General features: G+C 61.6%; 49 protein-coding genes and 1 tRNA gene (2 of these 50 running past the window's edge). 24 read left to right on the top strand and 26 right to left on the bottom strand.

All coding sequences use genetic code 11. The features are described 5' to 3' along the window. The 5 genes from M0H32_RS00500 to M0H32_RS00480 form a co-directional block, all read right to left on the bottom strand. On the bottom strand, window positions 1-1,311 hold the 5' portion of the coding sequence (locus tag M0H32_RS00500) for a TRAP transporter large permease (RefSeq protein WP_248149385.1). Its footprint begins 60 nt before the window's first position; only the first 1,311 of its 1,371 coding nucleotides appear in the window; its start codon is at window positions 1,309-1,311; the stop codon falls past the left edge of the window. Continuing rightward, window positions 1,308-1,952: a TRAP transporter small permease subunit gene (locus M0H32_RS00495; protein WP_248149384.1), complete on the bottom strand. Its 645-nt coding sequence runs from the start codon at window positions 1,950-1,952 to the stop codon at window positions 1,308-1,310. The genes M0H32_RS00500 and M0H32_RS00495 overlap by 4 nt, the downstream gene beginning before the upstream one ends. A gap of 81 nt (window positions 1,953-2,033) precedes the next feature. Next, the gene (locus M0H32_RS00490; RefSeq protein WP_248149380.1) at window positions 2,034-3,050 is read right to left on the bottom strand and encodes a C4-dicarboxylate TRAP transporter substrate-binding protein; all 1,017 of its coding nucleotides are present in this window, start codon (window positions 3,048-3,050) and stop codon (window positions 2,034-2,036) included. A gap of 242 nt (window positions 3,051-3,292) precedes the next feature. Further along, window positions 3,293-4,690, bottom strand: a complete 1,398-nt coding sequence (locus M0H32_RS00485; RefSeq protein WP_248149378.1) for a sigma-54-dependent transcriptional regulator — start codon at window positions 4,688-4,690, stop codon at window positions 3,293-3,295. Next, window positions 4,687-6,474, bottom strand: a complete 1,788-nt coding sequence (locus M0H32_RS00480) for a sensor histidine kinase (RefSeq protein WP_248149375.1) — start codon at window positions 6,472-6,474, stop codon at window positions 4,687-4,689. Before M0H32_RS00480 ends, M0H32_RS00485 begins: the two co-directional genes overlap by 4 nt. Window positions 6,475-6,650: 176 nt before the next feature. Here M0H32_RS00480 and M0H32_RS00475 point away from each other — a divergent pair, with 176 nt between their 5' ends. Further along, window positions 6,651-7,484 (top strand): universal stress protein, encoded by an 834-nt coding sequence (locus M0H32_RS00475; RefSeq protein WP_248149372.1) that lies wholly within the window; start codon window positions 6,651-6,653, stop codon window positions 7,482-7,484. Window positions 7,485-7,601: 117 nt separating this feature from the next. Beyond that, window positions 7,602-10,331, top strand: a complete 2,730-nt coding sequence (locus M0H32_RS00470) for a bifunctional acetate--CoA ligase family protein/GNAT family N-acetyltransferase (protein WP_248149369.1) — start codon at window positions 7,602-7,604, stop codon at window positions 10,329-10,331. Window positions 10,332-10,559: 228 nt separating this feature from the next. On the opposite strand, the gene M0H32_RS00465 is transcribed toward M0H32_RS00470, so the two are convergent. After that, complete coding sequence (locus tag M0H32_RS00465) at window positions 10,560-12,224, bottom strand: thiamine pyrophosphate-binding protein (RefSeq protein ID WP_248149366.1); 1,665 nt, start codon at window positions 12,222-12,224, stop codon at window positions 10,560-10,562. 375 nt (window positions 12,225-12,599) lie between these two features. Further along, entirely contained in the window at window positions 12,600-12,980 is a 381-nt protein-coding gene (locus M0H32_RS00460) for a hypothetical protein (protein WP_248149363.1), read from the bottom strand. A gap of 126 nt (window positions 12,981-13,106) precedes the next feature. On the opposite strand from M0H32_RS00460, the gene M0H32_RS00455 reads away from it, so the two are divergent. After that, window positions 13,107-14,654 (top strand): bifunctional aminoglycoside phosphotransferase/ATP-binding protein, encoded by a 1,548-nt coding sequence (locus M0H32_RS00455; protein ID WP_248149361.1) that lies wholly within the window; start codon window positions 13,107-13,109, stop codon window positions 14,652-14,654. Here the strand turns inward: M0H32_RS00455 and M0H32_RS00450 are convergent. The 3 genes from M0H32_RS00450 to M0H32_RS00440 all read right to left on the bottom strand — a co-directional run bounded on the left by M0H32_RS00450 (window position 14,649) and on the right by M0H32_RS00440 (window position 16,622). After that, on the bottom strand, window positions 14,649-14,969 hold the full coding sequence (locus M0H32_RS00450) for an AzlD family protein (protein ID WP_248149359.1): 321 nt from the start codon (window positions 14,967-14,969) through the stop codon (window positions 14,649-14,651). The genes M0H32_RS00455 and M0H32_RS00450 overlap by 6 nt on opposite strands. Next, window positions 14,962-15,663, bottom strand: coding sequence for an AzlC family ABC transporter permease (locus M0H32_RS00445; protein WP_248149357.1), 702 nt, complete (start codon window positions 15,661-15,663; stop codon window positions 14,962-14,964). The genes M0H32_RS00450 and M0H32_RS00445 overlap by 8 nt, the downstream gene beginning before the upstream one ends. A gap of 131 nt (window positions 15,664-15,794) precedes the next feature. Continuing rightward, window positions 15,795-16,622, bottom strand: a complete 828-nt coding sequence (locus M0H32_RS00440) for a sulfite exporter TauE/SafE family protein (protein WP_248149355.1) — start codon at window positions 16,620-16,622, stop codon at window positions 15,795-15,797. 175 nt (window positions 16,623-16,797) lie between these two features. On the opposite strand from M0H32_RS00440, the gene M0H32_RS00435 reads away from it, so the two are divergent. The 3 genes from M0H32_RS00435 (at window position 16,798) to M0H32_RS00425 (ending at window position 18,705) form a co-directional block, all read left to right on the top strand. Further along, window positions 16,798-17,364: a DUF3291 domain-containing protein gene (locus M0H32_RS00435; protein ID WP_248149352.1), complete on the top strand. Its 567-nt coding sequence runs from the start codon at window positions 16,798-16,800 to the stop codon at window positions 17,362-17,364. A gap of 129 nt (window positions 17,365-17,493) precedes the next feature. Further along, window positions 17,494-18,198, top strand: coding sequence for a pirin family protein (locus M0H32_RS00430; RefSeq protein ID WP_248149348.1), 705 nt, complete (start codon window positions 17,494-17,496; stop codon window positions 18,196-18,198). Window positions 18,199-18,399: 201 nt separating this feature from the next. After that, entirely contained in the window at window positions 18,400-18,705 is a 306-nt protein-coding gene (locus M0H32_RS00425; protein ID WP_248149345.1) for a GNAT family N-acetyltransferase, read from the top strand. 26 nt (window positions 18,706-18,731) lie between these two features. On the opposite strand, the gene M0H32_RS00420 is transcribed toward M0H32_RS00425, so the two are convergent. The 4 genes from M0H32_RS00420 to M0H32_RS00405 all read right to left on the bottom strand — a co-directional run bounded on the left by M0H32_RS00420 (window position 18,732) and on the right by M0H32_RS00405 (window position 20,853). After that, window positions 18,732-19,220 carry a hypothetical protein gene (locus tag M0H32_RS00420; RefSeq protein WP_248149342.1) on the bottom strand — a complete coding sequence of 163 codons (489 nt, stop codon included), beginning with the start codon at window positions 19,218-19,220 and terminating at the stop codon, window positions 18,732-18,734. Window positions 19,221-19,325: 105 nt separating this feature from the next. Then, a tRNA-His gene (locus tag M0H32_RS00415) sits at window positions 19,326-19,402 on the bottom strand. A gap of 192 nt (window positions 19,403-19,594) precedes the next feature. Then, window positions 19,595-20,110, bottom strand: coding sequence for a phasin (locus M0H32_RS00410; RefSeq protein ID WP_248149339.1), 516 nt, complete (start codon window positions 20,108-20,110; stop codon window positions 19,595-19,597). A gap of 356 nt (window positions 20,111-20,466) precedes the next feature. Then, window positions 20,467-20,853, bottom strand: a complete 387-nt coding sequence (locus M0H32_RS00405) for a phasin (RefSeq protein WP_248149336.1) — start codon at window positions 20,851-20,853, stop codon at window positions 20,467-20,469. Window positions 20,854-21,112: 259 nt separating this feature from the next. Here M0H32_RS00405 and M0H32_RS00400 point away from each other — a divergent pair, with 259 nt between their 5' ends. The 5 genes from M0H32_RS00400 (at window position 21,113) to ftsH (ending at window position 31,835) form a co-directional block, all read left to right on the top strand. Next, window positions 21,113-25,786, top strand: a complete 4,674-nt coding sequence (locus M0H32_RS00400; protein WP_248149334.1) for an ATP-binding protein — start codon at window positions 21,113-21,115, stop codon at window positions 25,784-25,786. After that, window positions 25,786-26,490, top strand: a complete 705-nt coding sequence (locus tag M0H32_RS00395) for a DUF4336 domain-containing protein (protein WP_248149331.1) — start codon at window positions 25,786-25,788, stop codon at window positions 26,488-26,490. The genes M0H32_RS00400 and M0H32_RS00395 overlap by 1 nt, the downstream gene beginning before the upstream one ends. 270 nt (window positions 26,491-26,760) lie before the next feature. Then, complete coding sequence (locus M0H32_RS00390; RefSeq protein ID WP_248149329.1) at window positions 26,761-27,801, top strand: Fe(3+) ABC transporter substrate-binding protein; 1,041 nt, start codon at window positions 26,761-26,763, stop codon at window positions 27,799-27,801. 423 nt (window positions 27,802-28,224) lie between these two features. Continuing rightward, entirely contained in the window at window positions 28,225-29,910 is a 1,686-nt protein-coding gene (locus M0H32_RS00385; RefSeq protein ID WP_248149326.1) for an ABC transporter permease, read from the top strand. A gap of 98 nt (window positions 29,911-30,008) precedes the next feature. Then, a complete protein-coding gene (gene ftsH / locus M0H32_RS00380) occupies window positions 30,009-31,835 on the top strand; it encodes an ATP-dependent zinc metalloprotease FtsH (protein ID WP_248149324.1) in 1,827 nt (608 codons plus the stop codon). A gap of 2 nt (window positions 31,836-31,837) precedes the next feature. Here the strand turns inward: ftsH and M0H32_RS00375 are convergent, their stop codons facing one another. The 4 genes from M0H32_RS00375 to M0H32_RS00360 all read right to left on the bottom strand — a co-directional run bounded on the left by M0H32_RS00375 (window position 31,838) and on the right by M0H32_RS00360 (window position 35,701). Continuing rightward, the gene (locus M0H32_RS00375) at window positions 31,838-33,502 is read right to left on the bottom strand and encodes a putative bifunctional diguanylate cyclase/phosphodiesterase (protein ID WP_248150513.1); all 1,665 of its coding nucleotides are present in this window, start codon (window positions 33,500-33,502) and stop codon (window positions 31,838-31,840) included. 20 nt (window positions 33,503-33,522) lie between these two features. Further along, window positions 33,523-34,029 carry a hypothetical protein gene (locus tag M0H32_RS00370; protein WP_248149321.1) on the bottom strand — a complete coding sequence of 169 codons (507 nt, stop codon included), beginning with the start codon at window positions 34,027-34,029 and terminating at the stop codon, window positions 33,523-33,525. A 333-nt stretch (window positions 34,030-34,362) separates the two neighbouring features. Beyond that, a complete protein-coding gene (locus tag M0H32_RS00365) occupies window positions 34,363-34,992 on the bottom strand; it encodes a CoA transferase subunit B (protein ID WP_248149317.1) in 630 nt (209 codons plus the stop codon). 13 nt (window positions 34,993-35,005) lie between these two features. Further along, window positions 35,006-35,701 (bottom strand): CoA transferase subunit A, encoded by a 696-nt coding sequence (locus tag M0H32_RS00360; RefSeq protein WP_248149314.1) that lies wholly within the window; start codon window positions 35,699-35,701, stop codon window positions 35,006-35,008. A 299-nt stretch (window positions 35,702-36,000) separates the two neighbouring features. On the opposite strand from M0H32_RS00360, the gene M0H32_RS00355 reads away from it, so the two are divergent. Beyond that, window positions 36,001-36,246 (top strand): DUF6460 domain-containing protein, encoded by a 246-nt coding sequence (locus M0H32_RS00355; RefSeq protein WP_248149312.1) that lies wholly within the window; start codon window positions 36,001-36,003, stop codon window positions 36,244-36,246. A 23-nt stretch (window positions 36,247-36,269) separates the two neighbouring features. On the opposite strand, the gene M0H32_RS00350 is transcribed toward M0H32_RS00355, so the two are convergent. The 7 genes from M0H32_RS00350 to M0H32_RS00320 form a co-directional block, all read right to left on the bottom strand. Beyond that, the gene (locus M0H32_RS00350; protein ID WP_248149309.1) at window positions 36,270-37,439 is read right to left on the bottom strand and encodes a GNAT family N-acetyltransferase; all 1,170 of its coding nucleotides are present in this window, start codon (window positions 37,437-37,439) and stop codon (window positions 36,270-36,272) included. Beyond that, window positions 37,432-38,322, bottom strand: coding sequence for a GNAT family N-acetyltransferase (locus tag M0H32_RS00345; RefSeq protein ID WP_248149307.1), 891 nt, complete (start codon window positions 38,320-38,322; stop codon window positions 37,432-37,434). Before M0H32_RS00345 ends, M0H32_RS00350 begins: the two co-directional genes overlap by 8 nt. A 426-nt stretch (window positions 38,323-38,748) precedes the next feature. Beyond that, window positions 38,749-39,573 carry an ABC transporter permease gene (locus M0H32_RS00340; protein WP_248149305.1) on the bottom strand — a complete coding sequence of 275 codons (825 nt, stop codon included), beginning with the start codon at window positions 39,571-39,573 and terminating at the stop codon, window positions 38,749-38,751. Beyond that, window positions 39,573-40,499, bottom strand: a complete 927-nt coding sequence (locus M0H32_RS00335) for an ABC transporter permease subunit (protein WP_248149303.1) — start codon at window positions 40,497-40,499, stop codon at window positions 39,573-39,575. Before M0H32_RS00335 ends, M0H32_RS00340 begins: the two co-directional genes overlap by 1 nt. Before the next feature lie 10 nt (window positions 40,500-40,509). Next, complete coding sequence (locus tag M0H32_RS00330; RefSeq protein ID WP_248150510.1) at window positions 40,510-41,622, bottom strand: ABC transporter ATP-binding protein; 1,113 nt, start codon at window positions 41,620-41,622, stop codon at window positions 40,510-40,512. A 116-nt stretch (window positions 41,623-41,738) separates the two neighbouring features. Continuing rightward, complete coding sequence (locus M0H32_RS00325; protein ID WP_248149301.1) at window positions 41,739-42,833, bottom strand: polyamine ABC transporter substrate-binding protein; 1,095 nt, start codon at window positions 42,831-42,833, stop codon at window positions 41,739-41,741. A 151-nt stretch (window positions 42,834-42,984) separates the two neighbouring features. Further along, window positions 42,985-44,373 (bottom strand): glutamine synthetase family protein, encoded by a 1,389-nt coding sequence (locus tag M0H32_RS00320; protein WP_248149299.1) that lies wholly within the window; start codon window positions 44,371-44,373, stop codon window positions 42,985-42,987. Window positions 44,374-44,537: 164 nt separating this feature from the next. On the opposite strand from M0H32_RS00320, the gene M0H32_RS00315 reads away from it, so the two are divergent. The 8 genes from M0H32_RS00315 (at window position 44,538) to M0H32_RS00280 (ending at window position 52,075) form a co-directional block, all read left to right on the top strand. Beyond that, the gene (locus M0H32_RS00315) at window positions 44,538-45,239 is read left to right on the top strand and encodes a GntR family transcriptional regulator (RefSeq protein WP_248149296.1); all 702 of its coding nucleotides are present in this window, start codon (window positions 44,538-44,540) and stop codon (window positions 45,237-45,239) included. A gap of 119 nt (window positions 45,240-45,358) precedes the next feature. Continuing rightward, complete coding sequence (locus tag M0H32_RS00310) at window positions 45,359-46,765, top strand: glutamine synthetase family protein (RefSeq protein ID WP_248149293.1); 1,407 nt, start codon at window positions 45,359-45,361, stop codon at window positions 46,763-46,765. Window positions 46,766-46,798: 33 nt separating this feature from the next. Next, entirely contained in the window at window positions 46,799-48,193 is a 1,395-nt protein-coding gene (locus M0H32_RS00305; RefSeq protein ID WP_248149290.1) for an aspartate aminotransferase family protein, read from the top strand. Between the two features lie 185 nt (window positions 48,194-48,378). Next, entirely contained in the window at window positions 48,379-49,365 is a 987-nt protein-coding gene (gene mbfA / locus M0H32_RS00300) for an iron exporter MbfA (protein WP_248149286.1), read from the top strand. A gap of 121 nt (window positions 49,366-49,486) precedes the next feature. Continuing rightward, window positions 49,487-49,879 carry a YciI family protein gene (locus M0H32_RS00295; RefSeq protein ID WP_248149283.1) on the top strand — a complete coding sequence of 131 codons (393 nt, stop codon included), beginning with the start codon at window positions 49,487-49,489 and terminating at the stop codon, window positions 49,877-49,879. Continuing rightward, on the top strand, window positions 49,848-51,104 hold the full coding sequence (locus tag M0H32_RS00290) for an RNA polymerase sigma factor (protein ID WP_248149280.1): 1,257 nt from the start codon (window positions 49,848-49,850) through the stop codon (window positions 51,102-51,104). The genes M0H32_RS00295 and M0H32_RS00290 overlap by 32 nt, the downstream gene beginning before the upstream one ends. 132 nt (window positions 51,105-51,236) lie before the next feature. Beyond that, entirely contained in the window at window positions 51,237-51,617 is a 381-nt protein-coding gene (locus M0H32_RS00285; protein ID WP_248149277.1) for a VOC family protein, read from the top strand. A gap of 59 nt (window positions 51,618-51,676) precedes the next feature. Further along, the gene (locus M0H32_RS00280; RefSeq protein WP_248149275.1) at window positions 51,677-52,075 is read left to right on the top strand and encodes an MAPEG family protein; all 399 of its coding nucleotides are present in this window, start codon (window positions 51,677-51,679) and stop codon (window positions 52,073-52,075) included. A gap of 68 nt (window positions 52,076-52,143) precedes the next feature. Here M0H32_RS00280 and M0H32_RS00275 read toward each other — a convergent pair whose 3' ends face one another. Further along, a complete protein-coding gene (locus M0H32_RS00275) occupies window positions 52,144-52,938 on the bottom strand; it encodes a MipA/OmpV family protein (protein ID WP_248149272.1) in 795 nt (264 codons plus the stop codon). Between the two features lie 16 nt (window positions 52,939-52,954). On the opposite strand from M0H32_RS00275, the gene M0H32_RS00270 reads away from it, so the two are divergent. The 4 genes from M0H32_RS00270 to M0H32_RS00255 all read left to right on the top strand — a co-directional run. Then, window positions 52,955-53,671 (top strand): TetR/AcrR family transcriptional regulator, encoded by a 717-nt coding sequence (locus M0H32_RS00270; protein ID WP_248149269.1) that lies wholly within the window; start codon window positions 52,955-52,957, stop codon window positions 53,669-53,671. A gap of 204 nt (window positions 53,672-53,875) precedes the next feature. Then, window positions 53,876-54,358, top strand: coding sequence for a hypothetical protein (locus tag M0H32_RS00265; RefSeq protein ID WP_248149266.1), 483 nt, complete (start codon window positions 53,876-53,878; stop codon window positions 54,356-54,358). A gap of 3 nt (window positions 54,359-54,361) precedes the next feature. Then, window positions 54,362-56,596 (top strand): ATP-binding protein, encoded by a 2,235-nt coding sequence (locus M0H32_RS00260; protein WP_248149264.1) that lies wholly within the window; start codon window positions 54,362-54,364, stop codon window positions 56,594-56,596. Then, window positions 56,593-57,671, top strand: the 5' portion of a protein-coding gene (locus M0H32_RS00255) for a DUF3369 domain-containing protein (protein WP_248149260.1). 463 nt of this gene lie beyond the right edge of the window; 1,079 of the gene's 1,542 nt are visible here — the first part of the coding sequence; the start codon lies at window positions 56,593-56,595; the stop codon falls past the right edge of the window. The genes M0H32_RS00260 and M0H32_RS00255 overlap by 4 nt, the downstream gene beginning before the upstream one ends.

The raw sequence follows: 57,671 nt of genomic DNA, 5'->3' as shown, positions 1-57,671 counted from the left end.
GGTCAGCACGTCCGCAACAAAGAACGGAACGCAGCCGCGGAAGACTTCCTGCACCGGGATGTCCGGGCGAACGCCCGAGACGACGAAGCAGTTCAATCCTATCGGTGGCGTGATCAGACAGAGCTCCGCCATCTTCACAACCAGAATGCCGAACCATATGGCGCAGGCCTCGCCCGACATGCCGAAGGCGCTGTCGGCCGCCGAAACGCCCTCGCCGCCATTCAGTGCCATCACCGCCGGATAGACCACCGGCAGGGTCAGGATCAGCATGCCGATCGCGTCCATGAACATGCCGAGCACCGCATAGCCAAGGAGAATGCAGATCATCACCACCCAGGGCGAGAATTCCAGCGCGACGATGAAGTCCCTGAAGGCCTCGGGCAGACCGGCAAAGCCCAGAAAGCGCACATAGACCAGCACCCCCCAGATCAGCGTGAAGATCATTACGGTGAGTTTGGCAGTCTCATGCAGCGCCTGGCCGAGCTGCTTCGGTTTCATGCCCTTGACGAAAGCCACCACCAGAACGACAAACGCCCCGAGGGATCCCGCTTCTGTCGGCGTTGCCAGGCCGAAGAAGAACGAACAGAAGATGATACCCACCACGGCAATGATCGGCAGTGTTCCGGGCACGCTTTCAAAACGCTCCGCCCAGGTAAAACCCTTGATCGCCGGTGCGTCGCCTCGCCAGGAGGCAACCGCAACGATGATGCCGACATAGATCAGCGCCGAGAAAACGCCCGGCAGGAAACCGGCGATCAACAGCTTGCCAACCGACTGCTCCACCAGGATGGCATAGATCACCAGGATCGCCGAGGGCGGGATCAGTGAAGCCAACGTCCCGCCGGCAGCCACGACCGCGGCGGACAGACGCTTGGAATAGCCGGCATTCAGCATCTCCGGAATGGCGACGCGGGCGAACACCGCTGCCGTGGCAACCGACGCGCCCGAAACAGCGGCGAAGCCGGCGGTCGAAAACACCGTGCCGACGGCCATGCCGCCCGGCAGCCATCCGAGCCATCGCTTGGCAGCCTCGAAGAGCTGCTTGGTGAAACCGGCGTAGAATGCCAGGAAGCCAATCAGGATGAAGGTCGGCAGCACCGACAGTGCATAGGTGACCGACTTTGAATGCGGGATGGTACCGGCCATTTTCAGGGCGACAAAAAAGCCGCGTTCGAAACCCATCTTCATCGAGAACAGCACGATCAGGCCGACAAGTCCGGTAAAGGCAGCGGCAAAGGCCACCCGGACACCCAGCACGACGAGGACCAGCAGCACGCCGGTCATGATGAGGCCAACTTCAAACGGCGTCATTTGGCCTCTCCTTCGTCCAGATCGTCGCCAAAGGCTTCTTCGATTTCGTGTTTGGCATGTTCCTCGACATCCTCGATCACCGGCACGGCAACCGGTTCACGCGCCGGGTCAGCGACCAGACGGGCATACCCGTAAACCTGCATGAGTAGACGCAGGAACAGCAGACTGAGGGCCACCGGGATCATCAACTTGGAGGGCCAGGTCGGCAGACGGATATCCATGGTGCTGTCGCCGATCGTCCAGGACCTGTCGAAATGGAACCAGGACCCCCAGATCAGCAGCGCGACGGTGAAGGCGATCAGGATGACGCCGATCATTTCGCAGATGTAGAGCGTGCGGCCACTCAGCTTGCCAAGCACGATTTCCATGCGGATATGGCCGCCAACGCGCTGACAATAAGCCACTCCGGCGAAGGCGAAAATCGCCATCGCCTGTTCCGTGATGTCGATGAAACCGGGGATCGGCGTATTGAAAACCAACCGCCCGACCACTTGCACGACAGCCAGCAGCATCAAGGCAAGAATGGAGAAGGCAGCGAAGAGATTGAAGGCGTTTTCGACATGGCCGAGAATGCCGTCGAAGCGGATATAGGTAACCGGTCGTTCCTGAGCGGAACGTCCACCGGGATCAGTCGTCATCATGAGTAAAAGCCCCGAGCAGGGCTTTCCGGCGCGGTCAAGATCGTGCGCCGGAAAGCAAAAGGGTCAGGTCAGATCAGCCGATTATTCGGCGATGGTCTTCTTGACCAGGTCGAGCAGTTCCTGGGCCGGCAGGCCGTTCGCAGACTGCTCTTCAACCCATGCGGCCTGGATCGGACCGGCCTTTTCTGCAAACGCGGCAAGTTCCTCGTCGGAGAATTCGACCTGCGTGATGCCACGCTCTTCCAGTTCCGGCCACCATTTCTCGTAGACCTTGTCATAGGTCTCCAGGTAGTGCGCGAGCGCCGGATCGACAGACTCGTCGAGCGCCGTCTTGAACTCGTCCGGCAGGGCATTGTAGGCGTCGACATTGACGACAACCGGGCAATGCACGGTGCCGGGGTTGAGGTTCTTGGTCCACCAGTCGGCGACTTCCACCACCTTGAAGGACAGATGCGCATGCGGTGCAAAACCGGCCGCGCGGACGGTGCCGCTGTCGATGGCCTGGTAAGTTTCGGACGCCGTTACGGACGTCGGAACGGCGCCGACAGCTTCCATCAGCGTGCCGAGACCGCCCAGCGCGCGCACCCGCATGCCGTCGAAATCTGCGATGGACTGGGGGACATCGCCCTTGCCGGCGAAATTGTACTGCGGCATCGGCGAAGGCATCAGCAGCTTGGCGTTCCAGCGGCCGAGATCTTCTTGGACGGCAGGGTGCGCATAAAGAGCCTTGGAGACCTTCACTTCCGTTTCCAGGTCGGACACGCCGAGGAACGGCAGCTCCAGAACCGTCAGGGTCGGGTTCTTGTCAGCATGATAAGAGGCACAGAACTGGGCCATCTCGAAGGCGCCAAAGGAAATCCCGTCAAGGTTTTCGCGCGACTTGGACAGCGCCCCGCCGTAATGCAGATTGATCACGAACTTGCCGTCGGTCTTGGCCGCGACTTCTTCCGCCAGCTTTTCAACGTGCTCGGTAAAGGCGCGGCGCTTGCCCCAGAGCGAGACATTCCAGGATACGTCCTGGGCAAAGGTTTCGGTGGCAAAGACTGTGGCGAGCGCAAGCGCGGACACCGCGGTTGCGGACTTGAGTGAAAAGAGCATGAAATCCTCCCAAGATATTTTGCTCATTTCCTTGGCGGCTCAGCCTGGACGCTCTGCGTGGCAGGCCCGCACCAAGTCAATGGTGACGTAGCATGACCCGTGCCAAGTGGCGTTGACAACACTTGTTTGAGGGAATTTCTGGCGTTTTGGACCTGGGATGTCCGGTTGCTGCAGCGCAGCTCGGCAAGATCTTGCCGATGACCACTCTCCGTCGGCGAGAATCCGCCGATGCCGGCTCCCCCTCAGCCTTCCGCAGCGTCCGTCAAACCGACCTGCTCGCGGCTGAGACCCAGCCGGGTCATCTTTTCGTTGAGCGTCCGGCGCGGCAGGTTGAGCTCGCGCATGACATCCGCAATGCGGCCGCCATGGCGGCGCAGAGCACCCTCGATCAGATTGCGCTCATAGGCATCCATCAGCTCTTTCAGGCCGCCTCCGGCCGGAGACGCTCCCTGGTCGCGCTGACCGGTGACCAGCGCCTCAAGCGGCTGTGGGCTGACCGGCGCGTTGAGCACGAAACGTTCGGCAGCGTTGCGCAATTCGCGCACGTTTCCGGGCCAGGCATAAGTCTGCAGGAAGGCTTCGTCCCGTGCGCTCGTGACCGGAGGCTCGAGGCCGTATTGAACGGCGAAGCGGTTGAGGAATGTGTCGAACAGCAACAGCGCGTCACGGCCGCGTTCGCGCAGTGGCGGCACCCGCAATTCGATCGTGTTGAGGCGGAACAGCAGATCCTCGCGCAGGCGGCCGGACTGGACCGCCTCGCCCGGTTCGATATTGGCCGCGCTGATCAGGCGGATATCGACCTCCACCGGTTTCGTGCCGCCAATCCTGTCGATCTTTTTTTCCTGCAGTACCCTGAGCAGTTTCGGCTGGAGCGCCATCGGCATGGAGACGATCTCGTCGAGAAACAAAACGCCGCCGCTGGCTGCTTCGATGCGGCCGATGCGCTGGCGGTCCGCACCGGTAAAGGCTCCGGCCTCATGACCGAAGAGTTCCGCCTCGACCATGGCTTCGGGAAGCGCAGCGGCGTTGATCGCCATGAACGGCCCGTCCTTGCGCGGGCTGAAATCATGCAGCGCCTGGGCGATGACTTCCTTGCCGGTGCCGGTTTCCCCGGTGATCAGCACGGCCGCGTCCGTCGCGGCGAAATGCAGGATCTGCCGGCGCAGGGCCTGCATGGCCGGGCTCGAGCCGATCAGCCGGCTTTCCAGCCCCGCGCTGTCGCTGAGCTGCATCTTGAGCGCGCGGTTTTCCAGGACGAGTGTCCGCTTGTCGCAGGCCCGGCGCACCACATCGGCGATCAGGTCCGGATCGAAAGGTTTTTCGACAAAGTCATAGGCACCGGCACGAATGGCTTCCACGGCCATCGGCACGTCGCCATGGCCGGTGATCAGCACCACCGGCAGGTCCGCGTCCAGATCCTTGACCCGGCGCAGCAATGTCATGCCGTCCTCGCCGTCGAGCATCACATCGGAGACCACACAGCCCTCATAGCTTGACGACAGCCGGACCAGCGCCTGATCGACGGTCGCCACTTCCTGGGTTTCGAAACCGGCAAGACGGATCCACTGCCGGAGCGCGGCGCGCATGGACGGGTCGTCGTCGACGATCAGAACGGGTGTCTTCGATGTCTGGTCTGTCATTCGGCAGCTTCGGAGGTCAGATCCGCTTTGGGATCGGTGTCGGCGTGGTCCTGACTGAGCCCCGGCAAGCGGAGTTCAAACGTCGCTCCTTTAGGCGTGTTCGCCCGGACTGACAAGCCGCCGCCGAGATCCTCGGCAAGGCGGATCGAGATGGCAAGTCCCAGCCCCATGCCACCGGAACTGGCCTTGGTGGAGAAGAACGGATCGAATATCCGTTCGCGCAGGTCTTCCGGGATGCCGGGGCCATTATCCGAAATAAGCAGAACCACCAGGCTCCCCTGCCGCTCGGTCCGCAGCCTGACCATGCCCTGTTGTTCGCCTGCCGCCGCGTCGGCACCGTTGCGCAAAACGTTCACCAGGATCTGCTCGATCCTGAGCGGGGCGGTCTCCGCCTCGAGCGGTTCGTCCGGCAGATCAAGATCGAGGGCCACGCCAGTCTCCTCGAAACGCGGCCGCACGATCTTTTCCGCGACCCGAACGCTTTCCCTCAGGTCGATCTTTTCGATCCGGCTCTCGCCCGGACGGGCAAACCGTTTCAGTTCCTGGGTGAGATGAGCCATGCGCATCTGCAAGGAATCGATCTCGTCGAGATTTTCCGACGCCGTCGCCGTGTCGCCCTTTTCCAGGAACTTGCGCGTTCCGGCGACGAACATCCTGAGCGCTGACAGGGGCTGGCTGAGTTCATGCACCACCGCCGCGGACATTTCGCCGACCGCGGCCAGCCGGTTGGAGCGGGCGAGACCACGCTGCGCTTCCAGGAGCTCGCGCTCGACGCGCCGGCGCTCCTGGATTTCCTCGACGAGCCTGGTGTTCAGTTCCTTCAGGTCGGCCGATTCCCGGCGCAACAAGGCGGAAGCCTTGCGCAGCCGGCGGCCGCGCAGAACCAGAACGATGACCGCGTAAACGAGGCAAAGCGTGATCGCCGCCGCCCAGATCGGCAAGACGCTCTTGCGGGTCTCCTCCTCGGGCACCAGGAAATGCAGTGTCCAGCCGAGAAGGCCGACATCCGCCGAATTGTGGCGGAAGGCCTTGCCGTCGATGACCAGCTGCTGCTTGGTCTGCACCGGCCGGTCGCTGACCGGCTTAAGTTCCCGCCCGGCAAATTGGCGTGTCGTCTCGATCGTGCGGCGCACATCCTCCGGCAGCGCGGTCAATGTGCGGTAACGCCAGTCGGGCTGGCTGGACAGGAAAATCACGCCGTTTTCGTCCGAGGCGAACACCGTCTCGCCGCCCTCCGCCCAAGCTTCTTCCAGCGGCCCCATGTCAACCTTGACGACGGCCACGCCGAGCGGATCGCCGGAGACCGGCGTTGGCCGCGCCAGGAACAGGCCCGGTTCGTCGGAGGTTGCGCCAATGGCAAAGAACCGCCCTTCCGCCCCACCGATCGCAGCCTTGAAATAGGGCCGGAAACCGTAGTTCCGCCCGACCAGAGACAGCTCGTCCCGCCAGTTGCTGGCCGCCAGGGTCGTGCCCTCGGCGTTCATCACATAGAGCAGTTCAACGCCGGAGTTTTCCGCCATTTCCTCCAGGAACCGGTTGGCGCTTTCGACGGGCTGACCGAGGCCGAGGGCGGAGGTGGCACGCGGATCCCGCGCGATCATGTAGGGCAGATAGCGGTATTTCTGATACTCGCCCAGGATCGTCTGACGATACAGCGTCAGGCGTTCGGCCGCCTTGCGGTCGATGCTGTCCGCGTCCAGCTCGAGAAAGAGCTGCACCAGCACAAAAGCGGCGGCCACGAGCAGGAACGGCGGCAGGGCCAGATAAAGCCAGCGTTTCGACATGGAACCATATTGCGCATTTTTTCGTTTCCCGCCAGTCGGGCAGGTTTCGGGGCAGGCACGCTTTAGGGCGGGCTGGCTTTCGTGTTTGATACGCGTCAAGGACGACGGCACATTCTGTCTAGTAGTTTTTTTGCAAGGCCGGTTCGATGCCATGATACCGGCCACAGGAGGGTTACATGCCAATCAAAGATATTTTGACTGTGTTGGATCTCGCGGGCGATCAACCCGCCGCCAAATACGCGCTGGAATTCGGCCGCGCGCACGATGCCCATGTCACCGGCCTTGCCGTGTCCTTCGAACCCGTGGTGCCGGCCTTCGCCGCCGCGCCGATGCCGGTCGATTATCTTCAGGCGGCCCACGAACAGGCGATCGCAGCGGCAAACGAAGCCAAGAAGGACTTCGACGAACTCGCCCGCCTTGCCGGCGTCACCAACGAGAGTCGTATTGCGGAAATTCTCACCGGCGGCCCGCTGGAAAACGTACTTGTCCATTGCCGTCCGACCGACATGGTCGTGATCGGCCAGGCCAATCCCGACAAGCCGGAACCGATGCGGGAATTGTTGATCGAGACCATCCTGTTCGAAAGCGGCGTGCCGGTGCTGCTGGTGCCCTATATCGGCAGCAAGGCCTTCCAGCCGAAGAACGTTCTGGTCGGCTGGGACGGCAGCTCCACCGCAACACGGGCTATCCACGCCGCCCTGCCGGTGCTGGAAAAGGCCGACAAGATCACGCTTCTGGTGATCGAAAAGAAGGCGACCACGGCCAATGGCCAGCCCGGCGCCGATGTCGCCAATTACCTGGCGCGGCACAACATGGATGTCACCATCGAGGTGGTCACCAATCCGCAGGCCGGCATTGCCGATACCGTGCTCAACCATGTCTCCGACAACAGCAACGACCTTGTCGTCATGGGCGGCTATGGCCACAGCCGGATGCGCGAATTCCTGTTCGGCGGCGCCACCCGCGAAATCCTGGAAGCCATGACCGTGCCGGTGCTGATGGCGCATTAACCGGTAATTTTGCAATGCAAAAAGCCCGCGGACCTGACACAATCGGGTCCGCGGGTTTTCTGTTTTTATTCTTTTGATGCCGGCGCCGCCTCCGGCCGATGACAAGGGACTGCGCAGGTGACCATTCGAAATCTGGAAGGTTTTTTCGCGCCTCGCTCCATCGCCGTTATCGGCCCGTGCCGGCATCCCGGCGTGTTGACGCACAAGCTGATCGCCTGCCTGCAGGACATCGAGGCCGGACACCCGGTGACGCTGGTTGGCATCGACGAGGATGTGCCCTTTCACGGCAAGAAAGCGGCCCGGCTGGACGACCTTCAGGCCATGCCGGATCTTGCCATTTATCTGGCCAGTGCCGACGCTGCACCTGAGACGATTGCCAGGCTCGGTGCCGGCGGCACCAAGGCCGTCCTGATCCCCTCGCCCGGATTTGAAACCTGGCCGGACACACTGCTGCAGGCCTGCCGGGACGCGGCACAGGCCACCAATCTGCGCCTGATCGGCCCCGGCACCCTTGGCCTGGCTGTGCCCGCCAGCCGGCTCAACGCGCTGCTCAGCGCAGAACTTCCCGAAAAGGGCGAGGTCGCGTTTTTCTCCCGCTCCGGCGCCGTCCTCAACGCGACCCTTTCCTGGGCGAAGGCCCATCGGACCGGCTTTTCCGCCGTGGTCTCGCTCGGCGCGCGCATGGATGTCGATGTCGGCGACCTGATCGACTATTTTGCACAGGACTATCACACGCGCGCCATCGTCCTTCACCTGGAAGGCATCGCCGTGCCGCGCAAGTTCATTTCCGCCGCCAGGGCCGCGGCGCGCAGCAAACCGGTCATCGTGATCCGGTCCGGCAAAAGCCGGGATAGCGGCGGCAGTGGCAGAACCCATGCGGGCCGGCTGGCGCGCACCGATCTTGTTTATGAGACTGTCTTCCGGCGCACCGGTCTGTTGCGGGTGCATGACCTCGACGAGATGTTCGAAGCGTTGGAAACGCTGTCCCATATCCGTGTGCCCCAGTGCCGCAAGCTGGCGGTCCTTGCCAATGGCCGCAGCCTTGCCAGCCTTGCGGTGGATCGGCTGATGGATCTCGGCGCCGACTTTGCCACGCTCGGCACGGAGACCCGCGCCGCGCTCGACGACGTCAGCCGCGCCTATGCCGATCTCGACGCGACCCCGGCGGCCGGGGGTTCGGTGATCCTGAAGGAAAGCGTCACGCCGGAGGACATCACCAACGCCATCACCACCCTCCTGAAAGACCCGGAGGTCGACGGGGCAATCGTTCTTCAGGCCGCCAGCGCGTTTCAGCCGCTGCCGGCGATTGCCAAGGCGGTGATCGATGCAGGTCTTGCCGACCGGCGACGCACCGGGCGGCGCAAGGCGCTCGTGGCCGGGCTTATCGGCGGCGACGGCACTGTCCGGGCAGCCCTGTCGGACGCCAAAATTCCGAATTACGCCAGTCCCGCAGAAGCCGCACGCAGCCTGATGCATCTCGCCCACGATGCCCAGGCGCGCGAGTTCCTGATGGCTGTGCCGCCGAGCCTGCCCAGCAGTTTTTTTCCCGATGCGGCAGGCGCCCGGGCAATCGTCGAAGCCGCCTTGGCGGAAAACAGGACCTGGCTCAGCCCGGCGGAAGTAGTGGCTGTTCTGAAAGCTTATGATCTTCCAGTCATGTCGACGGCAATGGCCGCAAGCCCGGAAGACGCCGCCGAGCTGTCCCGGCCGTTTTTCAACGAGGCAAGGCATTGTGTCGCCAAGCTGATCTCGCCGGATCTTCCGTTCAAGTCGCGCATCGATGGGGTCCGGCTCGGACTGCAGGACCCCGAGGCTGTCAGGCAGGCGGCGGAAGAGCTGATCGCCAAGACAAGGCGCGATTACCCTGAGGCCCGGATTGCCGGAATCTCGGTGCATCCGATGCTGGAGGACCGGCACGGGCTGGAACTCTATATGGGTGTGGCCGAAACGCCGGAATTCGGACCCGTACTGGTCTTCGGCCATGGCGGCACCTCGATCGAGGAAAGCGTCGACATTGCCCTGGAACTGCCGCCGCTCGATATGAACCTCGCCGAAGCCCTGATCGGCCGCACGCGCATCGCGCGCCTGCTCAACGGCGGTCCGGCCCGGCCCGCGCTGGACAGGACGGCTCTCGCGGAAGCGCTGGTCAAACTCTCCCAGATCACCATCGATCTTCCGGAAATCCAGGAGCTGGACATCAATCCGATCGTGTCGCTGCCCAGCGGCCTGATCGCGCTCGACGCGCGCATGACCCTGTGCCGGCCGGAAAAACGGCCCGGCCGGACCGGAAGCTCAAGGCTGGCGATCGCACCCTATCCGCAGGAATGGGAACAGAAACTGGCGCTGAAGGGCGGCCGCGACGTGTTCGTGCGCCCGGTGCGCCCGGAAGACGAGGACCTGTTCAAGAGCTTCTTCGAGGCCGTGACCCCGGAAGATCTCCGCCTGAGGTTCTTCGCACCGGTGCGCGATTTCAGCCACCGGTTCCTGTCGCGCCTGACCCAGCTCGACTATGCCCGCGCCATAGCCTTCGCTGCCATCGATCCGGAGACCGGCAGCCTGCTTGGCGTTGTCCGCCTGCACGCGGACCCCGATCACCAGACCGGTGAATACGCGGTCATGGTGCGTTCCGACCTCAAGGGGCTCGGCCTCGGCTGGGCCCTGATGGAACTGATCATCCGCTACGCCAAAGCCGATGGTATAGAAGAGATCAAGGGCGAGGTGCTGAAGGAAAACACCTCGATGATCTCCATGTGCCAGGCCCTCGGCTTCAAGGTCGGCACCTCGCCGGACGACCCGGGCATTGCGTTGGTCACCTTGCGGGTGACGGATTTGCCTGAGGAGGTGTGAGACTTTTTTCACGCCTCCTCCGTCATTCCGGACAAGTGAGACGCCAGTCGAACGCTGATCCGGAATCCAGATGTCAGCCGCGCGTCAGCGCGCCCGTATTAATAGTCGAGTGTTCGCTCCGCTCACGCTGATGCGCTGGATTCCGGATCAGCGCGCAGCTTACGCTGCACTTGTCCGGAATGACGGTCGAGGGGTTCCGCAGCTCCAGCCGTATTTAGCGTAATTAGCCTATTTCGCCTCCGCCGCCGCACGGATCTGGCTCAAGCTTGCCGCCGGCGTGATCGCTTCCGGGTCGAGTTTCAGATGCAGAAGGGCTGGCGTGCCGGCCTCGCGGGCGCGCTCAAAGGCGGGGCCGAATTCTTCCGTCGTCTCGACCGTCTCGCCGTAAGCGCCATAGCTTCTAGCAAGCGCGGCAAAGTTCGGATTGACCAGCTGGGTTGCCGACGGACGGCCCGGATAGGTGCGCTCCTGGTGCATGCGGATAGTGCCGTACATGCCGTTGTCGATCACCAGAAGAATCAGATTGGCGCCGTCCTGGCAGGCGGTACCGAATTCCTGCATGGTCATCTGCAGGCAGCCGTCACCAGCAAAACAGACGACCTCGCGCTCGGGAAAGGTGAGCTTCGCGGCCACCGCCGCCGGCAGGCCGTAGCCCATGGAGCCGGAAGTCGGGGCCGCCTGGGTGGCGTAGCGGCGGAAACGATGGAAACGGTGCAGCCAGGTGGCATAGTTGCCCGCGCCATTGGTGCAGATCGCATCCTCGCCGAGATTGGCTTCCAGCCAGTCCATCACACCGGCCATCTGCAGCCGGCCCGGAATTTCCGGCCGCGCACCGGACCAGTCAAGATAGTCCTGATGCGCCTTTGCGGCTTCGCCCGCCCCCTTCAGCTCGGCGGGCGGCTGCAGGCCTTCGGCCGCCTTGCAGAAGGCGGTCGGGCTGGCGTGAATGGCAAGTGACGGCCGGTAGACCCTGCCAAGTTCCTCCGCGTCCGGGTGAATATGGATGAGCTGCTGGCTAGGGCTTGGAATGTCGAGCAGCGAATAGGACTGGCTCGGCATTTCCGAGAGGCGCCCGCCGACCAGCAGGATCAGGTCCGACGCCTTGATGCGCGTGAGCAGTTTCGGATTGATGCCAATGCCGACGTCGCCGGCATAGTTGTCATGCAGATTGTCGAACAGCATCTGCCGGCGGAAGGAACACGCGACCGGCAGGTCGAAACGCTCGGCGAAGCGGGTAAAGCCGGCGACCGCCTCTTCAGACCAGCGGCTGCCGCCGAGGATCGCGATCGGCCGTTCGGCTGCCCAGAGACGCTTCTGCAGATCCGCCATCTGGGTCAGCCCAGGATGGGTTTCGACCTGTTGCCAGGCCGGGGGCTGCGGCGCGTCGGCGGTCTCGACCAGCATGTCTTCCGGCAGGGCGAGAACCACCGGACCGGGGCGGCCGGAAGTGGCCACATGATAGGCGCGGGAAATGAATTCCGGCACACGGTCGGCATGGTCGATCTCGGCAACCCATTTGGCAATGCCGCCGAACATCTGACGGTAGTCGATTTCCTGAAAGGCCTCGCGCTCACGCATACCGCGTTCGATTTGGCCGATGAACAGGATCATCGGTGTGGAATCCTGGGCGGCGATGTGAACGCCGGCGGACGCATTGGTTGCGCCCGGGCCACGGGTGACCATGCAGATGCCCGGTTTGCCCGTCAGCTTGCCGTGGGCGTCGGCCATCATCGCGGCGCCGCCTTCCTGGCGGCAGACGGTGACCGGGATGTCCGCGTCATAAAGCGCATCGAGCACAGCAAGGTAGCTTTCGCCGGGCACGCAAAAAACGCGCTCCGCGCCATGACGCTCCAGCGCCTCCACCAGTAATGCGCCACCGGTCTTTTCAGCCATGATCCGTTTCCTGCTCAAAAATGCCTGATCATTCTATAGCGTATGAAAGAGCGGCCTGTCAGAGGCCAAAATCAGATTAATTGGCAATGAGATCATTCCAAAATGGAAGGATAGGCAAGTTTTGGTGATTGTGGCCGGTCCTTCGAGACGCGAGCAAGCTCGCTCCTCAAGATGACGCTCGTGGGTGTCGATGCGTTTGTTGATTCAGATAATCCAAGCGCCTGCCACACTCCAAAGCGTCATCCCGAGGGCCCGGCCCCGCCGGGCGTCTCGAAGGATCCGGCCACGCATTCCAATTCGTCCGCCGCCCCCAAAAAGAAAGGGCGCCGGTTGCCCGACGCCCGCTCTCTGGCTGTTGCACTGTTTTGTGATGCCTCAGATCGGCTGGACCGTGACCACCTGGAAGGTGTGCAGGTCACCGTCCTCGTCCTTGATAGAGACATATTCACCCGGGTTGAAGGCATGGGTGCCGAAGCGGTAGCCGGCTTCGTCGTCGTCGTCGCCGTCAATGTCATAGTGGAACGCCCAGGAGCCGCCGGGACGGTGGATCAGGTGTCCGATCTCTTCTTCCTCATCGCCCCAGAAGCGGCGTACGCGGCAATGCGCACGTTCCTTTTTCCAGATCGCGGCATCGATATGGCCGGTCTGATCCAACGGAGCGGTGAATTCATAACCATGGCGCGCCGAGCCCTGGGGATATTCTTTTGTTCTGGCCAGGTTCAGCCTGATCTTCTTCAAACCCGGATGGTCGCTCATGGAGCCCTCCTTTACTGACAATCCTGATTATTTGTGCCACATCGACAGGGCCTCACATTGAGAAGGATCAAACAGACCGCTCGTCATTTGGGGCATGGTGACAAGGCTTCTATTCAAGGACGGAACATGGATCAGGCACAATCCCAAAATGAAGCTCTTGTCTTTTTGGGCGGCCTGCCCTCAGACGATCCGGACCGGCCGGACGTCAAACGGATCGACACCCATGCCAATATCGTCTTTCTGATCGGCGGCCGCGCCTACAAGGTCAAGAGAGCGGTCCGCTATCCGTTCCTCGACTATTCCACGCTGCAATTGCGCGAAGAGGCCTGCAAGTCGGAAATCACCTGCAACAAACCCAACGCACCACAGATCTATCGCCGGGCCTTCGCCATCACCCGGGAGCCGAATGGCACGCTCGCCCTGGACGGTTCGGGCGATCCGGTCGAATGGGTGGTGGAGATGAACCGCTTCGAGCGCCGCAACGAGCTGGACGTGATGGCTAAAACGGGCCCTTTCGACGACGCCCTCGCCGACCGCCTCGCCGACATGATGGTGGCCGCCCATAAGGCGGCGCCCGTGCGTGATGGCGCTGGCTTCCACGCTGAGCTGGCGACCTATGTGGAGCAGAACGAAGCCGCCTTTCACGAACATCCCGAGCTTTTCCCCGCCCAAGACGTTCGGCACCTCACCGAGACGTCGCGCACGGTGCTGGCCAGCCTGCACGAGCTGATCCTGCGCCGGGGCGACCAGGATCTGGTGCGCCGTTGTCACGGCGACGCGCATCTGCGCAACATCGTGCTGATCGACGGGGCGCCTACCCTGTTTGACGCGGTCGAGTTTTCCGACGCCATTGCCACCGGTGATGTGCTTTACGACCTTGCCTTCCTGTTGATGGATTTGTGGGAGCGCGGTCAGCCGCGGGCCGCCAACCGGGTGTTCAATCGCTATCTGGACAAGAGCCTGCTGGACACCCATCCTGAAGGCCTCGCCGCCCTGCCCTTTTATCTGATGATGCGCGCGGCGATCCGCTCCAAGATCGCGGCAAGCGCGGCCCTCGCCCAAACGGACCCGGCACAAAGGCAGCAGCAGCAGGACCAGGCCCAGGCCTATTTCCGCTACGCCCTGGCCTTTCTGGACCCGTCGCAGCCAAAGCTCGTCGCTATCGGCGGATTGTCGGGAACCGGCAAGACCACGCTCGCCTATGACATTGCACCCGATATCGGCCGCGCGCCGGGCGCGCGTGTCCTGCGCACCGATGTGATGCGCAAGCGTCTCCTGGGCATTGCCGAAACCGAAAAGGCACCGCCGGAAGCCTACACCAAGGAGGCGTCGGACAAGGTTTACCAAGCTCTGGACGAGGCCATCCAGGGCGTGCTCGCTGCCGGGCATTCGGCCATTTTCGACGCAGTGTTTGCGTCCGAAGACGAACGCAAACGCATTCGGGACATCGCCCTCCGGGTCGAAGCAGGTTTTTCCGGCCTGTGGCTGACGGCACCCGCCGATATTCTGAAAAGCCGCGTCAGCAGCCGCGAGGGAGACGCGTCAGACGCCACGACGGCCGTGGTCGAAACGCAGCTCGGCTACGACATCGGGGAGATGACCTGGGCCGGGATCAATGCCGCCACGGACAAGGACCGCACCGCGGCCCTCGCCCGGGAAGCGCTGACCCTATAGGCCGGCCGCGCGGAACGCGGCGGCGGCGCCGACCGCGCAGAAGACGGCGACATATTCCTTGCGCAGCTTGATCTGGGCGGCAACGGCCACAACCAGGCACAGAGCCACCGCCAGTCCGCCCTTCAGGACGATCGGCAGGATGGTGGAGACAATGATCGCACCCGGCAGGGATTCCAGGCCACGGCGCACCCGCGGCGTGATCGGCAGGCGCCCCATCACCCAGTAGCCTCCGGCCCGGAGTGAATAGGTGACCGCGACCATGCCGAGAACGGCGGTGACAAACATCATGTCGGCGGAGAAAAGTCCCTCAGTCATCGAGATAGGCTCCCGCGAACGCGCCTGCTATGGCACCGGTGAAGATGCTCCAGTAACCGCCGAAGAGATACCAGGTGAGACAGGCGACGCCGCCGGCAACGGCCCAGCTGTAGGTCTGCCTCTTGCCCTTCCAGAGCGGCACCAGGAGCGCTGCGAAGAAGGCGGGAAGGACCACGTCCAGACCAAAGGCTTTCGGATCTGATATGAGACTGCCGGCGAAATAGCCCGGCACCACCGACAGCGACCAGATCGACCAGCAGAACAGGCCACCACCGAGATAAACACCCCAGTCGCGGGTTCCCTTGTCATATTCGGAGATCGCCAGCAGCCAGTTGAGGTCGGTCAGGAAGAACAGCGCCGGATAGGTCTGCCACGCGGGCACCTGACCGAGCCAGGGGCGCAAGCTTGCACCGATCAGCAGCATGCGCATGTTGACGGCCGCTGTAACCCCGATCATCGCAACCACCAGTCCCCAGGTCAGCGGGCTGCCATAGACTTCCATGGCAACGAACTGGCTGGCGCCGGCAAAGACCAGCGAGTTGATCATGATCGTTTCCAGGAAGCTCAGGCCCTTTTGCGCGGCAACCGTGCCGAACACGAGGCCAAGCGCGATGATGCCCGGGGATGCCGGAAAACACAGCGTCGCGCCCCGCACACAGCCGTCAAGGCTGATGGTGACATTCTTCTTCAGCATTTCATTCCAAGGGTTTGGGCAGCGGCGCCCGGGCCGCATCAGGAGAAGTCAGTATCCCTGATTAATCTTCTAGGTACCAATAAAACCTTTTGATGCACCCATCAACGCCGCGGCTGAAACGCAAAGCCTTGTCAGAACAGCACGCCGTAGATCATGCGCAGGCCGGTGAAGCCCAGGAACAGGGCGAAGACCAGCTTGAGCTTGGACGGATCGATCGTGTGGGCGATCTTGGCACCGAGCGGTGCTGTCAGGGTCGAGGCGGGGATGATCAGGAAGAAGCCGACAAGATTGACATAGCCGAGCGACAGCGGCGGCAGTCCCTCCGCGCCAAGCCCGAACCAGATCGAGCTCAAGGTGCCCGGAACGGCGATGATCAGGCCGATGGCCGCCGCCGTGCCGACCGCCTTGCGGATCGGGTAGTTGAACAGGGTCAGGGTCGGCACCCCCAGCGTGCCGCCACCGATGCCCATCATCACGGAAATGCCGCCGATCAGGAAGCCAAGCACCTCCTTGACCGGCGAGCCCGGCAGACTGTCCGCCAGATGGGCGCCGTCCTTGCGGAACATCATGTTGGCGGAGACCGCCAGAGCAACAAAGCCGAACACCAGTGTCAGCGCGCCGCCGGAAATGTTGCCGGCCAGCGTCGCGCCGGCGATCACGCCAAGGGCAATCGCCCACCACCAGCGTTTCAGGAGGTCCATGTCGACGCTGCCGCGCTTGTAATGCGAACGCGCCGACGAGGTGCCCGTCGCCAGGATCGTTGCCAGCGAGGTGCCGACCGCGACATGCATCAGGACGGCCGGATCGATCTTCAGCGCGGTGAACATGTAATAGAGCACTGGAACGATAACGATGCCGCCGCCAACGCCAAGCAACCCGGCGACAATACCCGCCACCACACCTGTCGCCAGCAGAGCCACGGCCAGAAGGCCGAGGGAGAATAGGCTGAGATCTTCCACGTCTGTCTCCTTGTCGCCGTGCCGGCCAATGAAGCGCCTCTTCTGCGCTTAGACCACACAACGGCAAAAGACCAGCATCCAGGAGGGACAATCTGTTTTCACATAAGCCTAGGAGCCTTGAAGTCGGCTGCAATTCCAGACAGAGTTTTTCCGGGATTTAGGCGTGGGAAAACGAATGTCGGGTCATTGGCTAGCAATTTACGCCTTCGGGCAGTTCCGTACACGGGCGGATCATCCGGATGTCGATATCTTCCATTCAGAAGAGCCCAGGGTCTGGGCGGCGATGGAACGGGCCGAAGGTTTCATTGCCCGGTCTGGCTATGAGGACGAACCGGGACCGGAGAGCTGGGGCGAGCAGGTCTATCCGAAATACTGGCGGGACAATGGCGACGGCTGGGCGCCTTCCATCATCTCGCTCTGGCAGGACCTGGAATGCGCGCTGGCCGCCGTCTACAAGGGGCCGCATGCGGAGATCCTGCGCGAAGGCCCGAAATTCATGCAGGAAGACACCGACTATCCGGCCTACGTGCTGTGGTGGGTGCCCGAGAACCATCAGCCGGACTGGGAGGAGGCGGTTGAGCGGTTCGAACTGCTGGGCGACACCGGACCGACAGCGGACGCCTTCACCTTCAAGGCTGCTTTCGATCCCGCCGGCCGGCCGGTGACCGCCAGGGGCGACGTTGCCCGCCAGATCGCCGAACGCAATCGATTGCGCGCGGAAGCGCCCAAGGCGGTTCAGTAGCGACTGTTCAATAATCGAAGACTAATCGTCAAATTCCGGCGGAATTGTAAAACCATCTAGTTGCGCCAATCTTTAGCCCAACAGCGCACGGACCTCTCCGTGCCGGTCCATTTGGGAAGGGATTGAACCATGAACCAGATACTGCGTCCGTCCGAAGCACGCGGCGATGCCGATTTCGGCTGGCTGAAGAGCAAGCACACTTTTTCCTTCGGGTCCTATTTCGATCCGAACCATATCGGCTTCGGGGCCCTGCGCGTCATCAACGAGGACCGGGTCGCCCCGTCAGCCGGTTTTCCGACGCACCCGCACCAGAACATGGAGATCATCTCCTATGTCGTCTCGGGCGGCCTGGAACATAAGGATTCGCTCGGCACCGGCTCGGTGATCCGCCCCGGCGAATTGCAGCGCATGAGCGCCGGTACCGGTGTTCGCCACAGCGAGTACAACGCTTCAGACAAGGACCCGGTACATTTCCTGCAGATCTGGATCGTGCCGGAAGAGGACGGCCTGCAGCCAAGCTATGAGCAAAAGGCGTTTCCGGAACAAGAACGGCAGAATGCGCTCCGTTTGATCGGCTCGCGCGATGGCCGCGACGGCTCTGTCACCATCCACCGGGATGTCGACCTCTACGCCTCGCTTCTCGGCGCGGACCGGACGCTCGCCTATGACATCAAGCCCGGCCGCAAGGTCTGGCTGCAGCTGGTCAAGGGCGTGCTATCGGTCAACGACCAGCAGCTTTCCGCCGGTGACGGCCTCGGCCTGCTCGACGCCGGCGCGATCTCGCTGACCGCCCAGGAGACCGCGGAATTCCTGCTGTTCGACCTGGAAGCGTAAAATCTTGGCGGCGCGGTCACCCTGCCGCGCCACAAAACAAACCTCATCCTGAGGAGGACCGCCAGGTCCGTCTCGAAGGACCGGCTACCTGTTCCGGAACAAGCTGCCGCTCCTTCGAGACAGCGCTTTCGCGCTTCCTCAGGATGACGCGGAATTTGCAGCAAAGAGCCATGCAGACCACCGGCCAAGTGAGGAGCCTCCATGACCGAATCCGCCGCCCCCTTCATCACCCCGGAACAGGACGGCACCAAGGGGCGCTATGTCGCAATTGTCAGCGGCATCGCTGAGCCCGCCGAACTGACCTTTTCGATCGTCAACGAGCACCTGATCAACGCCGATCACACCGGCGTGCCGGACTCGATGCGTGGCATGGGCGTCGGCAAGCTTCTGGTCGAGCGGCTGGTAGCCGATGCGCGCAGCAAACAGGTCAAGATCATTCCGCTCTGCCCCTATGTGAAGGCGCAATACCAGAAACACCCCGAATGGTCGGATGTGTTCCAGGGATAGGACCGGACATTCGTGTGTCCCGGCGGTCAGCTCGCTGGCTCTTCCGGCGCGGTGACGGATTCGCAGCCGCGGGCGGCATAAAGGGCATCGGTGAGCAGTTCACCGGCCTGATCAAATGCGGCCGCGGTCACATCCGGACCGGCTTTGCCGAGGCCTGCCGCCGCGACCTTGATCGCGGCAAGATTTTCGTTCAGCTCTTTCAGCTGCCGGGCAACTTCCCAATGGTCCTGAAGATCCGGATCGGCGAGCTGCGCCGACAAGGCTTCGAGGCGCCCGTCGAGCGCGTCCAGACGCGTCTTGAAGTCCGCCGGCGATACGTCGAGACGGGCAAGGGCCGCGTCGGTCACCGTTCCGGCGATGCGGTCACCGGCCGTTTCCACGCGACCCAACACGATCAGCGCGAGCACACAGGCGGCAATCACCAGGAGCGCCGTGGCATTGACCAGCGCCAGCAGCAGCTGGCCGGGCAACCGAAGCAGGCGGCCGCCGAGACCGGGGGTATCGTGATAAGACATCGCGCGCTCCTTTGAAGACCAGACCGTTATTCAGACTGAGTCCGGCGCAACGCACAATTCCGGTGCGTCCGGAAACGCCGCACATCAACTTGTTTTTTGGGAGAATGGTACAGACGAGTGGATTCGAACCACCGACCTTCGGAGCCACAATCCGACGCTCTAACCAACTGAGCTACGTCTGCTAAGGTCGTCAAAGTGGCGCGGACAGGAGCTGCCCGGACCGCCATTTGCAAGGGCGTCTTCTAACGCCATTTGCTCTTATCGGCAAGCGCGAATTTTCGTAAAAATTCGGCCTGTTGAAAAGCAAATGCCCGGGGAAAGATCCCCGGGCATATTATCCGATTGCCGCAGCAAAGAGCGCGGCTCAAGCCAGATCAGTTGACCTTCAGGTCCTTGAAGGACTTTTCGAAAGCCTCTTTGACCGGAGCGGAAACGTCGGTGCCGAGCTTGGTGGCCAGCTCCTGCATTTCCTTGCTCTGGGCGCTGAAAGCGTCGAACTGGCTGCGGGCAAAGCTGGACTGCAGTTCAATGGCTTCGGCCACGCTCTTCACGGACATGATGTCCTTGATGAAGGTGAAGGTTGCGTCGGCATTGGCCTTGGCTGCGTCAACGGCCTTGTGGTTGAGCTCGACAACGCCCTGACGGGACGTTTCGAAAGTGTCTTCCATCAGGTCGGTCGCGTCTTCTGCAGCGGTCTTGACCTTTGCATAAGCTTCGCGAGCGTTCTCGACGCCTTTTTCCGTGACTTCACGGAATACGGCCGGAACTTCCATGTTCGGCATGGCGAATGCTTCGAAGTCCGGGAACGCAACGCCAGCCGGAGCGGCTTTGGCTTTGGTGGTCCGGGCTTTCGGTGCTGCCTTCGGTGCAGTGGTGGTTGTGTCTGTCATGATCTCATCTCCTTGAGTCCGGATGCGATCATTGGTGAATTTGTGTCCGCCGAGCTTGCAGCCGGCGGTCCCTGTCGTCATCCGCATCCCCTACATAATGCAGGCCGTGCTGCATTGCAACATTTTTTTGCACTGCACAATAAATTTTCCGAAGGGGAACACTGATGTTTCGCCGGGAACTCTTTGCTAGAAAGAGCCAGCAAAGCTCTGCAAGCTGAACGACATAGACGTCGATCGAGCCCAGGATCTGGCGGATTGCAACTGAAAAGAAAATACAACCAAAACCGGCATTTTGCAATGCGGCAATTCGTGAAACGGCGCAGAGCCCCGGCCCTGCGCCTGCCTCAAACAGCTTGTTATTTCTTCTGGGCGGCCTTGGTGGCGTCCTGAACGGCCTTGGTGGCGGTATTGGAGAATTCACGCGCCTGCTCGCCAAGATTTTCCATCTGGCTGCGCAGATAGTCCTGCTGCAGCTTCATCATGTCCTCGACATTGTTGGCCTTGACCAGCTCCTGGGCGAACTTGAAGGCGGCGTTGACATGCTCTTCGGCATAGGACAGCGCCTTCTTGTTGACATCCGCCGCGCCGGCCTGAACCGCCGTGGCGCTATCTTCCACGTTGCTGACGGCCTTGTGGGTCGCGCCCATGAAGTCGTCAAAGGCCTTGCGGGCCTGGTCAACGCTTTTCTCGGCGAAATCGCGCATCTGTTCGGGGACTTCAAAACCAGTCTTGTCTGTGCTCATGTCGGCGCTCCTCAGGTCGACGAAGGGGTCAGGCTAGGTTCCTGAAATCCTTCCATGCCAAAAATTCGTAACACGCAGATGGCATTACGGCAAACTTACCCTCCAGGATTAACCACGCCTTCACGTAACCCCTTTAGCAACCTTGCTTTACGTGGACGACGCGGGCGTTTGCTTGTATTAACGGAGTGTTTACCAATACAGGCAAATCCGGCGCCGCGCACCTGATCAACTAAGGCGCAAAGCCGTTTGGAGCAGAGCCATGGACGAACAGACCCAATCATTCCTGGAACTGACCGCCAAGGATGATCTGGTTCAGCTGGTGGCCGACAAAAGGGCCGCCTGGCTCTGGTCGTCCGATGGCGCGCGCATCCTGTGGGCGAACGCCGCAGGTGCGGCCTTCTTCTCGGCCCATAGCGTTTCCGACCTCGCCAGCCTGTCCTCGCTCGAGCGTTCACCTGCGCGCCCTCATATTGCCCGCATCGCCGAATCTGGCGCGACCGACAAATTCAGCATCGACCGGCTGCGCTTTTACCGCGGTCTCAGGGTCATGCTGCTGACCTGCCAGTGCAAACGGCTCGTTCTGGAGACGGGCGAAGCGGCCGCGCTGATCGTATGCGGTGACAAGGGTCTCGCCGCGACCCGGGATCCACTGAGCGGCTTTGCGCAGATGCTGTCCGCCGAGGACAGCAGCGTGTTCGTCACGACCGGCGGCGAGACGGACGAGCGGTTCGGCGCATTGGCCGGTTCGCCGGAAGACCTGGATGTGCCCGCCGGCCAGAATGCGCTTTTTGGCCCGATCGAGATTGAGGACAACTATCACGAAGGTGTCGTCCTCAAGGTGTCCGACCGGCAAAAGCTGGTGCTTCTGGAGAACGTCCCTCTGACCGATGACGGCGCTGACGCCGCAGAAGAAGCCGAAGCGAGCGCCACGCCGGTTGCGGCCGCCGCTGCCCTCGCCGCTGGCGCAGCCGCCGGATCGGTCCTTGCCGAAGATCCGTTGCCGGAAGCTGAGGACGATGACGGTCCTGCGGAGCCGGAGGACGGCGCAAAGGAAGACACGGCCTCGTGGGTTCGCGCGGACGAGGATGAGGTTGATCTGATCGCGGACGACGGCGAAGGCTTCGAGCCTGTTGCCGAGACTGCGGGTGACGTTTCGCCCACCACGACCGGAACCCAGCCGGAAGACGTTCTCGAAGAAACAGAAGCAGCCGCATCCCCGGTGGACACCGGCAGCGAGCAGGCTGCAGATACCGAGTTGCTTGTGGAAGACACCCAGCCGGAGATAGAGGACGAGGCTGAGGACGAGGACGAGGCTGAACCGGAGACAGAGGGCCAGGCCGACGCGGCAGCGCCCGTGGAAACCGAGAAGGCTGTTTCGGAGGACGGCTTTGTTTTCCAGCCGAAACGCCGGCCGGTACGCTTTGCCTGGAAGATGGATATCGACCAGCGCTTTACTTTTCTCTCCGACGAATTCGCCGATGTTCTCGGCCCGGAGACCACCGACATTGTCGGCCTGACCTGGGCGAGTGTGTCGGAGCGGTTCGATCTCGATCCGCGCGGCCAGATCGCCCGAGCGCTGGACCGGCGCGACACCTGGAGCGGCAAGACCATCGACTGGCCGGTCAGCGGCGCGACCTTACGCGTGCCGGTAGACATGGCCGCCCTGCCCGCTTTCGACCGCAACCGCAAATTCGAGGGCTATCGCGGCTTCGGCGTCTGCCGTACGGCGGATGCCGTTCCGGACAGGGATGCATCATTGCCGGCCGCCGGCCTGATGGCTGCCGGCGCAGCTGGCGCGCTCGTGGCAGATGAGCCCGAAGACATCGAGGATAATGCCGCCGCAGCGGTTCCGGACGATGCCGAACCGGCCACGGCAGATGAAGCGGATGTTCAGGCCGAGACCGACACCGCCGCAGAAAAAACATCCAACCTGGATACGGCCACCGAGGAAGACAGCCGGCAGGCTGACGCCGCTCCCGAGGAGACCACTGAACCGCAAGCCGAGGCAGCGCCAACGGACACGCCTGCCGCTCCGGCAACGCTGGACGACCTGAAACCCGCCCAGCCGGACAGTCTGGCCGGCAAGACCTTCCTGGGCGCCAGCGCGGCCGCACTGGTCGGCTCGCTCGCCCGTTTCACCGGCAAGTCCGCGCCGAAGGCACAGGAAACGCCGAAGCCGCCTATGGCGCCTGTCGCCGCTGACAATTCGCCTGCAGTCGAAGAGACAGCCAAAGCGGACAGCGTCGCCACAACGGTTCCGGAAACCACGTCGGACGCGACCGCTGACGGTGCTGACGAGGACCTGCCGGGTGCTGCCCTGGATTCCAAACTGGCCGCCCTTCAGACCGGCCAGGCACTCGAGACGGACGCGGGCGACAATCCGGCCGAAAGCGACGAGGTCGCGTCAGCTGAGACCACAGAGGCTGATACCGCAGTTGAGGCCAGCACGGTCGGCATTGATATTGAGCCCGGCGAGGAGCCCGAACCGGACGAGGTTCTCGCGCTGGCGGACGGCATCTCCTCCGAGGCGGCAGAGGCGGCAGAAACCGAAGACACCGTCGAAGCTGAAGACCTGGAAAGCACCGACACCGCCGATGAGGCGGATGACATGGACTTCGATGAGGGCCTTGTTGACGCCTCCGAGGCACAGCCGGACAGCGATGAGAGCGAACCAGAGCCGGTTCCGGCGAGTGAACCCGTCGGTATTTCCGGGCCAGCGCCCCTGAAGCCCGCCGAAATCGAAAGCGCGGTGAAGTCGCTGGCAAAAACCTACAAGGCCAACGAAAAGAAATCCCGCGACCTGTTCGAGGATGTCGGCAAGGCAGAGACGTCCGCCAAGGCAGCTTCCGAAGACGCCGAGAAACCCCGGGCGGACAACACACCGGTCGGTGAAGCTGACTTCGCTGAAACGGAACGGCTCGAAGACGCGGATGCCGGTGAAGCGCCCGATGCGGCAGACGACGTCGCGCATACGCCTGAACCTTCGCTGGAAGACGCTCATTTCGACATTGTCGATGAAGACGCCCGTGCCATCGAGGCAACGGCGTCCGACCTCGACGACAAGATGACGGACGCCGAGGAAACCGCTTCCGCCGACACCGGCGACAGCACTGTCGATACGGACGAACGCGAATTCTTTGAGGAAACCGCCGCCTTCGAAACCGAAGATCAGGCGGCGGCGGACGCCGAGGAGGCGGACACGCCGCGCACCGGCGAGGTTATTCCCCTTGCCACAGCCCGTCCCCGCGTTGTCCCGGTCGACACATCCGGGCTCTCCCGGCCCGAGCGGCAGGCTTTCCGCAAGATTGCCGAGGCGCTTGGCGCGCGGCTGGAGGGGGACCTGGCGGACTGGGACGCTCCGGATCCTGAATCCGAACCGGAAGACGACCTGCCGCCGGACCTGCCGGAAGCCGGACCGATCGACCCGAGCCTGCTTGACCGGCTGCCGATCGGCATCGCCATCGTGCATGACCGGGAAGTGCTTTACGCCAACAAGGCCCTGCTCGCCATGATCGGCTACAAGTCGATCGCAAAGCTGTCCCAGGTCGGCGGTCTGGAAGCGCTCTTCATCGACGACGCAGAGGAACTGCCCGATGCCGCCGGCATGGACGGTGAAGTCGACGAAGCCATGAAGCTTCGCCTTGCCGATGGCGGCGTGCTCAATGTCGACGCCCACATGCATTCCGTTCCCTGGAACGGCAGCCGCGGATTGATGATCTCGATCACGGAACGCCCGGTGAAACCGGCCTCGGCGGCCGCCGTTCCGACTTCGCCGAATTTCTTCGCGGAAGTGCGGGCCGAACTGGACAGCGCGCGCAGCCAGATCGCGGAAATGGACACGATCCTGGAAACCGCGACGGACGGTGTCCTGGTGCTCGACCAGCACGGCACGATCCTGAAGGTCAATGGGTCCGCCGAGGCGCTGTTCAGTGCCAACCGCTCGGATATGATCGGCGCGCCCTTCACCGAGTTCCTGGCACCGGAAAGCCACCGCGCGGCGGCCGACTATCTGGACGGCCTGTCGCGCAACGGCGTTGCCAGCATCCTGAACGATGGCCGCGAAGTGCTCGGCCGGGTGCCGGCCGGCGGCCTGATCCCGCTGTTCATGACCATGGGCCGGATCAGCGGCAGCCAGGACGAGGCCAAATATTGCGCGGTGTTGCGCGATATCACCCAGTGGAAGACGGCCGAGGAAGAGCTGACCCAGGCCAAGCGCCAGGCCGAGAATGCCAGCTCGGCAAAGTCGGATTTCCTGGCCAAGATCAGCCATGAGATCCGCACGCCCTTGAACGCCATCATCGGCTTTTCCGAAGTGATGATGGAAGAACGCTTCGGCGCGATCGGCAATGACCGCTACAAGGATTACCTGAAGGACATCCGCACGTCCGGCTCGCATATCATGAGCCTGGTCAACGACCTTCTGGACCTGTCCAAGATCGAGGCCGGCAAGCTCGACCTGAAATTCTCGGCCGTGTCGACCAACGATGTCATCAACGAATGTGTGGCGCTGATGCAGCCGCAGGCCAACCGGGAGCGGGTGATCATTCGTGCCAGCCTGCCGGACTCCGTGCCCAATGTGGTGGCCGACCCGCGCTCGCTGCGCCAGATCGTGCTCAATCTCCTCAGCAACGCCATCAAGTACAACCGCTCCGGTGGCCAGGTGATCCTGTCGACGGCGCTGGAAAGCAACGGCGAGGTCGCGCTGCGAGTGCGCGACACCGGCACCGGCATGACCGCAAAACAGCTGACGGCCGCGCTGGAACCCTTCCGGCAGCTGCACACGTCGAGCCGCGGCGGCGGCACCGGTCTCGGCCTGCCGCTCACCAAGGCGCTGGTAGAGGCCAACCGGGCCAGCTTCCATATCGATTCCACGCCGGACCAGGGCACGCTGGTGGAAATCATGTTCCCGACCCAGCGCGTCCTGTCGGAATAATGACCAGCGCGCCGGTCCCGGTTGACAACAGCATCTGGATCCTGGAAGGCGGCAATGTCTCCTTCTACGGCTTCGCCTATTCGACCCGCTGCGTCATCGTCCGCCTGCCCGGAGGAGGCTTGTGGGTGTGGTCGCCGATTGCGCTCACGCCCGAGGTCCGGCAGCGGGTCGAGGCGCTTGGGGTGCCGGAGCATCTGGTCAGCCCCAACAAGATCCATCACCTGTTTCTTCAGGACTGGAAGGAAGCCTGGCCCGCGGCAAAGCTCTGGGGACCGCAGAGCACCATCGACAAACGCGACGACCTTGCCTTCGAACCCGCGCTCGACGAGGCCGCTCCACCCGATTGGGGCGGCGTGATCGATCTGGTTCGTTTTGCCGGGTCTCCGGCCATGGACGAAGTGGTGTTTTGTCACCTTCCGTCGAAAACAGCCATTCTGGCCGATCTCAGCGAGCATTTCTCGCAAGGGTTCCTGGCGCGCCACTGGAAACCCTGGCAGCGCTGGATCGCCGGTCTGTGGGGCATTGTCGAAGGCAAGGGCTACGCGCCGCTGGAGTGGCGCCTCAGTTTCTTCGATCGCCGCAAGGCCCGCGCCTGCAAGGCGAGGATTCTCGCCTGGTCCCCGGACAAGGTCATCATGGCCCATGGCGAATGGCAAAGGTCCGGCGGCAGAGCCTTCCTGGAACGCGCCCTTTCCTGGGTGTGACATTTTGCGCGCAATCCGATCACGCGTTCGTGATCACCCGGGACGAGCCAGCGGCCAACCACGCTGCGCGAAAAGTCGAACGTTAAACTCCTGTTTTTCTTCCGGTTTTTCAAAAAATAGTGGAGTATCAGCCTCCAGTTAGTTTTGAATCATTCTAAACTATTGATTTCATTTGATTTATTGACTTCAAGCCGCTGCAACGACATATTCCCGGTCAAGCTCCGAGGCACTTCGCCCGGGCAACAACAACCAGACGACTGGGAGAATTTCATGCGTGCCACGCTCCGCGCCTTCGCAGGTGCCCTTGCAGTGACATCGGCGTCCTTCGCCGCCCCCGCTTTTGCCGATGGCGAAGTGAACATCTATTCCTACCGCCAGCCCTTCCTGATCGAGCCGCTTCTGAATGCCTTCACGGCGGAGACCGGCATCAAGACGAATGTCGTCTTCGCCTCCAAGGGTCTCGGCGAACGGATCGCGGCCGAGGGCGAAAACTCGCCGGCTGACATTCTCCTGACCGTCGATATCGGCCGCCTGGACGGCGCCAAGCAGCTCGGCATCACCCAACCGGTGACTTCCGACGTCGTCAACGGAAACATCCCGGCGCAGTACCGCGATCCGGAAGGCCACTGGATCGGCCTGACCAACCGTGCCCGCGTCATCTATGCGTCCAAGGACCGCGTCGACCAGGACAGCATCACCTATGAGGAACTGGGCGACCCGAAATGGAAGGGCCGCCTGTGCACCCGCTCCGGCCAGCACGTCTACACAATCGGCCTGATCGCCTCGATGGTTGCTCACCACGGCGCTGAAGAGACCGAGGAATGGCTCGCCGGTGTGCGCGACAACCTCGCCCGCAAGCCGGCCGGCAACGACCGGGCCCAGGTCAAGGCCATCTATGCCGGGGAATGCGACATCTCGCTCGGCAACACCTATTACATGGGCAAGATGCAGACCAACGACAAAGAACCGGAACAGAAGGAATGGGCCGACAGCGTGCGTATCCTGTTCCCGAATGCGGAAGACCGGGGCAGCCATGTCAACCTGGCCGGCGTCGTCCTGACCAAGCATGCGCCGCACAAGGACAATGCGGTCAAACTGATCGAATTCCTGTCGTCTCCAGAGGCTCAGAAGATCTATGCGGACACCAATTTTGAGTATCCGGTGACCCCGGGCGTCGAAGTCTCCGAGCGCGTCAAAAGCTGGGGTGAGCTGACCCCGGATACCCTGCCGCTCGACGAGATCGCCAAGAACCGCAAGACCGCCAGCGAACTGGTCGACAAGGTCGGTTTCGACGACGGCCCGGCGTCCTGACAAATGGCCGTTGAGCGAGAGTTCCGAAGGACACTGAAAGCGCCGCCTTTTGCGGCGCTTTTTCATGCGTGATCCGATCTGCACCGTCGAATGGGCACTGATCCTCCTTATGGCTTCGCCATATACCCCCGCCCCTAGCCCCTCCCCACAAGGGGGAGGGGAACCTGCCGCGCCAGCCGATAGGTTTGCAGCTCATCCGCTATTGAGCGTTTTGGAGTTCTGAAGACGCGCGGCCGCATTTGATCCCCCTCCCCCTTGTGGGGGGGGCTAGGGGTGGGGGTCTTGCGAGAATTATCGTAGTGAGTTTGAACCAGAGGCACGCCCCGCCTCTTTGAAATCCGACCTCCCCTCAGGCTCGCTTTGCATTTCCCGGCATTTGCCGGTAGAGCTTCCTGCGAACCGTTCTCAAAGAAAAGTCCGCCCTTGCTGCGCACGCCCACCCAATCCATTGTTGACCGTTTCTGGCAGGTTGCGGCCATCGGTATTGCCGCGCTGGTGCTGCTGCCGCTCGGGGCGATCCTTTGGATTGCGCTGACACCGGCCTCCGACGTCTGGGAGCACATGCTGGCAACCGTATTGCCGGGCGCCGTGCAGACCACGTTGCTGCTGATGCTCGGTGTCGGCCTGACGACCGGGATCACCGGGGTCGCCACCGCCTGGCTGGTCACCATGTGCAATTTTCCCGGCCGGCGCCTGCTGGACTGGGCGTTGCTCGTGCCCCTTGCCGTGCCGACCTATATCGTCGCCTTCGCCTATGTCGAGGTGCTCGACTACACAGGTCCGGTGCAAAGCCTCATCCGCGACCTCTTCGGTTTCAGGACCTCGCGGGACTACTGGTTTCCGGAGATCCGCTCGCTTGGCGGCGCCATCTTCGTCATGGGCGCGGTGCTCTATCCTTATGTCTACCTGACCACCCGGGCGAGCTTCCTGATCCAGTCGGCCTCGACGCTGGACGTCTCGCGCACGCTCGGTGCCTCACCCTATGGCCTGTTCTTCCGCGTCGCGCTGCCGCTGGCCCGCCCGGCGATTGCCATCGGCATCTCCCTCGCGCTGATGGAATGTCTCAACGATATCGGCGCCGTCACGTTTTTCGGCGTCAAGACGCTGACCTTCTCCGTCTATGACACCTGGCTGAACCGGTCGAGCCTTGGTGGTGCCGCACAGCTGGCGCTGGCCATGCTCCTGATGGTGTTCCTGCTGTTGTGGTTGGAACGGTTTGGGCGGCGTAAGCAGCGCTTTGACAGCGGCAGCGCCAAGCACCGCCCGCCAACGCGCTTCGATCTGCCGCCATTCCAGGCAGGGCTTGCTTTGATCCTGTGTCTCGCGCCGATCCTTGTCGGCTTTGTCGTGCCGGGTCTTTTGCTGGCGGACCGGGCCAGCCGCCGGCTTGAGGATGCGCTCTCCGACGGCTTCCTGACCACCATCTGGAACAGTTTCAGCCTCGCCGCCATCGCCGCGCTGCTGACGGTGCTGATTTCGGTGTCGCTGGCCTATGCGCTGCGGCTCAATGCCAAGGGCCCGCTCAAGGGCGCGGTCCGGCTGGCCTCGATCGGCTATGCCATTCCCGGCACCGTCCTGGCGATCGGTATCCTGATCCCGCTCGCCACCTTCGACAATTTCCTCGACGCCCGTATGGAAGCCTGGTTCGGCATCGACACCGGTCTCCTGCTGCTCGGCAGCGGCACCGGCCTTGTTTATGCCTATGTGGTCCGCTTCCTGGCGGTGTCCTACGGCCAGGTGGAAGGCGGTTTCGGCCGGATCAGCCCGCATCTGGACATGGCGGCGCGCACGCTTGGCCGCAATTCCGGCCAGACGCTGACCCAGATCCATTTGCCGATCCTGAAACCCGTTCTCCTCAGCGCGGCCCTGCTCTCCTTTGTCGACTGCATGAAGGAACTGCCGGCCACCATCCTGCTGCGGCCGTTCAATTTCGAGACCCTGGCGACAACCGTATTCGAGGCCGCATCCCGGGAAGCCTTCGAGGAAGCGGCGCTGCCGTCGCTCGCCATCGTCCTGGTCGGCCTGATCCCGGTGATTTACCTCGCCCGCACCAGCGCCTCCTCGTTCCGCACGAGATTGTCAAAGCGCCAGGCGGGCCCCGCGGTCTGACACGCAGCGCACCGGCCGGCGCTTTCGTCGCAGCTTGACAGCACGGGTCCAAATCGCCCCAATGACGGCCTTCTCTCTTCATTGCCAGGACGGACTTCATGGAAAAGAAACACCAGATCAATCTTTGGTACGCCTTCATCGCCATGATGATGGTGCTGATGTTCCAGAGCTGGTGGACCACCTACAAGACCGTCGAGCAGATCCCCTACAGCCAGTTCGAGCAGTATCTGAAAGACAAGAAGATCGACGAGATCGCGATCAAGGAGAACGTGATCGAGGGCAAGTTCAAGGAGCCCCTGAAAGACGGAAAACAGTATTTCGTCACAACCCGGGTCGAAGTGCCGCTCGCGGACGAGCTCAGCAAATACGATGTCAAATACACCGGCGTTATCCAGAGCACCCTCATTCGCGACATCCTCTCCTGGGTACTGCCGGTTCTGCTGCTGTTCGGCCTGTGGATGTTCTTCATCCGCAAATTCGCGGAAAAACAGGGAATCGGCGGCATGATGACCGTCGGTAAATCGAAGGCGAAGGTGTTTGTCGAGAAGGACGTCAATGTCCGCTTCGGCGATGTCGCCGGCGTGGATGAAGCCAAACTGGAACTGAAGGAAGTGGTCGACTTCCTTCAGGACCCGACCGCCTATGGCCGTCTCGGCGCCCATGTACCCAAGGGCATTCTCCTGGTCGGCCCTCCGGGCACAGGCAAGACGCTTTTGGCCCGGGCCGTTGCCGGAGAGGCCGGCGTGCCGTTCTTCTCCATTTCCGGCTCTGAGTTTGTCGAGATGTTTGTCGGCGTCGGCGCCGCGCGTGTGCGCGATCTCTTCGAACAGGCCCGCAAGGCGGCTCCCGCCATCATCTTCATCGATGAGCTCGACGCGCTTGGCCGGGCGCGCTCCAGTGGCGCGATGGGCACCAATGACGAGAAGGAACAGACGCTCAATCAGCTACTGACCGAGCTCGACGGGTTCGACCCGTCCAGCGGCATCATCCTGCTCGCCGCCACCAACCGGCCTGAGATCCTCGACCCGGCCCTGCTCCGTGCCGGACGCTTCGACCGTCAGGTGCTGGTCGACCGGCCCGACAAGCCGGGCCGGCGGGCGATCCTCGATGTCCATGTGAAGAAGATCAAGCTTGCCGCGGGCACCGACCTCGACCAGATCGCCCAATTGACCGCAGGCTTTTCCGGCGCCGACCTGGCGACCCTGGTCAATGAGGCGGCCCTGCTGGCAACCCGCCGCAAGGCAGATGCCGTCACGTTGAAAGACTTCAACGAAGCCGTGGAGCGGGTGATTGCCGGCCTCGAAAAGCGTAGCCGGATCCTCTCCGACAAAGAGCGCAATACCGTTGCCTTCCACGAGATGGGCCATGCGCTCGTCGCAGCCAACCTGGAGGGATGCGACCCGGTGCACAAGATTTCCATTATTCCGCGCGGTGTCGGCGCGCTCGGCTACACGATGCAGCGTCCGACGGAAGACCGGTTTTTGCTGTCGGCCCGGGACCTGGAAAACAGAATGGCCGTCTTGATGGGCGGCCGTGCCGCTGAACAAGTCGTCTTCGGCGAGATCTCGACCGGAGCGTCGGACGATTTGCAGAAGGTGACCGAAGTCGCCCGCGACATCGTCATGCGCTACGGCATGGAGGCCAATCTCGGCAACAGGGTCTATTCCGCTCAAAGGCAGAACTTTCTCGGCCAGCCGGCCGGCGACATGGTCGAGGTTTCCGACGAGACCCAGCGGGAGATCGATCTGGCGATCAAGACCCGGGTCGAGGTCGCGTTTTCCCGGGCCAAGGAGCTTCTGGAAGCCCACCGCGAGGAGCTCGACAAGGGTGCCGAGCTGCTGTTGTCGAAGGAAACGTTGACCGATCAGGACTTTCCGCCAATCCGGCCGGTGTCGGAACGCCAGGAAAGCGCCGCCGCAGAATAGGGTCAAGCCGCGCTTGCGGCGCTGACCCGTTTTCTGGCGGACGCGCCAGCCTGCCGGCTGGCTCCCGAACGATCCCGGAATGCCTTTGCCCAGGCATCGAAATGGTCCGCCGGCATCGGCCTGGCGAACAGGAAGCCCTGCGCGATCGCGCAACCGTTTTCCATCAGAAAGGCCTGCTGCTCGAGCGTTTCCACACCCTCGGCAACCACCTTGTAGTCAAGGCTCTTTGCCATGGCCAGAATCGTCTGGACAATCGAACGGCTGTGTTGATCGCTGGCAACACCGCTGATGAAACTGCGATCGATCTTGAAGGTCTCGAACGGCAGGCGCTGCAGCAGCGCCAGGCTGGAATAACCGGTTCCGAAATCGTCGATCGCGAAGGTGATCCCGGCCTCCAGCAAAGGCCTTGCGGCCTCTGACACCCGCTCCGGCCCGGCCATGGCGACGGTTTCCGTCACCTCGAGCTGCAACAGACCGGCCGGAAAACCGGTCATATCGAGAATGTCCAGCACCCGTTTGGTAAAGCCCGGTTTTTCGAGCTGGCGGATGGAGACGTTGACCGCGAGCGGCATACTGAGGCCCGTGTCGAGCCAGGCCCGGCCCTGGCGGCAGGCGAGTTCCAGCACACGATCGCCCAATCGGGTAATCAGGTCGCTTTCTTCCGCGACATCAATGAAGCTGCCCGGCGACAGCAGGCCACGCTCCGGATGATCCCAGCGCACCAGAACTTCCGCCCCGACCACCTTCATGACACGGCAGTCGATCTTGGGCTGGAAATGGATGGTGAACTCGTCGCGCAGCATCGCCCGTTTCAGTTCGGCTTCAAGCCGGATCCGTTCATGGGAGCGGGAGTCGCGTTCGATCTCGTTGTAGAAACAGGCGCGGTTGCCGCCGGTCCGCTTGGCGGCATACATGGCAATGTCCGCGTTTTTCAGGATCTCCGTATAATCGTTGCCATCGTCCGGATAGGTCGACACACCGATGCTGGCGCCAACCGCCATGGTCAGGCCGTTGATTTCCAGCGGCTGTTCGACACACTGCACAAGCTGGTCGGCCAGCGTGAAGACGTTGTTCATAGGCTTGTCGGCGGGCATGACCACCGCGAATTCATCGCCGCCGAGCCGGGCAACCAGGGGCCTAACCGCGCGACAACTTGCCGTCCCGCTGTCTGCGGGAGATCCAGGTAGGACGGACGTATCGAGCAAGCGTTGCAACCGTGCCGCGATTTCCTTCAAGAGCGCATCGCCGTGGTCGTGGCCATAGCTGTCATTGACTCGCTTGAAGCGGTCCAGGTCGATGAACAGAACCGACAGCCTGTTGGGCGTGCCGTCGCTTGCGTGGGTGTGCGTGTTGAAATGCTGCCGGAACCCTTCCCGGTTGGGCAGACGCGTCACCGGATCCACATAGGCCAATTCGTGAATGCGGGCCATGTTGTTGCGGATCGTGCCGACCATGTCGCGATAGGCCCGTGCCAGAACGCCAATTTCATCCTTGCGCCCCACCGGAAAGGGGGCGTCGAAGTTGCCGGCACTGACTGTGTGGGCGGTCTGGGTCAGCGCCTTGATCGGGCGCACGAAATTCTCTGCGAAATGGACCGTCACCGGCACGCAGAAAACCAGCAGCACAAGGGTGATGACGATGTTGCGGCCCCAGATGGAAAGCAGCATGCCGTTGACCGGGACCCGCGTCACCGAGACAAGGGCAACGCCCAGTACCGTATCGGAGGCCATGTCGCGTACAGGCAGCGCAATCTCCACGCGTTCGCGCGTCTGGCGCAGCTGGTCCTCGCCGGTTTCGAGCGCCGCTGCGACGAGCGGATGCATCTCCATGTCGTCGAAATAGCTGGTGGCCGGATCGCTGTCGATGGTGACCGCCCGGGCCGGATCGTGCACCTGGCCAGCTCGACAACGCCGCTCGAGGCAATGCTCTCCAGCTCCTGCTCCAGGATCAGATAGTGGTGGTTGGTCAGATGCGGCACGGCAAGCCGGCTGACGGTCGCGCCGATCGCCTGGGCATCGGAGACCACCCGATGTTCCTCGTCGCGCAGGTCGAGATAGCTGGCCACCATGATCATGACCACGGAGAGCACCAGGAACAGGCCTGCGACCAACAGCACAAAGCGCGAGCGCAGGCTGGGAAGCCAGGTCGACAGGACATTGATCAGTTTGGCGACGGCCTTCGGCGATCCAGGCACAACAGACTCCTTGAGAATACTGAGTGACACTACACGACAAGTCTTGAAGGCTTGTTGACCCTGCGGCCGCTAACACACTGAAATTCGTAAACTTTATGCCGAAGCTTTGCCGGTGAAAGGACTGCGGTTGGTTTTGAACGCGAACCCGATTATTCCGGTCCGATTTTGAGACTTTGGCGCGGTCTCAAACGTTAACAAAAGGGGGATCACCCCTGTCAGAACTACAAAGGGTATCGTTTCGGGACATTTCTCCCTCGACCCTGGCCTGCCAAAAAGAAAGGGCGCCTGCTTTCGGTGCAGGCGCCCTCTTCAAATCCGTTTCCGGCATCAGGTTCAGGACAGGATCGTCGCCTGCGTCTTTTCCTTGACCTCGTCCAGCGTGACGTCCGGTGCCAGTTCGACCACTTTCAGGCCGCCCTCGGCGACATCGAAGACACCGAAATTGGTGATGATGCGATCAACGCATTGCACGCCGGTCAAAGGCAGCGAGCATTCTTTCAGAAGCTTCGGATCGCCCGCCTTGGACGTGTGATCCATGATCACCACGACGCGCTTGACGCCCGCCACCAGGTCCATGGCGCCGCCCATGCCCTTGACCATCTTGCCCGGGATCATCCAGTTGGCGAGATCGCCGTTTTCGGACACTTCCATCGCGCCGAGGATCGACAGGTCGATGTGACCGCCGCGGATCATGCCGAAGCTGTCAGCGGAAGAAAAATAGCTCGTCTGCGGCAATTCGGTGATGGTCTGCTTGCCGGCATTGATCAGGTCGGCGTCGACTTCGTCCTCGGTCGGGAACGGGCCCATGCCGAGCATGCCGTTTTCCGACTGCAGGGTCACATGCACGCCGTCGGGAATGTAGTTGGAAACCAGCGTCGGAATACCGATGCCGAGATTGACATAGAAACCGTCTTCGAGTTCCTGCGCTGCGCGCTGTGCCATGTCATCACGAGTCCAGGCCATGATGTTTTCTCCCTCAGGCTGCGCGCGTGGTGCGCTTTTCGATGCGTTTTTCGTGGTCGCCGAGAATGATCCGGTCGACAAAGATCCCGGCGGTGTGGATGTTGTCCGGATCGAGCTCGCCGATCTCGACAATTTCCTCCACCTCAACCACACAGACCTTGCCGGCGGTTGCCATCATCGGATTGAAGTTCCGAGCGGTCTTGCGGTAGATCAGGTTGCCTTCCTTGTCGGCTTTCCAGGCCTTGACCAGGGACACATCGGCCACGAGGCCGGTTTCCATGATGTAGGTCTCGCCGTTGAAGTCCTTGTGTTCCTTGCCTTCGGCAATCAGCGTGCCCACACCGGTCTTGGTGTAGAAGCCGGGAATGCCGGCGCCGCCGGCGCGGATGCGCTCGGCCAAGGTGCCCTGCGGGTTGAATTCCAGCTCCAGTTCACCGTTCAGATACTGCTTTTCGAACGTGGCGTTCTCGCCCACATAGGACGACACCATTTTCTTGATCTGACGGGTCTGCAGCAGAAGGCCGAGACCAAAGTCATCGACACCGGCATTGTTGGAAATGGCGGTGATGTCCTTGGCTCCGGAATCCCGGAGCGCCACGATCAGATTTTCCGGGATGCCGCACAGGCCGAACCCGCCGGCCATCACCGTCATGCCGTCAAAGGTCAACCCGTCCAGGGCGGCCTTTGCGTCCGGATAAATTTTGTTCATGTTTCACTCCCAGTTAAGACCGCAAGATGCGTGAGGCGCACATTCGCCGCTCGGCCCAGCGGGGTCAAGTTCTCTTTGCCGCAATGCAGCGAAAAACATGACCGGCCCGTCACTTAATCGATTTATCGGCAATATTCCGCCAATCCTGTGCCGGCTCCGGTCAAGCCATCCCGGATTTCTGACAAGTTGTTTATGGTTTGTAAATTCTTAAGACGAAGAATTGGCGATGCGTCACTTAAGGTTTCACGAAACCGACAGGACGTTCAATTTGGTCCGTAACCCGAAAGAAACAGCGCGCCGTGTCTCCGTTCCTGTCGACTCTCTTCAAGATCGCAGTGTTTTCCCTGTTTGTCGGCGCGGGCCTGTCCTTCGTCAATATTTCGGCGGAAGACATTTTGGGATCGGTCGGCCTGTCGCCGCTGCAGCTCTGGATCTACATGCTGGAATTCAGGGACTGGGCCATCCCCAACATGATCCTGGGTGCCTTCATCGTGGTGCCGGTCTGGCTGGTCATCTACCTGTTCCGGCCGCCGCGCGCGGGCTGACCGGGAGCGGTTGCCTGTCAAACCTACGGAGCGCTCTTTTCTCCCAGATTGCGCAAGATGTCGCTTATGCGCCTTTTGGCGTTGAATGCCATGACAGCAGCCCGGCCCTTGATCGTGAGCGGCACAAGCAAACGCCGTGTCGGCTGCTCCACCGCCCCGAACCTGCTTTTGTAGGCCTGCAGCCCCGTGCCGAAGTTGTAAATCCGGATGCCATTGTCCCGCGCCCAGTAAACCGACTGAACGAGCATCACCATTCCAGGCGAGAATCGTTGCCAGCGCTCGGATCCGATCGAAGTCAGGATGCCGTTTACAAATCTGTCTTTCGCCAGCATCACGACCGCCGCGACGAGCTCCTCGTCCGTCTTGAGTGCCAGAATTCGAATTGGATTGCCCGAACCAGAATGCCCCGCCAGAGACCGGTAGAAACCTTCGCGGTTGTCCTGCTTTAGGGAATTCGCCCGTCCAAGTGTCCTGAACCGCTCTTCACGCATTGCCATCATGGCATCAAGAATGTCCAAACGCGCTGCCGGGCTGGTGACCTCAACCAGTCGGACACCTTCCTTCTCAAGCTTGCGAAAGCTCGCCCCCGCCTTTTTGTAGACGCCTTTTTTTTTCGATCCTTGTCCCACAGCCGCCAGAGCATCCGCGTCGAAAAAGAGCGTTGCGCTCTCATCCATAGCTTCGGGCAGGTGGAACAGAGGATTGGGCGTTGTGCCGATCGTCCCGTGAACCTTCTTGACGTCGACAACATCGGCCCCCTTGATGCCCCACATCATGTCGGAACACATTGCCAGAACCATCGCCTCACCATCACCTGCCTGCGACCGGCTCAGAACCGGCGCATTCTGGTCGGACACTCCAAGATCCGGGCAAGAAGCGAACCGAACCGAGCCCTTGCTATAATGGATCAAAGGCAACAGAACGCACGGTTCCGCGGCACCGGGCCGATGGGCGGCAAGGACCCCGAAGGTTTCACAAGTACCGGGTGCCAAGCCCCGGAAAAAGCAGTCCAGAAATTCAGGGGTCTGAAAAGGTGAAGACACCGCTCCGCCCGGGAGCATATCCCATAGGGCGGTCAATTGAGCAAAATCTGGGCGTTCATGCCAGAGGACATCTGTTCCGCCACACCTGGTGGCGTTCAGTCCGGCCCCACATTCTGGCAAAACCGACGTTTCCATCGGTCCGTCACCCATTTCGGCCCACCGCGATCTGCAGCAATTCCCGTGCGGTTCGATGTGCGTCCCGAGCCCGGACGAACAGGTGCCCACGTCCGTTCAGGGGCAGCAGCAATCGCCGGGTCCGTTCCTCCTCGCCGCCAAATCGTTGTTTGTATTCCTGCTGGCCGGTGCCAAAGCTGAACCGCCGGCAGCCGTTGGCCGCCGCCCATTCGATCGCTTTTGCAAACAGAACCATGCCCGGCGAATAGCCGTGCCATTTCGGATCACCGATCGACACCAGAACGGCCGTCGCCTCTGCCCCGAAGGCAAGCAACATCATGGCCGCTACCGTTTCGTTCCCCCGTTTCAGCGACAAGGCCGTGAGAGGGCTGTCCTCCGTTTCCTGGGCGGCAAGGCACTTGTAGAAGGCCGTGCGGTCTTTGCGTTTAAGACTGTCCTCGCGCCCAAGCTGTTCAAAACGCTCCGCGCGTTGCGCGGCGAGGCTCTCGAAGACAGCGAGCCGGTCTGCCGGCGACCTGGCCACAACCAGCGTCACACCTGCCTCTGCCAGTCTGCGGTATTTCGATCTGGTCTTCTTGTAGATGGATTTCCGGCCCCAACCCGCGGAACCGGAATTGCCCTGAAGATCCAGACACAGCGTGCTGCTTTCCGGCTGCCCTGCCTCAATGGCGAACAGGGGATTGGCGGCATTGCCGACATGTTTGTGCAGCTTGCGGATATCGACGAGGTCGACTTCCTGAAGAGCAGCAAAAACCGACTGGAGCGCTTTTTCAAGCATGCCTGGCCTTGCAAGCACTTCGGGACTGACGACGGGGGCGTTCTGATCGGACACACCGAAATCGGGAACCTCCGCAACCCGAATCGGGCCACGCCTGTATCTGGCCAGGGGCAAGATCATCAAGGGTGTGTCCGGCCTGGCCGGGTCGCAAAAGCTGACGACCGCCATGTCGCTTTGACCCGGTTCACATTGGGTCTTCCGAAAGGCATGCAAAAATTCCGGTGTCTGAAACGGCGTCGAAATCGCGCCGCCCGGCAGAGCCGCCCAGAGGCGACGCAAGTCCGGCAACGCCAGCGTCTCCATCCAATGACAGGTCAAGGGAAATGCAGGATCGCTTTGCAATGTCAATTGTTGCCCGGGTCCAAGCCAAGACATCTTGAAAAAACCTCATAAGAATTTCGAGGGCGGCACGCCAAGCGTGCATCGGACCCGTTCTAATAAAGGCATAGTCTAGTTAAAAAAATCGGTACCCGGCACCGGTTTTAAGACTGGCCGCGCAACTTGGAGGAAAACACACGAGGCCTCCCCGACCAGCCGTTTTTGAGATCAGCCCTCCGCCCCAAAGGCAGCCCGTTCATCCCGCTCCCGCTGCGCTTGCTGGCGTTTGGTCACTATCGAGGCGGCGATCACGCCAACGGTTACGAACGCGACCAGAATGGTGCAAACAGCGTTGATTTCAGGCGTCACCCCGAGACGCACCTGCGAATAGATTTTCATCGGCAGCGTGGTCGCGCCTGGACCTGTGGTGAAGCTGGCGATCACCAGATCGTCGAGAGACAGGGTGAAGGCCAGCATCCAGCCGGCGATGACACCTGGCAGGATGATCGGCAACGTGATCAGGAAGAAGGTCCGGGCCGGCGGGCAGCCGAGATCCTCCGCGGCCTCCTCGATGGACTTGTCGAAGCCGACGAGACGGGATTGCACGACCACTGCGACATAGCAGCTGGCAAAGGTGGTATGCGCCAGCATCACCGTCCAGAAACCTCTGGCGGTGTCCATGGCAACGAACAGCAAGAGCAGCGACAGACCGAGGATCACTTCCGGCATCACCAGTGGCGCGAAGATCATACCTGAGAAGAGCGACCGTCCGGCGAACCTTCCCGAGCGCACCAGGACCAGTGCCGCCATCGTGCCGATGACCGTCGCCAGGGTCGCGGAGGTGAACGCCACTCGAAGCGTGACCCAGGCCGCGTCCACGAGCTGGTCGTTCTGGAGCAGCGAGGCGTACCATTTGGTGGAAAAACCGCCCCAGACGGTGACCAGCCGGCTTTCGTTGAAGGAATAAATCACCAGCAGCACGATCGGCAGGTAGAGAAACGCAAATCCCGCTACCAGCGAGGTGATGTTGAACCAGGTCGGGCCGCGCGTCATCAGTTGTTCTCCGACATCTTCTGCTGCTGGTTCTGGAAGAGCACGATCGGGATCACCAGGATCAGGAGCAGGATCACCGCCACCGCCGACGACACAGGCCAGTCCCTGTTGTTGAAGAACTCGCTCCAAAGCGTCTTGCCGATCATCAACGTGTCCGAACCGCCGAGCAGGTCCGGAATGACAAACTCACCCACCGCCGGAATGAAGACCAGGAAACAGCCCGCGATGACACCGGGCAGCGACAGCGGCACAGTGATCTTCCAGAAGGCCTTCCAGGGCGGACAGCCGAGGTCTTCAGCCGCTTCCAGAAGGCTGCCGTCAAGCCGTTCCAGGCTGGCATAAAGCGGCAGCACCAGGAACGGCAGGTAGGAATAGACGATGCCGATATAGACGGCGATATTGGTGTTCAGGATCGTCAGCGGCTCGCTGATGAGACCGAGCGAGAGCAGCAGCTGGTTGAGAAGGCCTTCGTTCTTCAGGATACCGATCCAGGCATAGACGCGGATCAGGAAGCTGGTCCAGAAGGGCAGGATCACCAGCATCAACAGGGTCGGGCGCAGCGATTGCGGGCTGCGGGCCATGCCATAGGCAATCGGATAACCGATCAGCAGCGTCAGCAGCGTGGAGATCCCGGCAATGATCACCGAAGACAGATAAGACTTCCAGTAAAGAGCGTCCTCGGTCAGCCAGAGATAATTCTCGACCGAAAACTCTGTAACGCCATCCCAGATGGCCTGCCAGCCCTCGCCGAGATCGAAGGTCGGCGTGTAGGGCGGGATGGCGATCGCCACCTGCGACAGGGAGATCTTGAAGACGATCAGGAACGGCGCCAGGAAAAAGATCAGCAGCCACAGATAGGGAACCCCGATCAGCAGCCAGCCGCCGAGCGTTCGTCTTGCAGGCGCCGGAATATGCTCCTCGTCCATTGCCCCCTCCTCAGCCTGCCAGAATGACGCCGGCGGACCGGTCGAAGGTAAAGACCACCTGGTCATCCCACGTGATCGGATCCTCGACGATCCGAGAGATGTTGGCGAAGGTCGCCCGGAAGACGTTTTCCGCGGCGGTTTTCGAATGAATGATCGAGACGCCGCCAAGATAGGCGATGTCCCAGACAGATCCGCCGATCCGGTTCACCGCATCCGGACCGCTTTGTCCGTGCGTGACCCTGATCTTTTCCGGCCGGATGGCAAACCAGACAGTGTCTCCCACGGCGGCCTCGGTCACCTGGTCGCTGTCGATGAGGAAGCCGTCGTGAGCCGCTGTCAACCGCGTCCCGGCATCGGACTTTTCCGTCACCTTGGCCTCGATGAGGTTCACATCACCGATGAAGTCGGCGACGAATTTCGAATTCGGGCTCTCGTAGATCTCGGCCGGGGTCGCCACCTGGACAAGTTCACCCTTGTCCATGACCGCGATGCGGTCGGCGACCGTCATCGCCTCTTCCTGGTCGTGGGTCACGATGAGGAACGTGACTTTCAGATCTTCCTGAATCGCCATCAGCTCGAACTGGGTTTCCTCGCGCAGCTTTCGATCAAGCGCGCCGAGCGGCTCATCCAGCAGCAGAACCTTGGGCTGTTTGGCGAGCGAGCGGGCGAGCGCAACGCGCTGGCGCTGGCCGCCGGAAAGCTGATGCGGCTTGCGCTTGGCGAATTGCTCCAATTTGGTCAGACGCAGCATTTCAGCGACCCGGGCCTCGATGTCGGCTGCGGCCATCTTGTCCTGTTTCAGGCCGAAGGCGATGTTCTTCTCCACACTCATATGCGGAAACAACGCATAGGACTGGAACATCATGTTGGAAGGCCGCTTGAACGGCGGAATGCCGGCAAGGTCCTGGCCGTCCAGGAAAATCTGGCCGGAGGTCGGCGTCTCGAAGCCGGCCAGCATGCGCATCAAGGTGGTCTTGCCGCACCCGGACCCGCCGAGCAGCGCGAAGAACTCGCGCTTGTAGATTTTCAGGGAGAGATTCTTGACCGCGGTGAAGTCACCGAATTTCTTGGTGACATTGCGGAACTCAATGAAAGGCGCCTGGTCGGGATCCTCCCAGGGCATGAATTCCTTGCGTACCGGACCGATCGATTTTTTCGCCAAAACAATCCCCCACCCCTAAGAGATTTGATCCCAAGAAGAAGCGCCGGAGCCCGCTTGGGACTCCGGCGCCTTCAGGCTTACTGACCGCTCTTCACGCCGGTCCAGGTACGCGTCACAACGCGCTGGACCTTCGGCGGATACGGGGTGGTCGTGTAGAGGTTGCTGACCGTTTCCTCATCCGGATAGATCGCCGTGTCGCCGATCACATCCTCGTTCAGCTTTTCCTGAGACGCCTTGTTGCCGTTGGCGTAGTAGACAAAGTTAGAGGCCTTGGCGGCAACGTCCGGACGCATGATGTAGTTGAGGAATTCATGCGCTTCTTCCATGTGCGGCGCGTCGGCCGGGATCGCCATCTGGTCGAACCACATCTGGGCGCCTTCCTTCGGAATGGAATATTCCACGGTCACGCCATTGTCGGCTTCCGCGGCACGGTCACGGGCCTGCAGCACGTCGCCGGACCAGCCGATGGCCACGCAGATGTCGCCGTTGGCAAGCGCGTTGATGTACTCGGAAGAATGGAACTTCTGGATGCTCGGGCGGATCGACTTGAGCAGTTCTCCGGCCTTTTCGATTTCCGCCGGGTCCTTGCTGTCCGGATCGAAGCCTGAATATTTCAGCGCCGCCGGGATCATCTCGGCCGGTGCGTCAAGCATGTGAACACCGCACTCCTTGAGTTTCTCGATGTTTTCCGGCTTGAAGATCAGGTCCCAGCTGTTCACCGGCGCGTCCTCACCGAGTGCCGCCTTGACCTTCTCGACATTGTAGCCGATGCCGGTGGTGCCCCACATGTAGTTGATCGAATGGGCATTGCCCGGATCGTATTTCTCGACCCGTGCCTCGATGTCCTTCCACATATTGGAGAGGTTCGAAAGCTTGGACTTGTCCAGCGGCGCGAACACGCCAGCCTGGATCTGGCGGGCGAGGAAGGTACCTGTCGGCACGACGACATCATAGCCGGTGCCACCGGCCAGAAGTTTGGTCTCCAGCACTTCGTTGCTGTCAAAGACGTCATAGACGACCTTGATTCCCGTTTCCTTGGTGAAGTCTTCCAGGATGGATTCGTCGATGTAATCGGACCAGTTATAGACATTCACGACCCGGTCCTGGGCAAGCGCCGCGCCGCTCATCAGACTGAGAACGGCAACACCGGTCAACATGGATTTCAACGTCATTTGAGAACTCCCCTCAGAGTTTGTTTGGCAAGCCTTTTTCAGGCCTAGTCCCTGATTGCTAACGGACATTCGCGCTGTTTACGTCTTGTCTGTCCCGCAGATTGGCCATGGTGCCGGATTTTGTCCAGCATCGATTTTGGGCGGCTCCAGATCACAAATAGGTCTGGCGTTCCAGGGACGAAATCTCGCGCCCAAATTCGTTCAGTTCCTCCCGTTTGATCTCCGTCAGCACCTTGTGCATTTCCTTGCCGACGGCCTGTTTCATCAGTTTCGAGGCCTCGAAGGCGTCGATCGCCTCGTCCATCCAGGGCGTCAGCCGCTTCTTGCGTTTTTCATAGGCATTGCCCGTCACCGGTGCCGGTGGGTCCTTCTTCAGTTTCAGACCTTCCATCATGCCGGCGAGCACGCCCGTCAGCACCAGATAGGGATTGGCGTCGGCACCGGCGATGCGGTGTTCCACCCGTGCCGCCTCCGGGCTGGAGGCCGGCACGCGGAGCGCCACGGACCGGTTGTCATAGCCCCAGCAGATCGAGGCCGGTGCATAAGATCCAGGCTGCATGCGGCGGAAGCCGTTAAAGGTCGAGATGAACAGAAGCAGCGCTTCCGGCATGGTCTTCAGGAGACCGTTTATGGCATGACCGAGCCGCTCGGGGCCCTTCTCCGGATCCGCGAAAAGATTGCCGTTTTCGTCTTCCATGGAGACATGCACGTGCATGCCGTTGCCGGGCCATTCCACAAAGGGCTTGGCCATGAATGAGGCCTTCAGTTTGTGCTTGCGGGCGACGCCCGCCACGAGGCGGCGCAGCAGCACGACGTCGTCTGCAGCCAGAAGCGGGTTGTTGCGGTGGTGCAGGTTCAGTTCGAACTGGCCGGGCGCCGCTTCAGAGACCGCGGCATCCGCCGGAATGCCCTGGGCCTCACAGGCGCGGCGCAGATCGTCGACCACGTGCAGAAGCGCCTCCAGATCGGACAGTGCGTACATGTTCTGGCGCGCCGGCCCCAGATGGGTGGAAAACAGCGGCTTGGGTTGCTCGGTCCAATCGCCGTCGCTCTCCTCGAACAGATAGAATTCAAGCTCGAAGGCGCAGGTGGCGGTGACGCCGAACTCGTCCTTCAGACGCGCTACCATGTTTTCCAGCACATGACGCGGATCGGCCAGGAACGGCGTGCCGTCGCGGTCGTACATGGACAGGAGCACCTGGGCGGTCTTGCGGTCGGCCCATGGCACCAGCTTCAGACTTTCCGGGATAGGCCAGCAGACGCCATCCTTGTCGCCGGTTTCCAGATGCATGCCGGTCGCCTCGACCTCACGCCCCCAGACATCCAGCCCGTACAGCGAATAGGGAAAGGCGACGCCGCCCTCGAACACTTTCGGCAGCGCCTTGCCCGGCAGCCATTTGCCGCGCAACACACCATTGGTGTCGGGCAGGATCACTTCCAGCGTGTCGAGATCGGGATGGGCGGCCATGAAGGCGTCGAAATCCCCTTCCCAACCGGATTCGGCAGGATGTTCCAGGATCTGATGGGGTAGTTCGTTCATTTTGGTTTTGGTCTCGCCCCTGCGTCTGCCGTCCTGCTCCAATCGCTATTACATTTGGAGCATCAGCTTTCGTTTGCGTCCTTTCCAAAAATGTGATCACTTTCGGGAAACACTGTCAAGCGGGATAACGAAAATCGATCTCCCGACGCAGAAGGAGGACCTCCTTGCCTCTTCGGCGCTCAGCACTGGATTCCGGCCCGGCCAAGGCCGCCGCGTCCGCCCCATCGCGTGGCGCGACACGGGGACAGGTCGACAGCGCCGTGCGCTCCGGACTTTTGACCGGCCGATTCATTCCGGGAAAAGCCGTGACCATAAGGGGACTTGCGGCCGAACTCGGCGTCAGCCCGATGCCCGTGCGCGAGGTGCTGCAACGGCTGGCCGCGGAAAACGCGCTGGAGGTGAAACCGAACGGCCGGGTCCAGATTCCGGACATGACCCCGGCCCGGTTCGACGAAGTGATGAAAGCAAGGCTTTTGCTGGAACCGGAACTCGCCGCGCTGGCACTGCCGCACCTCAAACCGGCCGACACGGCGGATCTCAGGGCGATTGATGACGAAATCGACGCCCGTCTGACCGATGGCGACGCGGAAGCTTATATGCGCCTCAATCATGCCTTTCATTTCCGCATTTACCGGGCATCGGGGTCCCAGGTTCTGCTGCCCTTGATCGACAGTCTGTGGCTGCAATTCGCCCCCTTCATGCGCACCGTTTACGGCCGTGTCGGCACCGCAAGCCTGGTCGACCAGCACAAGGAAGCCATACGGGCGATCGAGCAGTCCGACATCCCCGCCCTGCGCAAGGCCATCGCCGCCGACATCACCGACGGCATGGGGCTTTTGGGGAAGGAAATCCTCGCCGACGCATGAGGCTGTTGATCCAATCCGCAAGCCGTGTCATTTTGTGATCACAAATGATCAACCCGTCTCGCAAGATGCCCGCCTTACGGCTTGACGCCGGGCGTCCTGCCAACCCATTGGAGCCCCTCGTGACTTCCGAAACGCCTGCAAGTGACAGCACAAACCCGGTCGACAGCCTGCGCGGTGTGCCGAGTGAGGAGGTCGCGAAGGACTGGCTCAACGCCCGCAACATCCAGGACATCGAATGTATCGTTCCGGATATTGCCGGAGTTGCGCGCGGCAAGATGATGCCGACCGGCAAGTTCTTTTCCGGCCCCGTCATGACGATGCCCGCGTCTATTTTCGCCCAGACAATCTCGGGCGACTACCCGGAAGACGACGACCGGTTCCAGCACAACCCGATCGACGGCGATCTTTATTTCAGGCCCGATTACAGCACACTGACCACGGTTCCATGGGAAAGCGATCCGACAGCGCAGCTCATTCATGATGCCTATACACGCGATGGAGAGCCGCTCGAAACCGCCCCGCGCAACGTGCTGAAGCGGATCCTGAAACTCTACGAGGACAAGGGTTGGCAACCTGTCGTCGCACCGGAAATCGAGTTTTATCTGGTGCGCCCGAACACGGACCCGGATTACCCGCTGGAGCCGCCGCGGGGCCGCTCCGGCCGTCCCGAGGTCGGCCGGCAGTCCTATTCGATTTCTGCGCTCAACGAGTTCGACGATCTGATCGACGACATCTACGACCTGTCGGAACAGCAGGGCCTCGAGATCGACACCATGATCCACGAGGAAGGCGCGGCGCAGATGGAAATCAACCTGCGCCACGGCAACCCGCTGGTGCTCGCCGACCAGGTGTTCATGTTCAAGCGCACCATCCGCGAGGCCGCGCTCCGGCATGAGATGTATGCCACCTTCATGTCCAAGCCGATGTCGAACCAGCCGGGCTCGGCCATGCATATCCACCAGTCGGTGGTCGACAAGGACACGGGCAAGAACATCTTCTCAGGCGAGAATGGCGAGGAAACGCCCGAATTCCTGGCCTTCATCGCCGGTCACCAGAGGTTCCTGCCCCATGTCACCGCGGTCATGGCGCCGTTTGTGAATTCCTACCGGCGCTTTTCCAAGGCATCGACCTCGCCGGTGAATGTCTATTGGGGCTATGACAACCGCACCGTCGGCCTGCGCGTGCCTTATTCCAACGCCCAGGCCCGGCGTCTGGAAAACCGCATTCCGGGTTCCGACGCCAACCCCTATCTTGCCATCGCCTCCAGCCTGGCCTGCGGCTATCTCGGCATGGTCCGGGGCCTGAAGCCCGACGGGCCCAAGGCGGACGATTGTTCGGAGCGCGCCAGATCCCTGCCGCGCGGCCTGCCCGAGGCACTCGGCAAGTTCGAGCGGTCCGACGAGATGGTCGAGGTGTTCGGCGAACGGTTCGTCGCCACCTACCGCGCGATCAAATACGAGGAATTCGAAACCTTCATGTCCGTGATCAGCCCTTGGGAGCGGGAATATCTCCTGCTCAATGTCTGATCTGTCGAGCGTACTTTCCCTGGAGCATTTGCCATGACGGCCCATTCCAACATCTATCCAACCAAGGCGCTGCAAGAGCTGGACGCCGCCCATCACTGGCATCCGTTCTCGGACATGAAGAGCCTCAATGACGAGGGCAGCCGGGTGATCACCAGCGCCGACGGCGTCTGGCTGACCGATTCCGACGGCAACAGGATTCTCGACGGCATGGCCGGCCTCTGGTGTGTCCAGGTGGGCCATGGCCGCAGGGAAATCGCCGACGCCGTCTACAAGCAGATGAACGAGCTGTCCTATTACAACACGTTCTTCAAGACGACCCATCCGCCCGCGATCGCCCTGTCGGAAAAGCTGGCCAAGCTGGCTCCGGCACACATGAACCGGGTGTTCTACTGCTCGTCCGGGTCCGAAGCCAACGACACCGTGTTCCGCATGGTGCGCACCTATTGGGACAAGCTCGGCAAGCCGGACAAGAAGGTGATCATCGGCCGCTGGAACGGCTATCACGGCTCGACGCTTGCCGGCACCAGCCTTGGCGGCATGAAGGCCATGCACAAGCAGGGCGACCTGCCGGTCCCGGGCGTGCACCACATCGACCAGCCCTACTGGTTCGGCGAAGGCCAGGACATGAGCCCGGACGATTTCGGCATCGCCATGGCCCGGAAGCTGGAAGAAGCCATCGACCAGCTCGGTGAAGACAAGGTTGCTGCCTTCATTGCCGAGCCGATCCAGGGCGCCGGTGGCGTGATCATCCCGCCGGAAACCTACTGGCCGGAAATCCGCCGTATCCTGAAGGAACGCGACATCCTGTTCGTTTCCGACGAAGTCATCTGCGGCTTCGGCCGGCTCGGTGAATGGTTCGGTGCCGACTATTACGGCATGGAGCCGGATCTGATGCCGATCGCAAAAGGCCTGACCTCCGGCTATCTGCCGATGGGCGGCGTGCTGGTTTCCGACCGGGTTGCCGAAGGCCTGATGCTGGCGGGCGAGGACTTCAATCACGGCTATACCTATTCCGGCCATCCGGCCTGCGCCGCGGCCGCGCTTGCCAATCTGGAGATCATCGAGCGCGAAGGCCTGGTCGACCGCGTCAAGAACGACATCGGCCCCTACCTTAAGGAACGCTGGCTGAAACTCGGTGAGCACGAACTTGTGGGCGAAGCGCGCATGACCGGTCTCGTCGGAGCGCTGGAACTGGTCCCGGACAAGGCCAATCCGCGCAAGGCCTTCAAGGAAGTCGGCGTGCCGGGTCTGCTCTGCCGCGACATTTCCTTTGAGCACGGCATGGTCATGCGCGCGGTGCGCGACAGCATGATCATCTCGCCGCCGCTTGTGCTCTCGCACGAGGAAGCGGACCACATGGTGGCAACGGCTGAAAAGACGCTCAACGACACCCACCGCGTCCTGAAACGGGACGGCTGGTTGGGCTGAAACAGACAGCGGACCGGCTCCAGCCTGGCGGAATGCGTCAAGATGTAGCCGGTCCGGCCTCCCCTTTGTCGGCAAACGCCTCTTGCCAGATGCCCCCTCCAAGGGCGTAAATCAAAGTCGCTGCTCGCCCGGCTTCCATCCGGAGCCGGAACGGCTGCGATTTGATCGGTTTCTTGCGAGGCAGGATGTTCAGACGGGTTTTCGGGCTGGGAAAACGGGACTTTTCGTCGCTCACCGAACAGGAGATCCTGGCGCTCGCGATTTCTTCCGAAGAAGACGACGCCCGCATCTACAAGGCCTATGCCGACGGCCTGCGAGACCAGTTTCCGCAATCCGCCAAAGTCTTCGACGATATGGCGGAAGAGGAGAACCAGCACCGGCAGCAGCTGATCGACCGGCACCGAGCCCGCTTCGGCGACACCATTCCGCTGATCCGCCGCGAACATGTCCGCGGCTATTACGAGCGCAAGCCGGACTGGCTCGTGCGCCCGCTCGGGCTGGACAAGGTCCGGACCATGGCCGAGGACATGGAAGCGCAGGCCTACCGCTTTTATATCGAGGCCGCCAAACGCACTTCGGACGCCAGCACCCGCAAGTTGCTCGGCGATCTGGCGCTGGCCGAAAAGGGACATGAAGGCCTGGCGCAGCGCCTCGGTCTCAAGCACACGCCGGAAGATGTCCAGGACGAGGAGCGGCAGACCGAGCGCCGCCAGTTCATTCTGACCTATGTGCAGCCCGGACTTGCCGGGCTGATGGACGGGTCGGTGTCCACCCTCGCGCCGATCTTCGCGGCCGCCTTTGCCACCCAGGATACCTGGCAGACCTTTCTGGTCGGCCTGTCGGCTTCGGTCGGCGCGGGCATTTCCATGGGCTTCACGGAAGCCGCCCATGACGACGGCGTCCTGTCCGGGCGCGGCTCGCCGGTCAAACGCGGTTTTGCCTCCGGCATCATGACGGCGCTTGGCGGCCTCGGCCATGCGCTGCCCTATCTGATCCCGCATTTCTGGACGGCGACGACGGTGGCCGCCGTGATCGTCTTCGTCGAATTGTGGGCGATTGCCTGGATCCAGAACCGGTTCATGGAAACCCCGTTCCTGCGCGCCGCCTTCCAGGTGGTTCTCGGCGGATCTCTCGTCTTCGCCGCCGGGGTCCTGATCGGCAACGCCTCCTGAGCGCGCCATCCGCCGTATCGGCAGTTTTCACAGTGAATTCAATTTTCTTCGCCGCGCCTGTCGGCTAAGCTCCCCGCCGCACGTTCCTTGGGCAACGATCCCATGGAACCGGAGGATGATGATGCTTTTTTCCGTTTTGATATATGCCAGCGAAGATTTCATCGACGCGCTTTCGCCGGAAGAACACGCGGCGCTGCTCAAGAAGCACGGCGCCTTCCACGAACACACCAAGGCCAACCGGAATTTCGCGGCGGCGACCAAGCTGATGTCCACGGGCACATCCGTCACCATCAGCCGTGACAGCGACGACTTTGTCGTCACCGACGGCCCTTTCGCTGAGACCAAGGAACAGTTCATGGGTTTCTACCTGCTCGACTGCGCCACACTGGAAGAAGCGATCGAGGCGGTGAAGATCCTGCCGCTCGATCATGGCCGCATCGAAATCCGGCCGGTGGAATTCTTCGAAGGAGCCGACTTCAAGAATGCCGAGCGCCTGGTTATCAACGCATCTTAGGGCCGCTCGCCCGCGCGCCCTGGCGGCCCTGAATCGCGTCTTCGGCGACATCGACCTTGCCGAGGACGCCTTCCAGGAAGCCTCTCTCAAGGCGTTGAGATCCTGGTCGCCGGACCAGCTGCCAGCCGATACGGTCGCCTGGCTGATCGTGGCCGGGCGCAATGCCGGCATCGACACCTTGCGCAAGCGGCGGCGCGAAACCCTGACCGCGCCGGAAGACCTGGAGCCCACATTCGACGGGTCCCATCCCGAAGACGGCCTGAGCGAAGACATCGATCATGCCGTCTACCGCGACGACATCCTGCGGCTTCTTTTCACCTGCTGTCATCCCGTCCTGCGCAAGGACCAGCAGATCGCCCTGTCGCTGAAGGTGGTTGCCGGCCTGTCGGTCGAGGAAGTTGCCCGGGCCTTTCTGGTGCAGCCGAAAACCATGGAACAGCGCATCACCCGGGCGAAGAAGAAGCTTCAGGCGGCACGGCTGGACTATGAGGTACCGGACGCGACCGGGCGGGCGCAGCGGCTGTCGGCCGTCGCCAATGCCATCTACCTCGTCTTCAACGAAGGATATTCCGCCTCGCAAGGGTCCGAGTTGATCCGCGAGACCCTGTGCGAGGAAGCCGTCCGGCTGGCGCGCCTGCTGGTGCGCCTCTTCCCGGAAGAACCGGAATTGCGCGGGCTTCTGGCGCTCTGCCTGATCCAGCATTCGCGGCGGCAAGCGCGACTGGACGGTGACGGGCAACTCGTCACGCTTGAGCACCAGGACCGGACACTGTGGGATCGCAGGCTGATCGCGGAAGGCAATATTCTGCTCCAGACCGCCTTGCTGCGCACGCGCCCCGGGCCGCTTCAGATCGAAGCGGCCATTGCCGCAACCCATACACGCGCCGCCAGCTATGACGATACCGACTGGGCCGAAATCGACCGGCTTTACCGGGCCCTGGAGCATGTCCGGCCGTCTCCGGTCGTCGCCCTTAACCGGGCTGTGGTCCAGGCAAAGCTGGAAGGACCGGAAGCGGCCCTGATGCGCCTGGAGCCGTTGGCGGCGCCGCTGGAGCGTTATCCGGGATATCACACCGTCCGGGCATCCTTTCTGGCGGAAATCGGCCGGTTCGAGGACGCGCAGGACGCTTACCGTCTAGCTCTCGCGCTCGCGGGGACGGAGGTCGAACGCGCGTACATCCGCCGGAAACTTGCCGGCGCGGCGCCGGAGCCCCCCCCTGTCTGACGGCAAAAACCAGGGCGTCAGAGATAACATTTCAAAAAAAGTTATGGCGCCTGTCGGTTCTGCCGAGGCCCCGACGTCCTTTGATCACCTGGGCCGACCCAGGCGGTTGATTTCAAGGATAGGACGACAGAGATGAGCAATCCGATGCAAACCCATGGTGCCTTCAGCTGGATGGAGCTGCACAGCGGTGACAGCGGCAAGGCCAAGGATTTCTATTCCAGTCTGCTTGGCTGGCGCACGGAAGAGATGGAAATGCCGGACATGACCTATTCGGTAATTGCCAATGGCGAGGACAAGATCGGCGGCTTCCCGCCCATGGCGGCCGATACGCCGCGCTGGCTGCCCTATGTCACCGTCGACGATGTCGATGCAAGGGTGGAAAAGGCAAAGTCCCTCGGTGCGACCATCGCGATGGAGCCCTTCAGCGTGCCGACCGTCGGCCGCATGGCGACGATTGTCGATCCGGTCGGTGGTGTGATCGCCCTCATCACCTACGAGGCGCCTTCGGAGTGACAAGGCCGGGCGGGTCAGTATTGACGGCCCGCCCTCCCCGATAGAAACGGAGAGTTTCCATGGACCTGATAACTTCGCTGCCGGTCACTCTGGTGTTCATCGCCGTTTTCGCCCTGTTGCAGATCCCGATGACCGTCGCGGTCGGGCTGCTCCGGGCGCAGACCGACATTCACTTCATGGATGGCGGCAACACTACCCTGCTTCGGCGCATGCGCGCCCATGGCAATTACACCGAAACCGTGCCGATGAGCCTGCTCGCCATGGCCGCCGCCGAACTTTCCGGCGCGCCGACGCCCCTGCTTTGGGCCGTTGGTGGCTCGCTTCTGATGGGACGGCTGCTGCACTACGGAACGCTGGTCACATCCGGTTTCGGTATTGGCCGGGCAATCGGCATGATCCTGACCTTCGCACCGCTGCTGATCTGCCCGATCTATGTGCTGCTTGCCCTGTTCGGATGAAAGGAGACCGGCCAGACGCTTCCGCGCCGGCCGGTCTCATCGAACGCGATGTGCCGCGGCGCGGGCAGTCAGAACTTGTACCAGAGAAACAGGCTGCCATGGCCGCTGGTGGCCTCGCCCCGGTCCTTGACGATCGGACTGTCCGCCATGCTGCCGAGCAGCACGGAGCCGCCGACCATGCCACCGACGCCCCAATGCTCGTTGACGGCGAACCTCGAGGAGACATCGAGTGTGACATCCCGGAACCCCGCATCGGAGTCGTAGCGGTTGAGCCCGCTCGCGGCGGACCCTGCGGACGTTACGGAATAATAGGCATTGGCATAGGCACCATCGACGAAGGTCGTCGAAAGATCGACGCCGAAGGCGAGTCGTTCGGTTGCGTTGATCTCATAGCCGACACTGAAGGTCGCTGTGGTGCCGCTGTCGCCCATGACGTCATGGGCGATTTCCAGATTGGCGCCGAGGGAATCGCGCTGCAGCAGCAAACCGGCATAACCGCCGCCAACAACGCCGCCGACCCAAAGCTCCGCGTCGACGTCAGGCAGCTTGTCCACCACCTTGTCCTTCACGTCCTTGCGCCCCGTGCCATAGCCGATCAAGGGACCGGCATAGAAACTCTCGAAAGGCAGAACGTTGGCGGTGGCGGTCAGACCATTGAATTTGACGAAATAGGGCCCCTTTTGCACTGAGGCGATGATGCCCGGCGCGAACCCGTACTCCTTGGATCCGAGATATTCCGGGCCAAAAAACGCGCCCCCGCCAACGACTACGTCCCAATCGTTGGTCTCCTGTGCCGAGGTTTCCCCTGCGACAAGGGCGACGCTTGCAACGACTCCCGCACGAACATAACACTTAGACATCATATGATCACTCTCAGCAATGCGACCCCAGCAATGTTGTCAGTGTCTATATGCACAGATTTCCGCAGTCAATGAAAATGTTGACACTGTCTATTTATGGGAGGATCCCGGGCTGAGCGAACCGAAATATCATCACGGCAATCTGAAGGAAGCGCTGATCCAGGCGGGGCTCGACATCCTTAAGGAGGACGGGCTGGAAAGCCTGTCTCTCAGGGCCTGCGCGGCGCGTGCAGGCGTGTCTCATGGCGCGCCAAAGAACCACTTCGCCAATCTGGCCGTGCTGCAGGCCGCAATCGCCACGGAGGGGTTCCGCCAGTTCGCAGCGACCATGCGTGCCCATATGGCCGACGCGCCGAACGACGCCCGCTCCCAGATCCTGGCAAGTGCGAGAGGCTATACCGCTTTTGTCGAGGACAACCCGGCGCTGTTCCGTCTGATGTTTTCGATGGAGCGCGACATTGACATCTATCCGGACCTCCTGCCGGTCAGCCGCGAGGCCTATGGCGTGTTGCGTGAGGTTTCCGAGGGCCTGGCGGCCGACAACTGCGAAAACCCGGTGCACAGAACATCCGTCGAGACGATGCTGTGGACCTTCATTCACGGCTACGCCAATCTCAAGGCCAATCGGCAGTTCTACACCGCCAACGCGGAAACCGGCCGGGACCCGGAGCTTGAGGAGATCTTTCCGCGGTTTCTTTACGTGGAACGGGAGGCGGACACGGACGGTTCGCCGTAACGGGGTGACGCCGTCCACCGCCTGAGAAAGATCCCGCTCGCCAAATAGACACGGCAAATACCTGTAGTTTTACTTAGATCAAAGTGACAATTGCGATTTTCATCATCTTTAAAAATCTCGCCTTAACTCGTTAGCTTTTAAAATTACCGTAGAAGCAATGCCGGAATCACTTGGCTTCACAGCAACGACTGGGCGGAAAATTGGATGATCAGGCAGGTATTTCTCATTCTAAGCCTTGCGCTCGGTGTTGCCACACCAGCCTTTTCGGCAGATGGCGAAACGACGATCCTGGTTATCCAAGCCGGTCAAACGTTGGAAAGCCGGGAAATCTCCGTCGCAGAGATCGAGAAAGCCGGCCTCCAGGAGGTACAGGCCTTCAACCCTTATGAGAAGCGCATCGAGACCTATAGCGGCGTCTGGATGCAGGACTTTGTGGCCGCCTTCGGAACGGCGGAAACGTCTTCACTGACAACGCGGGCAATCGACGATTACGAAATCACCTTCAGCAAGGAGGAATGGCAGGGTCTGCGCATTCTCATCGCCACCCGCGTCGACGGCGAATATATCGATTTCGACCGCAAGGGACCGATGCGCATCATTTTTCCGGATTACGACGAGAAACACAAAGACTACCAGACCAACCTGCCCAAGTGGACCTGGATGATCACCGAAATTGCGATGGAGTAACCCTTGGTCACGAGGTCTTTCGCATTTGTATCAGGGCTGCTTGTGGTGGCGGTCGTCCTCGCGGGAGCCTATCTGGCCTATTCCTTCGATCAGGTCCCCGCCCGGATAGCGGAAGCCAGCAAAACCATGCGCATGACCGATTCCATGCGCCTTACGCTCAAGGTCGCCCTGTTGTCGCAACGCGGATCGGAGACCTATCTGCTCGCAGTCCAGACACACGACAAAAAGCTGCTCGACGATGCCAAGAACCTGACCAAAGCGTCGATCGGTTTTGTTTTCAGCGACTATATCGACAAGGATGACCTTGTTGAACGGGCTGTTCCCCTGTTGCGGCAGAACCTGTCCCTGATGCAGACCGGCGGACTGGACCCGACCCCGGACGTTCTGGACACGCTCAAGACGAACACAAGGGAAATCTACCGGATCGCCGAACAAATCGAGAAAGACATCTGGGTGAATTTCCAGACCGAATTCGTCGAGTTCCAGAACAACGAAACCCGGCTGCGCATTCAGTACCAGTTCATGATCATCGCAGCCGTTGTTGTGTCACTTGTGCTGCTGGCCGTCTTTGTCAGGCAGCGCAGTCTGAACCGCGAATTGCGCACGATCGATGCCGGTCTCCGCGAAAGCGAGCACTTGTTGAGGGAAGCCCAGTCCCTGGCGCGTCTCGGCAACTGGGATCTGGATCTGCGCACGGGACAGGCCCGCTGGTCGGACGAAGAATTCCGGCTGCTCGGCTATCAGCCCGGACAGGTGAACCCCTCCGCCGAAGCCTTCATGGCCGCGGTGCATCCCGACGACCGGGCGGATGTCGCGGAAGAGATGGAGCGCTCCATGGATCCGGAGCAGGAAGCGCCTTACAGCATCGTGCACCGGGTCAGGACGGCGTCCGGCGATCGCTTTCTGCAACAGCATGGCCAGGTCGAGTTTTCAGCGGACAAACAGCCGTTGCGCATGGTCGGCACGACGGCCGATATCACCGAGCTGCGCAGCAGTCAGCTGGAGCTGGAACGCTATCGCGACCAGCTTGAGGAGCTGGTTGAGGAACGGACCCGGGATCTGGAAAAGGAAATCAGCGACCGCCGCAGGATTCAGGAAGACCTGCACAGAAGCGAAACCCGCCTCCGGCAGATCCTGGACAGTTCCTCCGCCGGGATCTCGATCCTGCGCATGCATCCCATCCGGCGCATTTACGCCAACCAGCGGTTTCTTGAATTCTTTCATGCCGAGTCGTTCGAACAACTCGACGAATTCGGCTTCGAGAACACGTTCGTCGAGCCTGGAGACCTGGAAACCGCCGGTGCCTGTGTCGAACGCGGCGAAGGCTTTCAGCGCTTTGTCATGGAGCGGCGCCGGGTGGACAACACCACCTGGTGGGGGCTGCATGACGCCATACCGATCGAGTTCGAGGACGCGCCGGCGACCATCGTCTGGCACTACGACATCACCGATCAGAAGCTGGCGGAAAAGGAGCTGGTGCAGACCGAGAAACTGGCTTCACTGGGCGGTCTGGTCGCGGGCCTCGCCCACGAGGTCAACACGCCGATCGGTGTCGGCCTGACGGCAGCGACCTTCATGGAGGAAAAGGTTGCCGATGTGACCGGAGAGGTCGAAAAGGAAAGCCTGACACGCCGTGGTCTCGAGGAGTTTCTCGATCTGGCGGGGCAGTCTTCCAGGATCATCGTCGCCAATCTGCATCGCGCCTCCGAACTCGTCAGCAGCTTCAAGCAGGTTGCCGTCGATCAATCCAGTGACGAGTTGCGCACCTTCAAACTGGTCGATTACATCGACGAGATCCTGCTCAGCCTCCTGCCTCAGACCAAGAAAACGCCGCACACGATCACCGTGACCGGTGACAGGGACGTTGTGCTGACCAGTTTTCCCGGCGCGCTCTCCCAGATCATCACCAACCTTGTGATGAATTCGCTGAATCATGCCTTTGACGAAGGCGAAGCCGGCGAGATCCGGATCGATGCCTCCCGCTCTGGCCAGAACGCTCATATCCACTACAGCGACAGCGGCCGGGGTGTTTCGCCCGAGGTTCTGAACCGGATTTTCGATCCCTTCTTTACAACCAAGCGCGGCAGCGGCGGCAGTGGCCTTGGCATGCATATCGTCTACAATCTGGCAACGAAGAAGCTGGGCGGCGGCGTTGTCTGTGAAAGCACGCCGGGACAGGGGATTTCGGTCCATCTCACCGTTCCCCTCAGCCAGCCCAAGCCCCAGGACGGCTCATGAGCAAGCAGAACGAAAAGATTCTCTATTCGGAAGACCCGGGCTTCGAGCCGTATGCCGGCAGGCCCTGGAAGATCATGCTCGTTGACGACGAGCAGTCCATTCACGATGTCACCCGTCTTGCGCTCTCCGGATTTTCATTTGATGACCGCCCCCTGGAATTCGTTTCGGTCTATTCCGGCGAGGAAGCCCGACGAGCCATTCTCGACCATCCCGACACGGCGCTGATCCTTCTGGATGTGGTGATGGAGAGCGAAACGGCGGGGCTGGACGTTGCCCAGTTTATCCGCGAGGAAGCCGGTAATTCCTCGGTCCGTATCGTGCTGCGCACCGGCCAGCCCGGACAAGCACCTGAACGCGACGTGATCGCACGCTATGACATCAACGACTACAAGGAAAAGACAGAACTGACTTCGCGCAAGCTGTCGACGCTGATGTACGCGTCGCTGCGCTCTTACCGGGACATCGTCGAGCTGGAGAAAAACAAGCGCGGCCTGGAGGCGGTGATCGAGGCCTCTGCAAGCATGTTCGAGCTGCAAACGAAGGAAAACCTGGCACAAGTCGTTCTGGATCAACTCGGCAACCTGCTCCAGAAGCAATGTGATCTGTCCATCGGCGCGACGAGTGCCTTTGCCGCCCAGGGCTGGGGCCAATCCGTCACAATCATTGCAGCAACGGGCCGTTACGCGCCGCATGTCGGCCGCGACCTGATCAGCATCCAGGACCCGCCGACCTTGCGGGACGTCACCTCGGCCCTCACCTGCAGCCAGAGCGAGATCACTTCGGATCACTACACCGCCGTCATCAGGTGCCGGGACGGGATCAAGCGGCTGGTGCATCTGCAAGGACTGCTGGGTGAGCCGACCGACCTGAACAGGTCACTGCTCAACCTCTTCGAGCGCAATGTCGCCATCGCCTGCGAAAACATGGACCTCGTCCACGAGATCGAACAGACCCAGGTCGAAATGGTAGACATACTCGGCGAGACGATTGAAACCCGTTCTCTGGAAACCGGACATCACGTGCAGCGGGTCGCCGAGATCAGCAAGCTACTTGCGCTGGAATACGGTTTGCCCGA

The sequence above is a fragment of the Roseibium sediminicola genome (assembly GCF_023156505.1).
Classification (GTDB): domain Bacteria; phylum Pseudomonadota; class Alphaproteobacteria; order Rhizobiales; family Stappiaceae; genus Roseibium; species Roseibium sediminicola.
Note: the sequence above shows the minus strand (reverse complement) of the source record. Positions and strands in the feature narration are given on the sequence as shown.

What these genes read in the sequence shown, in the direction of transcription:
- M0H32_RS00495 (WP_248149384.1), bottom strand. Translation starts at nt 1,952, where the DNA reads ATGATGACGACTGATCCCGGTGGACGTTCCGCTCAGGAACGACCGGTT.
- M0H32_RS00490 (WP_248149380.1), bottom strand. Translation starts at nt 3,050, where the DNA reads ATGCTCTTTTCACTCAAGTCCGCAACCGCGGTGTCCGCGCTTGCGCTC.
- M0H32_RS00485 (WP_248149378.1), bottom strand. Translation starts at nt 4,690, where the DNA reads ATGACAGACCAGACATCGAAGACACCCGTTCTGATCGTCGACGACGAC.
- M0H32_RS00480 (WP_248149375.1), bottom strand. Translation starts at nt 6,474, where the DNA reads ATGTCGAAACGCTGGCTTTATCTGGCCCTGCCGCCGTTCCTGCTCGTG.
- M0H32_RS00475 (WP_248149372.1), top strand. Translation starts at nt 6,651, where the DNA reads ATGCCAATCAAAGATATTTTGACTGTGTTGGATCTCGCGGGCGATCAA.
- M0H32_RS00465 (WP_248149366.1), bottom strand. Translation starts at nt 12,224, where the DNA reads ATGGCTGAAAAGACCGGTGGCGCATTACTGGTGGAGGCGCTGGAGCGT.
- M0H32_RS00460 (WP_248149363.1), bottom strand. Translation starts at nt 12,980, where the DNA reads ATGAGCGACCATCCGGGTTTGAAGAAGATCAGGCTGAACCTGGCCAGA.
- M0H32_RS00455 (WP_248149361.1), top strand. Translation starts at nt 13,107, where the DNA reads ATGGATCAGGCACAATCCCAAAATGAAGCTCTTGTCTTTTTGGGCGGC.
- M0H32_RS00450 (WP_248149359.1), bottom strand. Translation starts at nt 14,969, where the DNA reads ATGACTGAGGGACTTTTCTCCGCCGACATGATGTTTGTCACCGCCGTT.
- M0H32_RS00445 (WP_248149357.1), bottom strand. Translation starts at nt 15,663, where the DNA reads ATGCTGAAGAAGAATGTCACCATCAGCCTTGACGGCTGTGTGCGGGGC.
- M0H32_RS00435 (WP_248149352.1), top strand. Translation starts at nt 16,798, where the DNA reads ATGTCGGGTCATTGGCTAGCAATTTACGCCTTCGGGCAGTTCCGTACA.
- M0H32_RS00430 (WP_248149348.1), top strand. Translation starts at nt 17,494, where the DNA reads ATGAACCAGATACTGCGTCCGTCCGAAGCACGCGGCGATGCCGATTTC.
- M0H32_RS00425 (WP_248149345.1), top strand. Translation starts at nt 18,400, where the DNA reads ATGACCGAATCCGCCGCCCCCTTCATCACCCCGGAACAGGACGGCACC.
- M0H32_RS00420 (WP_248149342.1), bottom strand. Translation starts at nt 19,220, where the DNA reads ATGTCTTATCACGATACCCCCGGTCTCGGCGGCCGCCTGCTTCGGTTG.
- M0H32_RS00410 (WP_248149339.1), bottom strand. Translation starts at nt 20,110, where the DNA reads ATGACAGACACAACCACCACTGCACCGAAGGCAGCACCGAAAGCCCGG.
- M0H32_RS00405 (WP_248149336.1), bottom strand. Translation starts at nt 20,853, where the DNA reads ATGAGCACAGACAAGACTGGTTTTGAAGTCCCCGAACAGATGCGCGAT.
- M0H32_RS00400 (WP_248149334.1), top strand. Translation starts at nt 21,113, where the DNA reads ATGGACGAACAGACCCAATCATTCCTGGAACTGACCGCCAAGGATGAT.
- M0H32_RS00395 (WP_248149331.1), top strand. Translation starts at nt 25,786, where the DNA reads ATGACCAGCGCGCCGGTCCCGGTTGACAACAGCATCTGGATCCTGGAA.
- M0H32_RS00390 (WP_248149329.1), top strand. Translation starts at nt 26,761, where the DNA reads ATGCGTGCCACGCTCCGCGCCTTCGCAGGTGCCCTTGCAGTGACATCG.
- ftsH (WP_248149324.1), top strand. Translation starts at nt 30,009, where the DNA reads ATGGAAAAGAAACACCAGATCAATCTTTGGTACGCCTTCATCGCCATG.
- M0H32_RS00375 (WP_248150513.1), bottom strand. Translation starts at nt 33,502, where the DNA reads ATGCTGCTTTCCATCTGGGGCCGCAACATCGTCATCACCCTTGTGCTG.
- M0H32_RS00365 (WP_248149317.1), bottom strand. Translation starts at nt 34,992, where the DNA reads ATGGCCTGGACTCGTGATGACATGGCACAGCGCGCAGCGCAGGAACTC.
- M0H32_RS00360 (WP_248149314.1), bottom strand. Translation starts at nt 35,701, where the DNA reads ATGAACAAAATTTATCCGGACGCAAAGGCCGCCCTGGACGGGTTGACC.
- M0H32_RS00350 (WP_248149309.1), bottom strand. Translation starts at nt 37,439, where the DNA reads ATGGGTGACGGACCGATGGAAACGTCGGTTTTGCCAGAATGTGGGGCC.
- M0H32_RS00345 (WP_248149307.1), bottom strand. Translation starts at nt 38,322, where the DNA reads ATGATCTTGCCCCTGGCCAGATACAGGCGTGGCCCGATTCGGGTTGCG.
- M0H32_RS00340 (WP_248149305.1), bottom strand. Translation starts at nt 39,573, where the DNA reads ATGACGCGCGGCCCGACCTGGTTCAACATCACCTCGCTGGTAGCGGGA.
- M0H32_RS00335 (WP_248149303.1), bottom strand. Translation starts at nt 40,499, where the DNA reads ATGGACGAGGAGCATATTCCGGCGCCTGCAAGACGAACGCTCGGCGGC.
- M0H32_RS00330 (WP_248150510.1), bottom strand. Translation starts at nt 41,622, where the DNA reads ATGCCCTGGGAGGATCCCGACCAGGCGCCTTTCATTGAGTTCCGCAAT.
- M0H32_RS00325 (WP_248149301.1), bottom strand. Translation starts at nt 42,833, where the DNA reads ATGACGTTGAAATCCATGTTGACCGGTGTTGCCGTTCTCAGTCTGATG.
- M0H32_RS00320 (WP_248149299.1), bottom strand. Translation starts at nt 44,373, where the DNA reads ATGAACGAACTACCCCATCAGATCCTGGAACATCCTGCCGAATCCGGT.
- M0H32_RS00305 (WP_248149290.1), top strand. Translation starts at nt 46,799, where the DNA reads ATGACGGCCCATTCCAACATCTATCCAACCAAGGCGCTGCAAGAGCTG.
- mbfA (WP_248149286.1), top strand. Translation starts at nt 48,379, where the DNA reads ATGTTCAGACGGGTTTTCGGGCTGGGAAAACGGGACTTTTCGTCGCTC.
- M0H32_RS00295 (WP_248149283.1), top strand. Translation starts at nt 49,487, where the DNA reads ATGCTTTTTTCCGTTTTGATATATGCCAGCGAAGATTTCATCGACGCG.
- M0H32_RS00290 (WP_248149280.1), top strand. Translation starts at nt 49,848, where the DNA reads ATGCCGAGCGCCTGGTTATCAACGCATCTTAGGGCCGCTCGCCCGCGC.
- M0H32_RS00285 (WP_248149277.1), top strand. Translation starts at nt 51,237, where the DNA reads ATGAGCAATCCGATGCAAACCCATGGTGCCTTCAGCTGGATGGAGCTG.
- M0H32_RS00280 (WP_248149275.1), top strand. Translation starts at nt 51,677, where the DNA reads ATGGACCTGATAACTTCGCTGCCGGTCACTCTGGTGTTCATCGCCGTT.
- M0H32_RS00275 (WP_248149272.1), bottom strand. Translation starts at nt 52,938, where the DNA reads ATGATGTCTAAGTGTTATGTTCGTGCGGGAGTCGTTGCAAGCGTCGCC.
- M0H32_RS00270 (WP_248149269.1), top strand. Translation starts at nt 52,955, where the DNA reads ATGCGACCCCAGCAATGTTGTCAGTGTCTATATGCACAGATTTCCGCA.
- M0H32_RS00265 (WP_248149266.1), top strand. Translation starts at nt 53,876, where the DNA reads ATGATCAGGCAGGTATTTCTCATTCTAAGCCTTGCGCTCGGTGTTGCC.